The following is a 54,110-nucleotide window of genomic DNA, read 5'->3' as shown; positions in this document are numbered from 1 at the left end:
ATGTACCAGTCGGGCTGCGTACCCGCGGACACCGGGGAGGGGTCGTACGGTCCGTAGTTCCAGATCGGGTTGATCGTCACGAGGGCGGCGATCAGGACGATGACGCCGAACGTGATGAAGAAGAAGCCGCCCATCTTCGAGGCGTAGACCGGGAGCATCGGGTAGCCCACGACGTTGCTGTTCGTGCGGGCGGGGCCGGCGAACTGCGTGTGCTTGTTGATGATCATCAGCATGAGGTGCACGGCCAGCAGAGCGACGAGGATCGCCGGGAGCAGGAGGATGTGCAGCGTGTACAGGCGTCCGACGATCGCGGTACCGGGGAACTCTCCACCGAAGAGGAGGAACGAGGTCCAGGTTCCGATGATCGGCAGACCCTTGATCATGCCGTCGATGATGCGCAGACCGTTACCCGACAGCAGGTCGTCGGGGAGCGAGTAGCCGGTGAAGCCCTCGGCCATCGCGAGGATGAAGAGGATGAAGCCGACGACCCAGTTCAGCTCGCGGGGCTTGCGGAACGCACCGGTGAAGAACACGCGCAGCATGTGCACGCCGATACCGGCGACGAACACGAGAGCGGCCCAGTGGTGGATCTGACGGACGAGGAGACCGCCGCGCAGGTCGAACGAGATGTGCAGCGCGGACTCCATGGCCGCAGACATCGCGATGCCGCGCATGGGCTCGTAGGCGCCGTTGTAGTGCGTCTCGACCATCGAGGCCTGGAAGAAGAACGTCAGGAACGTGCCCGAGAGCAGGACGACGACGAAGCTCCACAGGGCGATCTCGCCGAGCATGAACGACCAGTGGTCGGGGAAGACCTTGCGGCCGAGCTCCTTGACGATGCCCGACATGCTCGTGCGCTCGTCGAGGTAGTTCGCGGCCGCACCGACGAACTTGCCGCCCAGCGGCTTGCCGTCGCGCCCGGCCGGAGCCTGAGGCGGACCCGAGTAGACGGCCGGCTCGGTCGTGACGTTCTCGGTGGGGTGTGTACCGATGCTCATGAGCGCTCCCAGAAGCTGGGGCCGACGGGCTCGTGGAAGTCACTCTGCGCGACGAGGTAACCCTCGGCGTCGACGGTGATGGGGAGCTGCGGCAGGGGACGGGCGGCCGGGCCGAAGATGACGGCCGCACCGTTGGCGACGTCGAACTGCGACTGGTGGCAGGGGCACAGGAGGTGGTGGGTCTGCTGCTCGTACAGCGCGACGGGGCAGCCGACGTGCGTGCAGACCTTCGAGTACGCGACGATGCCGTCGTACGACCAGTCCAGGTTGTTGGTCTCGGGGTTCAGCTGCTCCGGCTGCATGCGCATGAGCAGCACGATCGCCTTCGCCTTCTCTTCGAGGTAGCCCTCGTCGTGGCCGAGGCCGGCGAGCTCTTCGGGGATGACGTGGAAGGCCGAGCCCAGGGTGACGTCGGCGGCGCGGATCGGGCGACCGGACGGGTCGTGCGAGAGGCGCATACCCTCTTTCCACATGGTGTGGCTGAGGAGCTTGACCGGGTCCTGGTCCTGCGGAGCGAGACCGCGGAACAGCGTGATGCCGGGGATGACCGAGGCGATCACAGCGGCGAAGAGCGAGTTGCGGATGATCTCGCGGCGACCGAATCCGGAGTCCTTGTCGGCCTCGGCGAAGACGTTGACCGCCCCTTCGCGCACCTGGTCGCGACCACGCGTGGCGTGGCGGTCCTCGATGTACTCCTTGTCGGACATGACCGACTTGCCCCAGTGGATGGTGCCGATGCCGATCGCCAGCAGCGCGAACGCGATGCCGAGACCGATGAAGAGGTTGTTGTAGCGGATGTCGATCAGCGCGCCCGACTCGATCGGGAAGATCATGTAGGCGATGCTCGCCCAGATGCTCGCCGCGACCGAGATGTAGAAGAGCGTGTAGACCGTGCGGACCGCGCGCTTCATCGCCTCCGGGTCCTGGTCCGTCATGCGCTGACGGTGGCCGGGGAGGCCCGGGTTCTGTACGGCGTCGGGAACCGCGACGGCGAGCCCCGAGCCGGGCTTCCAGGAAGCCCTCTCGTGCTCGAGTGCGTCGTCCTCGTGTGCCATGGTGCTGTGCTCCTCGTGCTTTACGGAATGTCGAAGACGACGGTCAGTTGGACTTCGCCGTGATCCACACGGTCAGGGCGATGAGCGCCCCGATCCCGAAGATCCAGATGAAGAGACCCTCAGAGACCGGACCGAGCGAGCCGAGGGCGTAGCCACCGGGGGAGTCGTTCTTCTGGAGGTACATCAGGTAGGAGATGACGTCGCGCTTGTCTTCGGGGGTGAGGTTGAGGTCGTTGAAGACCGGCATGTTCTGCGGGCCCGTGACCATCGCGGCGTACATGTTGACCGGGGTGACGGTGTGCAGATCCGGTGCCCACTTGCCCTCGGTCAGCGCACCGCCGGCACCGGCCACGTTGTGGCACATGGCGCAGTTGATGCGGAAGAGCTCAGCGCCGTGCGACAGGTCGCCCTGTCCGTCGACGAGGTCGGCGGAGGGGTACTCGGGTCCGGGAGCGGCCGACTGCACGTAGGCGGCGATCGCGTTGATCTGCTCCTCCGTGAACTGCGGCGGCTTGACCGGCGCCTGGGGGCCCTGGGCCTGCAGCGGCATACGACCGGTCGAGACCTGGAAGTGGACCGACAGCTCGCCGACGCCGAACAGCGACGGGCCCTGCTGGCTGCCCTGCAGGTCGAGACCGTGGCAGGTCGCGCAGTTCGCCTGGAAGAGCTTCTGACCCTCTTCGACGGCGGTCGCGGAGTTCACCTCGCTCTCGGGGACGGTCGAGGTGGCGGCCATCGCGGCGGACGCACCGGCGTAGACGCCTCCGGTGAGGAGGAGTCCGATGCCGATGAGCGCGGCGGCGGCCAGGGGGCTCCGGCGCCCGGATGCCCGACGAGTCTTCTTCTCGCGTGCCATGTGGTGCAGCTCTCTTACTTGAGGAAGTAGATGACGAAGAACAGGGCGATCCAGACGACGTCGACGAAGTGCCAGTAGTAGGACACGACGATCGAGGTGGTCATCTCTTTCCGACCGAAGTTCTTCACGGCGTACGCGCGACCGATCACGAGAAGGAAGGCGATGAGGCCACCCGTCACGTGCAGGGCGTGGAAGCCGGTGGTGAGGTAGAAGGCCGAGGCGTAGGGGTTGGCACTGATGGGCATGCCCTCCGCCACCAGCGTCGCGTACTCCCACACCTGACCCGACACGAAGACCGCGCCGAGGATGAAGGTGAGGTAGAACCACTCCACCATTCCCCACTTGAGGAAGCCGGTGCGCTTGCCCGTGCGGTACGGCTGGTACCGCTCCGCGGCGAACACGCCCATCTGGCACGTGACCGAGGACAGCACGAGGATGATCGTGTTGACGGTCGCGAAGGGGACGTTGAGCAGCTGCGTCTCTTCGGCCCAGAGGGGCGCGGAGGTGCTGCGCAGGGTGAAGTAGATCGCGAACAGGCCGGCGAAGAACATGACCTCGCTGCCCAGCCACACGATGGTGCCCACGGCGACCGGGTCGGGTCGCTTCACGGCACGCACGGCCTGGGAATACGTCGCTGAGGTCGTCACCGTTCCATTATGCGCGATCCCAGGAGCTGATATTCCCATCCCGACCCTGCGATATTCCATCGTCGAGACTTAGGGAAGCCTCAGAATCCGCAAGGAATCCCCGGTACGGGAGCGGTTCCGCTCACGCGGCCCGTCGCGCGGGCGCGCGACACGCGTGTGAAAGGATCGTCCCATGGCGGAACGCTTCACCTGGCCCGATCTGCTCACCTCTCTGCTCGGGGGCGTCGACCTCAGCGTGTCGGAGTCGACGTGGGCCATGCGACAGGTGATGGCGGGCGAGGCGACGCCCTCTCAACTGGCGGGTTTCCTGATGGCCCTGCGAGCCAAGGGCGAGACCGTCGAAGAGATCGTCGGGTTCCGCGACGCCATCCTCGAGGCCGCCGTCCCGCTGCCCGTGCGCGCCGAGGTCCTCGACATCGTCGGCACCGGGGGCGACCGCTACGGCACGGTGAACGTGTCGACGATGGCGGCCGTCGTGGCGGCGGCATCCGGAGTCCCCGTCGTCAAGCACGGCAACCGCGCCGCCAGTTCGGCTTCGGGCTCGAGCGACGTCCTGTCGTCGCTGGGCATCGCCCTGACGCTGTCGCCCGAGAAGGTGGCCGAGACGCTCGATCGCACGGGCATCACCTTCGCGTTCGCGTCGGCCTTCCACCCCGGGTTCCGTCACGCGGCGGCGACGCGCTCGGAGCTCGGCGTCCCCACGGTCTTCAACTTCTTGGGGCCGCTCTGCAACCCCGCCCGGGCGGAGGCGAACGCGGTCGGCGTCGCCCACCTCGACCGCGTCCCCCTGATCACCGGGGTGTTCCGCACGCGCGGTGCGACGGCGCTGGTGTTCCGGGGCGACGACGGCCTCGACGAGCTCACCACCACCGGGCACAGCCGCGTGTGGGAGATCAGCCGCGGTGACGTGCACGAGCACGATCTCGATCCGCGGGATCTCGGCATCCCGCTCGCTGACATCGACGACCTGCTGGGCGGCTCTCCCGCTCACAATGCCGAGGTCGTGCGGCGCGTTCTCGGTGGGGAGACCGGACCCGTGCGCGACATCGTGCTGCTGAACGCGGCGGCGGGACTGGTCTCGTTCCGGCTCTTCCAGGATGCCGCTCAGGTGCAGCGCCCGATCCTGGAGCGTCTCGCGGAGGCGATGGCGGATGCCGCCGCGGCGATCGACGACGGACGAGCGTCGGCGAAGCTCGACGCGTGGGTGCAGACGTCGAAAGATCTGGCGGAGTAACGCATGGACCCGCTCGACGCGCTCACCGAGATCGCGTATCTGCTCGAGCGGGAGAGGTCGTCGCGCTACAAGTCGAAGGCGTTCCGCACGGCCGCCGCGGCGATCGAGGGACTGTCGGATGAGCAACTGCGCGATCCCGGTCTGCGTCGTCGGCCGGGTATCGGCGATTCGACCTTCGCGGTCATCCAGCAGGCGCTCGCGGGCGAGGTTCCGGAGCGGCTCGCCGCGCTGCGCGCAGAGAACGCCCCGGTGGGCGGCGGGGAGCTGCGGTCGCGGTTGCGCGGTGATCTGCACAGTCACAGCGACTGGTCGGACGGGACGACGCCGATCGATGCCATGGTGGACGCGGCCCGCCGCCTGGGTCACGAGTACCTCGCCCTCACCGACCACTCGCCGCGTCTGACGGTCGCGAACGGCCTGTCGCCCGAGCGGCTGCGGGCGCAGATGGAGGTCGTGCGCGGACACCGCGGCGAGGGGTTCACCCTGCTGACCGGGATCGAAGTCGATATCCTCGACGACGGCGACCTCGATCAGCAGGACGATCTGCTCCGCGCTCTCGACGTGGTCGTGGCATCCGCCCATTCAAAACTGCGCATGGAGCGTCGGGCGATGACGACGCGTCTCGTGGCGGCGGCGCGGGATCCGCGGGTCGACGTGCTGGGGCACGTGACCGGTCGGCTCGTCGAGGGGGCGCGGGGGACCCGCCCGCCGTCGGAGTTCGACGCGGAGGCGGTCTTCGCGGCCTGCGCGGCGTCGGGGGTCGCGGTCGAGATCAACTCCCGTCCGGAGCGCCAGGATCCTCCGGACGACCTCCTCGCTCAGGCCGTCGCGGCGGGGTGTCTATTCTCGATCGACTCCGACGCGCACGCTCCGGGTCAGCTGTCGCTGCTCGATCACGGCGCGGCGCGCGCCGAGGCCCTCGGGGTGCCGACCGAGCGCATCGTCACGACCTGGCCGCTGCCCCGCCTGCGGGAGTGGCTCGAACGCGAACGCTGAGTCCGCGGTCAGTGGGCCGAGGTCAGTGGGGGAGGGCGGCGAGGGCGCGGCTCATCGACGAGCCCAGGTTCCAGCGCTCGGCCAGGGCGGTCGCGGCGGCGTCGTCGACGGGGCCCAGCGCGTCGTCGAAGGGGGCGAGCGTCAGATCGCGCGCGACGCGCACGACGGTCGGGGCGACGTCGAGATAGGCGCCTGCGGCGGCGATCTTCGCGCGCTGCGCGGGGGTGCCCGCTGTTCCGTCGGCGACGGCGGCGCGGATGGCGTCGAGAGAGCCGTGCGCGGCCAGCAGTGACGCGGCGGACTTCTCGCCGATCCCCGCGACGCCGGGCAGACCGTCGGAGGGGTCGCCCCGCAGCACCGCGAAGTCGGCGTACTGCGCCGCGTGCACGCCGTACTTGCCCATCACCGTGGCGTCGTCGACGATCTCGAGGTTGCTCATGCCCCGTGCCGTGTAGATGATCCGGATGCCGCGGTCGTCGTCGACCAGCTGGAACAGGTCGCGGTCGCCGGTCACGATGTCGACCGGGGCGTCGGCCCGGGTGGCGAGGGTGCCGATGACGTCGTCGGCCTCGTGCGCGGCCGCGCCGACCACGGGGATGCCGAGGACCGCCAACGCCTCGCGGATGAGCGGGATCTGGGCCTCGAGGGGGTCGGGGACCTCTTCGACGTCGGGTCCCGCGGCGACCGCCTCGACCACGCGGTGCGCCTTGTAGCTCGGGAGCAGATCCACGCGCCAGGCGGGACGCCAGTCGTCGTCCCAGCAGGCGACGAGGCGCGTGGGGCCGTAGGTCGTCACGAGCTTCGCGATCATGTCGAGCAGACCCCGCACCGCGTTGACCGACGACCCGTCGGCCGCCTTGACCTTGTCGGGCACGCCGTAGAAGGCGCGGAAGTACAGCGACGCGGTGTCGAGGAGCATGATGCGGTCGGTCACGGTCTCGATCCTGGCACGGGACATTCGCCGGTGCGATCGGGGTCGCAGCGCACGCTCGCTCGGACGAGACGACGGGCGGCGCGACCTAGAGTGGCGGGATGTCTTTCGGGTCGGCATCCTCTCGTCCGTCGGTCTCCCGTCCGTCGGCGCACGCGGCGTGTCCGTGCGGGGGCGGGGTGTTCGGCGCCTGCTGCGCGCCGATCGTCGACGGTGCCCCCGCGCCGAGCGCGGAGCGGCTGATGCGCTCGCGCTACACCGCCTTCGCAGTGGGTGACGAGGCGCATCTCGTCCGGTCGTGGCATCCGCGGACCCGGCCCGAGCACATCGACGTCGACGACGGTACGGTGTGGACCGGTCTCGACATCGAGGAGGCCGTGGAGGACGGGGATGCCGCGGTGGTGGCGTTCCGCGCGCGCTGGCGGCAGGCCGGCCGGGACGGAGAGCTGGTCGAGCGGAGCCGCTTCGCGCGGCGCGGCGGGCGGTGGGTGTACGTCGACGGCGAGGTGACGTGAGCGTCACGGTCGGGTCGTCAACCCCGCGGGGGCGTGTCGGGGGTGCTGCGTAGGGTCGAGTGCGGATCCTCGGTGAAAGGACACGCATGATCCCCGACGCGCAACGCGACCTGCTCGAGAACCCGAACTACGGCAGTCTCGGCACCGTCCGTCCGGACGGAACCGTGCAGGTGAACCCGATGTGGTTCTCCTTCGACGGAGAGCATCTGCTGTTCACGCACACCGTGACGCGGCAGAAGTATCGCAACCTGCAGCGGAATCCGTCGATGAGCCTCATGGTCTTCGACCCGGAGCGCCCGTACCGGTACATCGAGGTGCGCGGTCGCCTCCTCGAGGCCGAACCCGATCCGGAGGGCGCGTTCTACGTCTTCCTCGGGAAGCGCTACGGCAACGCGCAGCAGGACGCGCCGGCCGATCGCGCCGACCGCGTGATCTTGAAGATGTCGATCGACAAAGTGGGAGGACAGTGACATGGAACGCATCGTGATCATCGGAGGACACGGGAAGGTGGCCCTGCACCTCGCGCGGCTGCTCGCCGATCGCGGCGACGAGGCGACCTCCGTCATCCGCAACCCCGATCAGGCCGGCGACATCGAGCAGGCGGGCGGGACGCCCCTTGTGCTCGACGTCGAGAACGCCGACACCGACGAGATGGCCGCGGCCTTCGAGGGGGCCGACGCGATCGTCTGGTCGGCGGGTGCCGGCGGCGGCAGCGCCGAGCGCACGTACGCCGTCGACCGCGACGCCGCTCAGCGGGCGATCGACGCCGCGGCCCAGGCCGGCGTGCGCCGGTTCGTGATGGTCTCGTGGATCGGATCGACGCCCGACCACGGCATCGACCCCGAGGACTCCTTCTACGCCTACGCCGACGCGAAGCTCGCGGCCGACGACCACCTGCGCGCGAGCGACCTGGACTGGACGATCCTCGGTCCCGGCACCCTCACGCTCGATCCGCCGTCGGGACGCATCACCACGGCCCCGCAGGGCAAGGGCGAGGTCTCGCGCGCCGACGTGGCCGCCGTCGCCGCGGCCGTGCTCGTGCAGCCCGCGACCATCGGACGCTTCATCCGCTTCGGCGCGGGCGACACGCTCATCGCCGAGGCGATCGTGGCCGACCACACCGCCGGGGGCGACGCGTGACCGCCGTCGCCGACCGCGCGCGGACCCTCGCCCGGCTGCACGCCGCCCCCGAGATCCTGCGTGTCGTGAACGTGTGGGACGTCGTGTCGGCACGGGCCGTCGCGGCTCTGCCCGAGACGACGGCGCTCGCGACCGCGGGCCACTCGATCGCGGCGACCTTCGGCTACGAGGACGGGGAGAACATCCCCGTGGAGCTCATGCTCGACATGGTCGGGCGCATCGTCGCCGCCGTCGACGTGCCGGTCAGCGCGGACCTCGACGCGGGGTTCGGCGACCCCGGCGAGACGACGCGTCGCGCCATCGGCGTCGGCGTGGTCGGTGCCAACGTCGAGGACCGGGTCAAGCCGCTCGCGGAGGCCGTGGCGGCCGTCGAAGCGGTGATCGCCGCCGGGGAGGCCGAGGGCGTGCCGTTCGTGCTGAACGCCCGGACGGACGTGTTCCTGAAGGGAGCCGACCGGCCCCTCGACGACAAGATCGCGGATGCCGTGGAGCGCGGCCGCGCCTTCCTCGCGGCGGGCGCCACCTCGGTGTTCGTGCCCGGCAAGCTCGACGCCGAGACCACCCGGCGCCTGGTCGAGGGGCTCGGGGAGCGCACGCTCAGCGTCATCGGCGTGCCGGGCAACCTCGCCGCGGCGGAGTACGAGTCGCTGGGCGTGGCGCGCATCTCGTATGGGCCGCAGACGCAGCGCGTCGCGCTGACGGCGCTGCAGGACCTCGCGATCGACCTGTACGGGACCGGGGTCATCCCCTCGTCGGTGCGCGAACTCAACTGACGGTGGGGCCGCGCCCGGAGGTCGTCGTCGGCGACCCTCCGGGCTCGGTCTCGTCAGTCCGCGTGCGGGGCCGCGGCGGCGGCCTGCGAGCAGGGTGTTCAGCCGGCCTCGCGTCAGCTGTCGTCGTCGTCCTCGTCGACGACGATCACGCCGTCGGGGACGGGATCGCCGAGCAGCGGCTCTGCCGCGAGCGTGAGGTCGATCGTCGCGCGCAGCAGCCCTCCGAGCGTCTCGGACCGCAGCAGCTCCATCTGATCCAGTTCTCCCAGCGGCGCGATCGCCGCGACCTGCCACGCCCGGGGCAGGGGCTCCTCCGACAGTTCGACCTCCGGGTCCCAGCGGGTCCCGCCGAACTGCGTGGCGCGGCCGAGGACGCGTCGCACGATGCGCTCGGCCTCCTCGAGCAGCGGGAGAAGAGCCTCGTTCCACTCCAGATCGGGCAGAGCGCGCACATCGGCGCGCGGGTAGGGGGAGTCGTCGAGCCACTCGACGATCTCGAAGCGCTCCGTGCCCTGCGCGACGATCTGCATCTGCCCCGCCTGGGGCACCACGTGGCTGAGCCGCGCCATCGTGCCGAGCGCGAAGCGTTGATCGCCTCCGCCGGTCTCGGAGCCGCGTTCGATCAACACCACCCCGAAGGCGGGGTCGGTCTCATCCAGCAGGCGGCCGAGCATCACGAGATAGCGCTCCTCGAAGATCCGCAGCGCGAGGGGCGTGTGCGGGAAGAGGACGGCTCCGAGGGGGAACATCGCGGTACCCATGGGCCCAGTCAACCAGCGCCGGATGCCGTCGGGGCCGAGCCGGCTCCGATACCCAGGGGGCTTGCGGATTGGGCGGGATTCCGTCCGGCGCAGCCGCGGCCGACGGTGCGCTGCTCAGTCGTCGGCCTCCCGCAGCGTCTCGTGCACGCGATGCAGGTCCATCAGCAACGATCCCACCAGGACCCAGTGCAGGGGAGAGGGCGTCTGGATCTGCAGCGGCCGGGTCAGCGCCGGCTCCTCGTCGACGGATTCCTCCGGTCCCGCATCGAGGGCGAAGGCGAGACGCACGTCGTGCGCGGCGCGGTGCAACTGCTCCGCGATGGCGCGCACGGCGGGTTCGTCGACGATCGAACTCTCGTAGCCGTCGTAGACCGCACGCGTCATACCCACCGTCTGCGTCACCACGGGCGTGAAGCGGTCGAGCAGGGCGCCCATCTGCGCGAGGTCGGCGCGGTGACGGTTGTTGCGCGGGTTCAGGGCCAGCGAGTCGGCGCCGTCGCGGAGGGCGTCGGCTGCGGCATCCCGCACCGGGCGGAGGAGTCGGGCCTCGAGGAGGAGTCCCTCGAGGGATGCCGCCGTCTGCGGCGTCTCGAGGGCGTCGGCGAGTCTCTCGAGCGCGGCCGCCAGCTCGCGCCCCAGCACGTCGACCTTCCCGCGAGCCGCGGGTACGAGCACGGGCGGGACGAGGGCGGCGTTGACGATGATGCCGATCGCCGCGCCGATCAGGGTCTCGAGCACGCGGTCGAGGGCGTAGTTGGGGGTGGCGGTCCCCAGGGCGAGCACGAGCAGAGCGCTGATGGCGATCTGGTTGGTCGCGCCGGCGGAGATGCGCGCGGCCCACGCGACCAGCAGCGCGACCCCGGCGGACAGGAGCGCGACCCACGGCTGCGATCCGAAGGCGAGCCCGAGCAGGGCGGCGATGACCACTCCGACGATGACGCCCACGCTGCGCTCGACGGCGCGGGTGAAGGACTGGTTGATGCTCGGCTGGACCACCAGCAGGGCCGCGATCGCGGCGAAGATCGGTGGCGGGCCCTGCACGAGCCATCCCGCCACGAGCCAGGCGGCCACGATCGCGATCGCGGATTTGCCCACCTGCAGCAGCGGCACGCGCCGCGGCGCGCGGACGGTCATGCTGTCTCTGACCGTGCGGAGGGCGGGGATGCGCACGATCACTCCGGGCGACCGACGATGTCGTCGGCGTTGTCGGCAACCCACTCCATGAGCGGGATCACGCGGGTCATGAGGTCGCGCCCGCGCGGAGTGAGGGCGTATTCGACGCGCGGCGGCACCTCGGGGTAGGCCGTGCGCTGCACGAGCCCGTCGCCCTCCAGCGTCTTGAGCGTGCTGGCCAGCATCTTCTCGCTGATGCCCGAGACGTTGCGGCGCAGGACGCCCCAGCGCTGCGTCCCGTCGGATAGGGCGAGGAGCACGAGGACGCCCCACTTGCCCATCACGTGGTCGAGCACGGTGCGCGTGGGGCACCCGTCGGTGAAGATCTCGGGATTGCGGCCGCGCAGATCGGCAAGACTGACGCTCATGTGAGTACCTAACCGGAAAGTGGGTACCTGCATTCCGGAATGCGAGGTCGTCGGGGCGGTTGCACCGGTCGTACCGATCGAAAGGACACCCCCATGACCCTCCTCGTCACCGCCGCCTCCGGTCACCTCGGCCGCCTCGTCGTCGACGCCCTCCTCGAGCGCGGCGTCGCGGCATCCGACATCGTCGCCGGCGTCCGGACCCCGTCGAAGGCGGCGGACCTCGCCGCCCGCGGCGTCGGCGTCGTCGAACTCGACTACTCCCGCCCCGACACGATCGCTCCCGCCTTCGCGGGAGTCGATCGCGTGCTGCTCATCTCGGGCACCGACGCCGACCGCGTGAGCGGGCACCGTAACGTCATCGACGCCGCCCGCGCGGCCGGGGTCGAGCGCCTCGTCTACACCAGCGCGCCGCGCGTCGACGAGATCGACTACGCGCTCGGGGCCGACCACAAGGCCACGGAGGAGGCCATCGCCGCCTCCGGCCTGTCGGCGACGGTGCTGCGCCACAACTGGTACACCGAGAACTACCTGGACGCCGTCGCCCGCGCCGCCCAGACCGGCGAGATCGTGGCCGCGGCGGGCGATGCCCGCGTCGCGAGCGCGAGCCGCCGCGACTACGCCGAGGCCGCTGCCCGGACGCTGACCACCGACGATCTCGCGGGGCGCACGCTCGAGGTCGGCGGAGACGTGGCGTGGACCTACGACGAGCTCGCCGCGGCCGCGACCGAGGTGCTCGGGCGTCCGGTCGCCTACGTCGCGGTGTCGACGGAGCAGCTCGAGGCCGGCCTTCGCGCGGCGGGCCTGGACGAGGGGACGGCCGCGTTCGTGGCCGGCATCGACGACGCGATCGCGCGCGGCGCGCTGTCGCAGACCGACGGCACGCTGTCGGCGCTGATCGGTCGTCCGACCACCCCGCTGGTCGAGGGTCTGCGCGAGGGTCTGTCCGCGCGCTGACCCCGCCCCTCCCGCGTGAGTCGCCGGAGATTGTCGCCTTCCCTCGGTCGGAGGCGACGAATCCCGGCGACTCACGCGCTCTTCGCGGAGGCGAGCGCGGTCAGGCGGCGCTGACGCATCGCCAGGAACAGCGGGAACGTGAAGGCGAACGCGGTCACGCCGGAGAGGACGATGTAGAGCCACGCGAAACGCATGCCCAGGCGGCGTCCCTCGACGAGGATGAAGACGCTGCCCGCGACCGCCACCACGAGCAAGTCGACGGTGATCGACGACACGGCGGGGCCGCTCGTGACGAGATCGCCCACGAAATCGCGCATCTGCACGATCGCGAACACGTTGAAGGTCCACGTGCCGACCAGCCCGGCGAGGGACAGCACGAGGTAGGCGATCGCGGTGGGGGTCCAGTGGCGTCGGAGGTCGCTCATGCCGCGATCCTGCCGCAGAGCCGGTGTCGGTGGAGGGGGCTAGCGTCGGAGGATGGATGCCGCAACCGCCCGTCGCATGCTCGAGGAGCGCGAGCGCGAGGTCGCCCACCGTCTCTCGCGCCTGCTCGACGACGAGCAGAGCCTGCGCCACGACCGGGCGGATGCCACCGCCGACGACGAGCACGACCCCGAGGGATCGACCCTGTCGGGGGAGTGGGCGCAGGTCGACGCCCTGCGGCGCGGGGCCGAGGCCGAGCGCGCCGAGATCCGCGCGGCGCGGGAGCGCGTGGCATCCGGGACCTTCGGCGTCTGCGAGCGCTGCGGACGCCCCATCGCCGATGCGCGGCTCGAAGCGCGGCCGTTCGCGCGGCTGTGCATCGACTGCGCGCGGTAGCCCGCCTGTCCGCGCTCGCGGAGGTCCCATCCCCCGCGGCGCGTAGGCTCGGAGCGTGGAGCCCCTGCTGATCGTCCTACTGTTCGCCAACGCCGTCTTCAACGCCGTCGTCTGGCCGCGCTTCTACCCCCGCATCGCCAAGGACCCCCGGGCCCGAGATGCCGCGGGCAAGCCGACGGCGTTCCTCATCGTCCACACCGTGCTCATCGCGATCGCCCTGGTGCTGGCTTTGGCGTCGGTGATCGCCGCGATCGCCGCGATCGTGGTCTGATCCCGGGGCGATTCCGACCTCGCGAGGCGCCTCGCGGTAGACTGGGCGCGCGGGTTCGCCCGCCGCACCTCGTGCATCTACCTACCGGACCGGCAAGGCGGCACCGCCCCACGCCCCGGAGATCCTCATGCACCGCCCCGCCCCCGCCGCCACCGCTCATCGCCCGCTGATCCACCACACGGGCCTGTGGTACTTCCCCGTCGCGTTCGTCGCCCGGCTCCCGTTCGCGATGATGACCGTCGGAGTGCTGGCCCTCGTCGTGGCGATGCGCGGCTCCGTCGCGCTGGGTGGTCTCACCTCGGCGGCCGTCGGACTCGGCGTGGTCGTCGCCGGTCCCGTGCTGGGCGACCTGGCCGACCGCTACGGTCAGCGGCGCGTGCTCATCCCGGTGGGGCTGGCCAACGGCATCCTTCTCGCGCTCTTCCCGCTCGTCGTCGCCGCGGCTCCGGGTGAGGTGCTGCTGCTCGTCGTGGCGACGGCCATCGGCCTCACCGGCCCGCAGACGGCCGCGATGTCGCGCAGCCGCGTGATGGCGCTCATCGGCGACCGGGTGCTCCCCGAGCGCCGGGAGCGGACGTTCTCGCGCGCAATGGCGTACGAGTCGGCCGCCGACGAGACGGCGTTCGTCATCGGTCCGTTCATCGTCGGCGTGCTCGCCGCCCTGGTCGCGCCCTGGGCGCCGATCGTGGGCGCGGCGGTGCTGAGCTTCGTCTTCGTCACGGCGTTCGCTCTGCACCCCACCGGTCGCGCGGTCCCCGAGCGCGCGGAGCGCGCCGAGATGGCGCCGTTCCGCGACGTGCTGCACCCGCGCATGCTCGTCCTGATCGCCGCGGTCTTCGGCGTGGGCCTCTTCTTCGGCTCGACGCTCACCTCGCTCACCGCGTTCATGGAGGCCCAGGGCGCGCCCGAGGCGGGGGCCCTGCTCTACGGCGTCATGGGCGTCGGGTCGGCCGTGCTCGCCCTCGCCGTGGCGGCCCTGCCGGAGCGCTTCGCGTTGCGCTGGCGTCTGGTGGTGTTCGCCTCGGTGCTCTTCGCCTCCGCGGGCGCGTACACGGTGGGCGGGTCGGTGCTGACGGTGACCGTCGTGCTGTGCCTCATGGGCATCGGCGTCGGGCCGTCGCTGGTGACGCTGTTCAGCCTCGCCGGTCATCGCGCGCCCCGCGGGCGCACCGCCTCGACGATGACCCTGCTCGCCTCGGCCCTGACCCTCGCCCAGGCGCTGTCGTCGGCGGTGACCGGGGCGATCGCCGAGAACGTCTCGGTGGCCACGGCGATGCTGCTGCCCGCCGCGGCGGCCCTGCTGGTGCTCGCCATGGCCGCCGTCAACGCCTCGTCGACCCCCCGGTGGGACGCCGCCCGCACCGCCTGAGTCCACCGCCTGAGTCCGCCGCCGTCTCACGCGGGGAGCGGGAATCGTCGCCGCAGGATCAGCCGCTGCGCGAGCGTCCACACGGTGGTCACGGCGAGGTACAGGCCCGCCGCCACGGGCACGAACAGCGCCACGGCGGCCGTCGTGAACGGCAGGACGCCGACCATCGTCCGCGTCCAGGCCGGCGCGGAAGGGTCGACGCTCGGCCGCAGCAGACGCCGGGTGAGCTCGGCCACCCCGGCGATCAGGGCGACGATCGCTCCGATGACGATCAGGGTCGCGGCATCCGTCGACCCCGTCGAGAGGGCGGAGGCCAGGCTCCGTCCGAGGGGGACGCCCCACAGGTCGTGCGCGAGCAGAGTGTTCGCGTGTCCGCCCACGGTGGGGTGCAGGAACACGGCGTAGAGCAGCCCCACCACGGGCGCCTGCGCGAGCAGGGGCAGGCACCCGCCGAAGGGCGAGACGCCCTCGTCACGGTACAGCTGCATCGTCTCGCGCTGCAGGCGTTCGGGCTGGGTGCGCCACCGCTCCTGCAGGGCCCGCAGCCGCGGGGCGAGGCGCGCGCGCGTCTGCTCGGCGCGCGCCTGCGACACCCCCACGGGGATGAGGAGCAGTCGCACCACGACGGTCACGACGACGACCGCGAGAGCGGCGGCCGCTCCCGGCGCGAGCGGGTCGAGGACAGCGGTGAGCGCGAGCAGCGCGCGGGTGGTCAGGTCGAGCAGGAGAGCGAGGGGAGGGAGGGAGAAGAGGTCCACGGGCGTCCAATCGGTGCGGCGATCACGGAGGGGATCGGTCGCGGGGCGCGGTCGACGGCGGAGCCGGACGGGCGCGGGCGACCGGCGTCGCCCGTCCGCGGAGAACGCCGGAGGAGGGATGCCGTGGGGTGCGGCGAGGCGTTCGGGTCAGGCGACGCGCACGGCGCCGCCCGGAGCACGCGGGCGCGGGTGTCCGTCGGCGTCGGGGTCGCTCTGGGCGCGGGGCGCCGAGGGATCGGCGGGCCGGGGATCCGGGGGAGCGACCGCCGCCAGGAGAGCGGGGAGCACGATCAGGACGATCGCGACCGTGACGACCACGGCGGCGGCCAGGACCACCGCGAGCAGCGGGGTGCCGGGACCGGGGGTCATCGCGAGCTCGGCCGCGGCGAGCACCAGGTTGAGCATGGCGATCATCGATGCGATCACGGCTCACCCCCCCCTGCTGACGGCTGTTCTCCCACGCTAGCAGGGGTGCCTCGCTACGCTGTCGCCATGACCACCCTCGTCCTCACCATCGTCGGAGACGACCGCGCGGGGCTCGTGTCCGCTGTCGCCGACATCGTCGACGCCCACGACGGAAACTGGGAGAACAGCGAGCTCGCCGAACTCGCCGGCGCGTTCGCGGGCATCGTCGAGGTCTCGATCTCGGCCGATCGCGCCGACGCCCTGCGCACAGCCCTCGAGGGACTCGCCGGAACGCTCGCCGTCACGGTGCACGCCGGGGGAGGCGCCGCCCCGGCGTCGGGGGCGCGCACCGTCACGTTCGACGTCGTCGGCAACGACCGCCCGGGCATCGTCCGCGAGCTGTCGTCGGCTCTCGGCGCCCGTGGCGCGAGCATCGAGCGGATGTCGACCCAGACGACGGATGCCGCGATGGCCGGCGGTCGCCTCTTCGAGGCGTCGATCACGGCGTCGCTGACGGCCGACGTCGCCGTCGACGATCTCGTCGCCGAGCTCGAGCGGCTCGCGGCGGAGATCCAGGTCGACGTCACCCTCGCCGACGACGCCTGACACGCATCCCCGCGGGACGGCGGGCGTCCGGGGCCGCGGACGACGACGGGGTCAGCGAGCGCGCGCCCGGCGTACGCGCGCGACCAGCGTCGCGACGCCCCTCCACCCGAGCAGGAACAGGGCGAGGGTGATCGCGGCCACGATGACGAAGGCGACCGCGACGCCCTGACCGCTCACCGCGCGCAGGGCCATGCCGAGGATCACCGTGACGGCCCACACCGGCAGGGCCGTGCGCACGATCGCGAGCGGAGCGCGCCAGGCGCGGGTGACGAGCCAGCCGACGAGCAGCGCTGCCACGAACGGCCACGCCGTCGTCGCGAGACCCGAGCCGAACGGTCCGAGAACGTCGCCGTCGTGGGTCGCTCGCCCGATGGCGGCGAAGACGATGACGAGCACGACGTCGACGACGAGCGCGAGGGCAGGGGAGCGGGGCGGGGTCACCCGTCCATTCTCGCGCGGGCGGGAGGATCGAGACGCACGGGCCCGGGTGGGGGCGGGGCGGATAGCGTGGAGCGCATGCCCACGCGCCTTCTCCTCCTGGCCGACACGCACGTGCCGAAGAGGGCCCGGACCCTGCCCGCGGCGGTGCGGCGAGCGGCATCCGCCGTCGATCTCATCGTGCATGCGGGGGACTGGGTCGAGGAACAGGTGCTCGACGATCTGCTCGCGCTCGGACCGGTACTGGGCGTGTGGGGCAACAACGACGGGGCCGACCTGCGCGCGCGTCTCCCCGAGGTCGCACGGGCCGAGATCGACGGAGTACGTCTCGCGGTCGTGCACGAGACCGGCGCCGCGGCGGGGCGGGAGAAGCGGATGGATGCCGCCTTCCCCGACACGGACCTGCTCGTGTTCGGCCACAGCCACATCCCCTGGGACACGGTGACGCCGGCCGGGCTGCGTCTGCTCAACCCCGGTTCGCCGACCGACCGGCGACGGCAGCCGGCGTGCACGCTGATGACGGCGACCCTCTCGGGCGGCGCGGTGCGCGACGTCGAGCGGCACGACGTGTCGCGCGACTGAGGGCGACGGGACCGCCGGGTCCGACGACGACGGCGCCGCACCCCGGAGGGCGCGGCGCCGTCGTTCGCGTCAGGTCACTCCGCGTTCAGGTGGCGGGCGGCCGACGTCATCGGGCACTCGAACGGGTCGCGAGCGGCGAGACCGACGCGGTTGAGGTACTGGATCACGATGCCGTACGACTGGAACAGCGTGGTCTCGACGTAGGGCACGCCCAGCGTCGCGCAGTGCTCGCGCACGATGACGCGGGCACGGCTGAGGTGCGGGCGCGGCATGTTCGGGAACAGGTGGTGCTCGATCTGGTAGTTCAGCCCGCCCATGAGCCACGTGGCCCACCAGCCGCCCGAGACGTTGCGCGAGGTGCGCACCTGCTTGCTGAAGAAGTCGAGCTTCGCGCCCGGCTCGATGACCGGCATCCCCTTGTGGTTGGGGGCGAAGGACGCGCCCATGTAGATGCCGAACACGGCGACCGAGACGCCGAAGAACGCGAAGGCGAGACCCACGGGCAGGAACACGAAGATCGGGGCGATGAAGAGGGTGTGGCGCACGGCGAGGAGGCCGAGCTCTTTCCAGCGGTCCTTGTTCTCGCCGCGCGAGAGCAGGTGACGAAGGGCCAGGACATAGAGGTTGATGCCCTCGAAGGCCAGGAGGGGGAAGAAGAGGTAGCCCTGTCGCTGGGTGATCCAGCGCTGCACCCCGCGGGCCTTGGCGGCGTCGACGTCGAGGAACGAGATCGTGTCGATCTCGATGTCGGGGTCTTTGCCGACGCGATTGGGGTTGGCGTGGTGACGGGTGTGCTTGGACGCCCACCACGAGCGGCTCATGCCGACGATGCCGTTGCCGATGAACAGGCCCAGACGGTCGTTGGCGGGGCCCGACGCGAAGATCTGACGGTGGGCCGCCTCGTGCGCGAGGAACGCGACCTGGGTGAACAGGATGCCGAGGACCGCGGCGACGATCAGCTGGAACCAGCTGTCGCCCAGCAGGATGAAGGCCGTGATGCACCCGGCGAAGCCGAGGACGATGGCGCTCGCCACGCCGGCGTAGAACAGCGGGGTGCGGACGAGGAGTCCGCTCTCGCGGACGACCTGCGACAACTCTGTGTAGGCCTTGGCGATCGGGGGGAATTCCTTGGTACCGGAGTAGGTCTGACGTACGGGGCCGAGTCGGGATTCGGCGACGGGGGTAGCGATCTGCTGCTCCTCGGGTGTGCGTGCTGCGGGGTAGCGGGGAGAGAACCGGGGCGGCACCCGGTTCGTGGATCACACTACGGGTCGCCGTATGGAGGGCCCGGAATACATCCACATGTGCAGGAGCCTCACGGGAAACGGAAACATCCGCGGCGCGTCGCGACCATCGCCTCGCCTCCGCGTCTCGCGGTGCGCCGGGCGGGAAAGGCGAAAGCCGGGGCGCCGCAATGCGGCACCCCGGCTTTCGCGCAGGAGCGGAGCTCAGAGGGGGCGGATGTTCGCCGCCTGCATGCCCTTGGGGCCCTGCTCGGCGTCGAATTCGACCTTCTGAGCCTCGGTGAGCTCCTTGAAGCCGTTGCCCTGGATCGCGCTGAAGTGCGCGAACAGGTCGGCCGAGCCGTCATCGGGAGCGATGAAGCCGTAGCCCTTTTCGGAGTTGAACCATTTCACGGTGCCAGTGGCCATCGTGTTCTTCCTTTATTCATGTTGGGCCGCAGATGCGACCGTTGGTGCCGCCCCGACGCACGCGGAGCGGACGGGGACGCCGCGGCACCGAGTCGGTGACGCGGACGCGGTGCCCGTCGACGGCGGCCTGAGCCGTCTCGACGGACGCGTGGACGCCGAGGTTCTCGCCGCGCGGACCCTGGGCTTCGTAGCCCGAGGTCGCCGCGCCGACGAAACCGGCGTAGTCGGATCCGGCCGTCGCGACGAAGACGTCGAGATCGGCCTGACGCCACGACAGTGGCGAGGGGTGAAGCAAAGACACGAGAACTTTCCGCGAGTGCGACGCGAGGACCGAAGCCGTCGAGCGAGGCACGCGATGATTGAGGGAGGGACTGCTGTCGGAAACGGCTCGGCGCCGTGCGCCCGGCATCTCAGCGATGAGGCGGGCGTCGATGAAGCAGGTCCCAGAACGAATAGCCTCACGGTAGCACGGATGCCCGATCATCGCCCGGGAACTTTCCCGGGCCCTCGCGATGCGCTGCAGTGGGCCCATGGCATCCGCTCATCCCGCCTCCGACGACGAGAGGTGGCTCGTCGTCGACGGGCGCCGCTGGCGGCGCACCGACCCGGCCCTCGGCGAGGAGACGGCGGCGCGCTTGCGCTCTCATCTCGGCCGGGCCCGCGCCGCCGTGCGCATCGCGAGACGCGACGGCGACGAGGCGGCGACGTCCGACGCCCGGCACCGGGTGGGACTCGCCAAGGCCGGGCTCGGCGAACGGGGCCCGAAGTGGTGGGACGACGAGGTGGCCGCGCGGCGGGCGCGCGCGGACGAGGCGCTTCGCGAACTGGACCGCATCGCCCCACCGAGAGCAGACGACGGCCGGGACGTCAACGCGTAGCGCGCTGAGCGGGGAGGCGCTGGGCTGGGATCTCCGACGGAAAAGGGAGTCCCATGTCATCCACCGCCACCGAGCTCGAAACGCTGAACGAGCTGCTGAAGAAGTTCCGCTTCGCGATGGTCACCACCCGCGCCGAGGACGGAGCGCTGCACGCGCACCCGCTGACCGTGCAGGAGACCGAATCCGACGGCGACCTCTGGTTCATCGTGGGAACGCACGCCTCCGCCGTCGAGCACGTGCGGCGAGACCCCCAGGTGGGGCTGTCGTTCAGCACCGACGGCACCTGGCTCTCGCTCGCCGGTGAGGCCGAGGTGGTCGACGACCTCGCGAAGCTCAAGGAGCTGTGGTCGACGAGCGTCGAAGCGTGGTTCCCCGACGGGCCCGAGGCGCCGGGCGTCACGCTGCTGAAGGTGTCGGCGCTGACCGGCGAGTACTGGGGCAGCGCCGGTGGACGCCTCGCCACCGCGATCGCCCTGGTCACCTCGAAGGTCACCGGCGATCGCCCGCACGGCGGCGAGAAGAAGACCTTCGACCTCACCGACTGAGGATCCGCGACAGCTCGCGGCATCCGGGGGCCTGTGCGACACCGGCGCAAGCCCCCGGGCGCCCGACGTCGCTTTTGCGACGATGACGGCATGTCACGACCCGAGGTGCGTTCCAAGCCCTGCGCGTATTGCGGCCGCCCGTTCACCGACCGCAAGCGCTGGAGCGGACGCGACCAGTGGGATCAGGTGCTGTACTGCTCGCGCGGGTGCCGGTCGAAGGCTGCGGCGCAGCGCCGGAGCGCGTCGTGACGCGCCGAGCGGGCGTCCACCCCGGGGAGCCGGCATGAAGGCCGCGCTGATCCTCGCGACCCAGCAGTTCGCGGAGCACCCGTCGTACGCCGACGACGACGTCGAGGAGTTCTTCTTCATCGAGTCGGCGCCCCGCTTCGCGAAGCTGCCCTACCACCGGCACAAGATCGTGCTGCTCGTGTCGGCGATGCGCCACACCGCAGCGCGGCTCGAGGCCGAGGGCAGGGTCGTGCGGCGCATCACCCTCGACGACGACCTCACGTTCAAAGCGGGCCTCGAGCGCCTGCTGGCGGCGCATCACGTGACCGAGCTCACCTGGATGAGCGACCCGAACCGTCCCGTCGACGAGCGGATCGCGCGGATCTGCGCCGCTCACGACGTCGACACCGACGTGCTCCCGGACGGCCTGTTCCTCACCCCCGAGGAGGAGGTGAACGGCTGGTTCGCGGAGCATCCGACGCCGCTCATGGAGGACTTCTACCACTGGCAGCGCCGGCGCACCGGCATCCTGATGGACGGGGGGAAGCCCGCGGGGCGGCGCTGGAACTTCGACGCCGACAACCGCAAACCGCTGCCGAAGAAAGGCGTGGACATCCCGGCGCTGCCGCAGCCGGAGCACGACGACATCACGCGCGCCGTGATCGCCGAGGTCGACGAGCGCTTCCCCGAGCACCCCGGTACGGCGACGGACTTCTGGCTGCCGGTGACCCCGGAGGACTCCCGCGACTGGCTGGAGGTGTTCGTCGCCGAGCGCCTGCACGACTTCGGTCGCTACGAGGACGCGATGAAGGCCGATGAGCCGTTCCTCTTCCACGCGATCATCTCGCCGATGCTGAACATCGGGCTGCTCACCGTCGAGGAGGTGGTCGCCGCCGCCACGCGGACCGAGGCGCCCCTGGCATCCGTCGAGGGGTTCATCCGGCAGGTGATCGGCTGGCGCGAGTACATGCGCGGCATGTACCGCGCGCACCCGAAGCTCGAGCACGTCAACGCGCTGCACCTCGAGAAGCGGATCCAGAAGTACTGGTACTCGGGCGAGCGGATGCCGAAGGACCTGCCGATCCCGGTGCGCACGGTGCTCGAGAGGGTGCACCGGTGGGGGTACGCCCACCACATCGAGCGGTTGATGGTGCTGGGCAACTGGTTCCTGCTGCAGGGGTACGCACCGCGGCAGGTGAACGACTGGTTCCTCGCGCTGTTCGTCGACGCGTACGACTGGGTCATGGTGCCCAACGTCATGGGGATGAGCCAGTTCGCCGACGGCGGGTTCGTCGCCACCAAGCCCTACGTGTCGGGCGGGGCGTACCTGCAGAAGATGGGGTCGTGGTGGTCGTCGGCGCAAGAGGCCAAGGACTCGGTCTTCACCGACGCGTACTGGGAGTTCCTCGAGCGCCACGAGGACGTGCTGGCCGGCAACCACCGGTTGGGGCTGGCGCTCGCGCAGATGCGCAAGCGGCGCGACGCGCGCGGGTAGCAGCCGGTGCCCGCCGCGCCGCGGGCGAAACTCCTGAAAAAGCCCCTCCCTCGCGGCGGTGCGCCCAGCTGAGAGCGCGCCGTCGCACGGAAGTCAGGAGTTTCGCCCGCGCCCGCGGACTCAGCTCTTCAGCTTGTTCAGCGACGATCCCTTGTGCGCGGCGGTCGAGCCCGATTTCTCGGACTTCACGATGTAGGCGGGGTCGTCGTCGGAGGCCGTGAACTTCTGGCCGTCGTGCTGGAAGTCCTTCGTCTTCTTCTCCACGACCTCGCCCTGGGTCTTGCCCTGCGGGGTGTCCCAGCTGACGCGGTCGCCCTTCGACAGATCCTTCGACATGTACTCGTTCCTCTCGTCGGTCCCGCCATGCTGTCGAGGCGACGGGGGGACGGGCGGGGGATTGACAGGCCCCGGCGGTCCGTCGTGCGAGCGGGAGCCGGGCGATCCGTGCCCGCCGCCGGCTAGAGCGCGGCGCGATCCGCGCGCGTCAGACGGAACCGGGATGCCACGATGCCGATCGCCAGCGCGCCCGCGCCACCCGCGATCATGTCGCCGATCGTGTCGTCGTAGGTCACGAAGATCGCGTCGGTGATGAAGCGATAGCCGAACCACTCGACCATCTCCCACACGGCGCTGAGGGCGAGCCCCGCCATCGTCGCGACCACGACGGACGTGCGGCGCCGACCGCTCGGCGCGACGACCCGCGCGTCGTCGAGGAGGACGAGGGCGATCGCCGCGAGCACGCCGGTGCACACGGCGTGCACGACGAGGTCCCACCCGGTCCAGGCGCGGTACAGGTCGATGACGTTACTCCCGGCCGCCACGAACACGGTCACGCACGTCACGAGATCGAGCCCCGACCGCAGCCCGATCATGCGCGAGAGCATCACCGCCGGAAGCGACATCGACAGCACGGCGAAGTCCGTGAACGGAAGGGTGAACAGCGACACGATCACGATCACGATCGCCGCGGCCCGCACCGCGTCGGCGAGCCACTCCACCACCGTGCGCGGCGGCCGCTTGAGGTTGGCGTACAGGGCGGGGATCATCGGCATCCGTCCCTCAAGACGACGTCGCGCCGGGGATGCGCACGACCGCCTGCACCGGCAGGTGATCGCTCGGCCACTGCGTGCCGGTCGGACGGGGGTCGATGCCCACCGCGCGCACGCCCACGTCGGGGGTCGCGAGCAGGGCGTCGATGCGCCGCGCGCCGACGCGCGGGGCCGCGTAGTTGTTGAACGTGCCCCACTCGGCCGTGCGTCGCACGGGGGCGTACGACCAGGTGTCCACGAGCAGGCCGCCGGCGAACATCGCGGCGAGCTCGCTCGAACGCACGTGCGCGTTGACGTCGGCGGTGAACAGCAGCGGTCCGTCCTGCGCGGCGACGAGATCGTGCAGCCACGTCGCCGACCGGCGCCGCGCGCGCCGCGAGAAGGCGTCGAAGTGCGTGTTCACGAACGTGAAGCGCGCCCCGGTGGCGCGGTCGCGCAGGTGGGCGATCACCGCGATGCGGGGGATCGCGTTGCCCCACCCCGTCGACCCCGGCACGTCGGGGGTGTCGGAGAGGGCGACCTGCCGCCAGTCGTCGACGGCGATCCGGTCGCGGTCGTAGAACAGGGGCGTCCCCTCGCCCCCGCGGTCCTTCCCACGACCCGCGCCGAGGTAACCGTACGAGGAGCCCAGCGAGTCCCGCACCCAGCGCGCCTGGTCGGGCATGGCCTCCTGAGAGCCGAGCAGGTGCGGGCGCGTGGCGCTCAGGAACGTACGCAGCCGCTGCTTGCGGGTCGGCCACCGGTCGGCGGGAGGCCAGGTCACGCGATCGAAGCGCCGACGGATGTTGAAGCTCATCACGTGCAGGTCGGGCGCCTCGACATCGGGGAACAGGATGCCGCTCACGAGCGCCCCCGCAGCCCGCGACGCACCCAGCGGGCCGGGGGGATGTCGCCGGGCCAGTGCGCGAACACCGTTCCCGCTCCCCGGCGGAAGCAGCGCGCGAAGCGGCGCGGTTCGACCGTGCGGGACGACACGCGCATGTGCGCCTCCGCGACGCGCGCGATGCGGTGGCGACGACCGAGGTGGTAGGCGAGGTCGAGATCGTCGTGCAGCTCGGGGTCGAGGTGCACCTCGCCGCGCACGTCCTCCCACGCGCGGCGGCGGAACGCCATGTTCGACCCCCACAGCGGAGTGTGCCCGAGGGCCGGGGTCGCGAAGACGGCGTAGGTGCCCAGGAACAACCGCGCCATGGCCACGCGCCGCCGTGCCGGGCCGTCGTGGAACACGGCGCCGCCGGTCACGGCATCTACCGCCGGATCCGCGAGAGCGGCCACCATGCTCTCGACCCACCCGGGGGCGGGGATGCTGTCGGCGTCGAGGCGCAGGATCAGCTCCCCGGTCGCGGCGTCGTAGCCCGTCGCGGCCGCCGCGGGGATCCCGCGCTCGCCGCAGAACACCACGCGCGCTCCCGCCGCCCGCGCGATCTCGGCGCTGTCGTCGGTCGAGGCGTTGTCGACGACGACGATCTCGGTGGGCGCGAGGGTCTGTGCGGCGAGCGCCCGCAAACAGCGCCGCAGGTGGGCGCCGTCGTCGCGGCAGGGGATGACGACGGAGACGGTGACGGCCGACGACGCGGGGCCTTGGGGCACGCTTCCTCCCGGGGACGAGTGCTTCCACGCTAGGCGATGCGGGTGGCGCGTTTCCCGGCTTGACGCCTGCGTCGTCGGCCGGACCCGTCGACCTTTCGTATCGTGGATGCCATGTCGACTGCGCCCGCGCCCGTTCCTGCCGCCGTGCTCAACGTCGCGGCGTACCTGTTCACGCGCATCGACGACCCCGCGGGTCTGCGCGACGTGCTCCGCGCCCGGGCGGGCGAGGCGGGGCTGAAGGGGACCATCCTCCTCGCCGAGGAGGGCGTGAACCTCTTCCTCGCCGGACCCGCCGGCGCCGTGCGCGGATTCGTCGACGCCCTGCGCGCCGACGCGCGCTTCGCCGCGCTGCAGACCAAGGAAAGCTGGTCGGACACCGTGCCGTTCGGCAAGCTCCTCGTGAAGGTGAAGAGCGAGATCATCCGCATGGATCGTCCCGAGGTGCGCCCCCAGGACGGTCGCGCCCCCGCCGTCACGCCGGCGACGCTGCGCCGCTGGCTCGACCGGGGGACCGACGACGAGGGGCGCGAGGTCGTGCTCGTCGACACGCGCAACGCCTTCGAGGTCGACTACGGCACCTTCGCCGGGGCGCGGGACTGGCGCATCGAGCGCTTCACCCAGTTCCCGGATGCCGCGGACTCCCACCGCGACGAGCTCGAGGGCAAGACCGTGGTGAGCTTCTGCACCGGCGGCATCCGCTGCGAGAAGGCCGCGCTGCACCTGCGCGCCGAGGGTCTCGACGCCTACCAGCTCGAGGGCGGGATCCTCGGGTGGTTCGCGGAGCAGGGGGCGGCGCACTGGGACGGCGACTGCTTCGTGTTCGACGAGCGCGAAGCGCTCGACCCCGCTCTCGCGGCGCGGGCCGGGTCCTGACGTGCTCTGGGATCAGCACGCCTGCGTCGAGCTCGTCGACACCGCCGACCTCCGCGATCTGCGGCGCTACCGCGGCGCCGGGGGCGGTTACGTCTCGCTCAACGTCGGCTACGCGCCTCACGCGCCCGCTCTCACGGCATCCCTCCTGCGCTCCTTCCGCGCGCAGGTCGAGGCGATCGACGGCGTCGAGCTGGCCGCGACGGTGGCCGACATCGACCGGATCGCGGCCCGGGGTGACACGGCCGTCGCGTTCGACCTCGAGGACTGCGGCCCCCTCGGCGGCGACCTCGACGCCGTCGGCACCCTCGTCGCGCAGGGGGTGCGCACGCTCGGCCCGACCTACAACCACGCCAACCGCGCCGGCGGCGGCTGCCTCGACGCCCGCGACGACGGCCTCACGCCGTGGGGCCGCGACCTCGTCGCCGAGATGAACGCCCGCGGCATGGTGCCCGACGGCTCGCACGTCGGCGCGCGCACGACCCTCGACATGTGCGCGGCCTCGACCCGGCCGGTGGTCTTCAGCCACTCGAACATGCGCGCCGTGTGGGAGCACCCCCGCAACATCACCGACGAGCAGGCGCGCGCGGCGGCGTCCACCGGGGGAGTCGTGGGGATCACCGGCGTCGGCATCTTTCTGGGGCCCAACACCCCCACCCTCGAGGCGATGATCCGCCACCTCGAGTACGCGGTCGAGCTGCTCGGCATCGACTACGTCGGCGTGAGCACCGACTTCTCGTTCGACTGGGAGACCTTCCGCGACGAGATCGTGCGGATGCCGGAGCTCTACGACGCCAGCTACACCCGGTGGGGTCCGATGGAGTGGATGCCGCCCGAGACGTTCGTGGGACTCGGCGCCGCGCTCGCCGCGCGAGGATGGACCGACGTCGACATCGCCGCGGTGCTCGGCGGGAACTTCCGCCGCGTCGCCCTCGAGAGCTGGGAGCCCCTGCCATGACCGAACTCACCGACGGCGCCGTGCTGCGCCGGGCCCGTCCCGGCGACGAGGCCGGCATCCTCGCATGCATCCAGGCGCTCGCCGACTACGAGAAGGAGCCGGATGCCGTCGACAACACCGTCGACATGCTCACGGCCACGCTCTTCGGCGAGGACCCCCGCGCGTTCGCGTTCGTCGTCGACGGGGGAGACGGCGAGATCCGCGCGATCGCGATCTGGTTCCTCACCTACTCGACGTGGACCGGTCGTCACGGGATCTGGCTCGAAGACCTGTACGTGCACGAGCAGTACCGCTCCCGCGGCTACGGCGTGGCGCTGCTGGCCGCGCTCGCCGCGGAGTGCGTCGAGAAGGGCTATTCGCGGCTGGAGTGGACGGTGCTCGACTGGAACGAGCCCGCGATCGGCTTCTACCGCGCCCTCGGCGCCGAGGCGATGGAGGAGTGGACGACGCGGCGCGTGACGGGCGAGGCGCTGACGGCCCTCGCCGCGCGGGCGTAGCGGGGGTTCGGCGGGGTCCGTCGGGTTGGGGGCGCGTTCCGCCGAACGGGGCGGGAAAACCACGCCCCGAACGCCGGGATCCGCCCCGAGGCCGGGCCCGGGTCAGCGCGCGAGGTCGGACAGCACCGCCTCGGCGGCGCGCTGCCCCGACACCAGTGCGCCCTGGATCGACGCGGTGTCGCGGTGGTCTCCCGCGAGGTAGCGGCCGTCGTCGAGGCGCACGGGGCGGCGCAGCCGCAGGGGCGGGTCCTGGGCGGGCAGAGCGTGGGCGATGTCATCGCGCCGGAGCAGGCGCCACGGCCGGGTATCGGCCTGCCACACCTCGCCGAGCTGGCGCCGCACCTCGTCCTCCGTGGCGGCGGTGGGCATGACGCACGTGGCCTGGATGAGGTGGTGCCCGCGCGGAGCGTACGTGGGGGCGGTATTGGTCATGACCGCGGTGTTCACGATCGGTCCGCGACGACGCCCGTCCACGCGCAGTGCGGCATCGCCCGAGGGGGCTTCTTCGGCGGCGAACCACCACGTCTGAAGGCCGCGCGGGCGGGGGAGCGGAACGCCGAGAGCGGGGTCGAGGCCCGTCGCCACGATGACCGAGCGTGCGGTCACGGCATCCTGCCCGTCGATCCCGACGTGCCAGCCGTGCGCGCGCCGACGGGTCGACACGACGCGATGACCGAGACGGATGCCGACACCCGCGCGCCGCGCGGTGTCGGCGAGCTGCGCGGGCAGGGCGCCGATCCCCGCGGCGGGGACGCCCGGACGCCCGAGCGCGAAGCTGCGGACGAGCAGGCGCACGAAGGCGTCGGAGGTCGCCTGCCGGTCGTCGGCGAGCACCCCGGCGAGGAAGGGCTCGAGCACCGCCTCGCGGAGGGGTCCGCGCAGGCCGGCGCGGTCCCAGCCCTCGTCGAGCGGGAGATCGCGGCCTCGCGTGGCCGCTCGGGCGCTGAGCACCGTCGGCGCGGCCCATCGGATCAACGCGGCGAGATCGGCGGGACGCACGAGTCCGCTCGTCAGCGTCGCGGGGATCGATCCCGGATGCCGCAGCGGATGCGCCAGTCGCGCGAGGCGATCGTCGAGTCGCACCCCGACCGCGACGGGGAAGCACCGCAGGGCGAGGGCGTCGACGTCGACCCAGCGCCGGACGGCCGGGTACGCCGGGTTGAGCACGTGGAAGCCGAGGTCGAGCCGGAATCCGTCGACGACGTCGGTGCGCTCGCGGCCGCCGACGGCGTCGTTCGCCTCGACCACCACGACATCGCGTCCGGCTTCGGCCAGGCGGGTCGCGGCGCGGAGTCCCGCGAGCCCCGCTCCCACCACGACGACGTCGTACTCGCTCATACCCGCGAGCCTAGGCAGGACGACGCCTCGGACCGCCGGGGTTGCGGGGGCGGGGCTCCTGCCCCGTGAGCGCGCGACGGGCTCGGTCGCTCCCGCGCGGGGCGGCGTTCGGAGCGCGGACGCCGACAGACGAAGGGCCCGGATGCCGTGGCATCCGGACCCTCCCCTCGCTTACGCGGAGGCTTCCTCGCGCTTGGGCAGCACCCAGCCGGGACGCACGAAGTGGCACGTGTACCCGTTGGGGATGCGGATCAGGTAATCCTGGTGCTCGGGCTCGGCCTCCCAGAAGGGAGCCTCGGGCTCGATCGAGGTGACGACCTTCGCGGGCCAGATGCCCGAGGCGTCGACGTCGGCGATCGTGTCGCGCGCGACCTTCTCCTGCTCGGGCGAGAGCGGGAAGATCGCCGAGCGGTAGCTCGTGCCGATGTCGTTGCCCTGACGGTTCAGCGTCGACGGGTCGTGGATCTGGAAGAAGAACGCCAGAATGTCGCGGTACGACGTCTTCGTGGGATCGAAGACGATCTCCACGGCCTCGGCGTGGCCGGGGTGGTTGCGGTACGTCGCGTGGTCGTTCTGCCCGCCGGTGTAGCCGACGCGCGTGTCGAGCACGCCGGGCTGGCGGCGGATGAGGTCTTCGACGCCCCAGAAGCAGCCGCCCGCGAGGACGGCGGTCTCGGTGCCGGGGCGACGGGTGATCTCGCCGGTGTCGGAAGGTCCGCTGGTCATGCTGGTGCTCCTTTTGCGGTTGCGGAAGGGGAAGAGGTTCATGAGGCCCTGCTCTCACGGAACAGGGCGAGGAACGCGCCGTAGCCCTGTTTCTCGAGCTCGGCGACGGGCACGAAGCGCAGCGCAGCCGAGTTCATGCAGTATCGCAGGCCCCCGGCCTGGCGCGGGCCGTCGTCGAAGACGTGACCGAGGTGGCTGTCGGCGCCCGACGAGCGCACCTCGGTGCGCGTCATCCACAGGGTCCGGTCCTTCTTCTCGACGACGGCGGCGTCGTCGATCGGCCGGGTGAAGCTCGGCCATCCCGAGCCGCTCTCGAATTTGTCGGTCGAGCTGAACAGGGGCTGCCCCGACACGACGTCGACGTAGATGCCGTCCTCGTGGTTGTCCCAGTACTCGTTGCGGAACGGCGGCTCGGTGGCGTCGTCCTGCGTGACGGCGAACTGGCGGTCGGTGAGGCGGCTCAGCGCCTCCGACGTCTTCCGGTACTCCGTGCTCACGGTTCGTGTCCTCTCGTCATGACGACCTGTGGCGGCCGTCATGGAGAGAGAACGTCGAGCGCGTCGGATTTGGTCCCGCGGGGCTGGGAGCGACCTGTGAGTTGCGTGGGGGGTCCGGATGCCGCAGGCAAGCCCCGCCGGGAGGTCGGAGGGGGCCGTTAGCGTGGCTTCACCACCACGACCCCGGAGGTTCCCATGACCCGCACCATCGTCATCACCGGCGCCAGCGACGGCATCGGCGCCGCCTCGGCGAAGCAGCTCGCGCAGCTCGGCGAGGAGGTCGTGGTGGTGGGGCGCAACCCGGAGAAGACCGCGCGCGTCGCCCGCTCGCTCGGGGCGGACTCGTTCGTCGCCGACTTCAGCGATCTGGCGCAGGTGCGCGAGCTCGCGGCATCCCTCCTCGAGAAGTACCCGCGCATCGACGTGCTCGCCAACAACGCCGGCGGCGTGTTCGGCGAGCGCACGCTGACCACGGACGGCTACGAGACGACCTTCCAGGTCAACCACCTCGCGCCGTTCCTGCTGACGAACCTGCTGCTCGAGCGCCTCCTGCAGTCGCAGGCGTCGGTGATCCAGACCTCGAGCGCCGCGGCCAAGCTCTTCCCCCGCTTCGACATCGACGACCTGCAGGGGGCTCGGCGCTACTCGTCGACCGCCGCGTACGGCAACGCGAAGCTCGCGAACGTGCTCTTCACGAAAGAGCTGCATCGCCGGTTCGGTGAGTTCGGACTGTCGGCCGTCGCGTTCCACCCCGGCGTGATCGCCTCGAATTTCGGAGCGTCGAGCGACGGCCCGTGGAAGTTCCTCTACGGCGGCCCTCTTGCGAAGAACCTGATGACCTCGACGTCGGTGGGCGGCGCGCGACTGACCTGGCTCGCCCTGGGCAAGCCGGGGATCGACTGGGAGCCGGGCGGCTTTTACGCAAACAACAAGCCCGCGAAGACGAACCGCCTCGCCGACGATCCCGTCGTGGCCACCCAGCTGTGGGAGCGCAGCGCGCTGCTCGTCGGCCTCGACGACTGATCAGCGGTTCCGGCTCCGTCCTCGACGGGCTAGCGCACGCCTCCCTCGAGGAGCAAGCGGCCGCCGCGCGGAGCCGGTTTCGGCCACGATGGTGTTCTACGCACGGAGAGTGGGACAGGGGCGAGAACATCGTGGACACGGAACGGACGACCGCCCCTCGGCTCAGTCGGGACGCGATCCTCGATGAGGCCCTGTCGTTGATCGACGAGCGGGGTCTCAACGAGCTGTCGATGCGCCATCTCGGAAAAGCGCTCGGGGTCGAGGCCATGTCGCTCTACCGGTACGTGAACGGCCGGGAGGATCTTCTCGAAGGAGTCGTCGATCGGCTCATGCGGGGTCTCACCGATGCACTGCTCGTGGCGGAAGACAACGGGTGGCAGCGGTATCTCCAGGTCGTCGCCCACGAAGTCCGTCGCGTCGCGATCGAGCATCCGAAGGCGTTCCCCCTCGTCGCCACTCGCCACCCGGCGGCGCCCTGGCTGCGCCCGCCGTTGCGGAGCGTGGAGGTGGTGGAGCATTTCCTCACGGCGATGATCGGTTTCGGCTTCAGTGATGAGCAGGCGGTGAGGACCTACCGTTCGTTCAGCAGCTTCCTCCTCGGGAATCTGCTCCTCGAAGCAGCCGTGCGCGGTGCCGAGACCGCGCCGGTCGAGGAACCCCTCGACGAGGGCGGAGCCGCGATCGGGCAGGGGGATGCGGGAGAGGAGCTCTCGGACGCGCCTCACGTGCGGCGTCTGCGCGGTCTCCTCAGCAGGGACCGCTCCGAGGACGAGTTCGAGGAGTCGCTCGAGGCGCTGCTGGACCGACTGGACCGTCAGCTGTCCCAGTAGCGGCGGGTCCGCCCTCATCCGCGGTGCGGATCAGGTGCGTCTTCCGAGCGGGCGGCGGACCCGAGGAGAGCGCTCAGGCGTGCGCGGATGACGGACACGGCCTCCGTCCGGCTGCGGCCCGGATGCGCGTGCTCCGCGAGCTCGATCGCGATCTCGGTCAACAGCGCCGTTCCCAGGAAGAGATCGGCCCCGCCGGCGATGCGCAGATCTTCGTCGGATGCGTGTCCGACTCGCATCATCACCTCGGGAGGTCCGAAGTGACGCGCCACCTCGGCTCTCTTCTCGGCACTGACCATCCAGAACGGGCGGTCCATCGCGGCGCAGCGGTCGAGGATGTTCGACAAGAGTTCGTGCGCGTCATGCTGAGGCATCCGTCGTCCTTCCCCTCGACGAGTTCGGCGAAGCGGGCTCTTCAGGAGTGTGGCGCCCGCTTGCTCGGTCCCCCTCCCGTGACTTCCCCGGCGGGAAAGGGCAGAGGATCTCGTGTTCCACGGGATTAGCTTACGCTGTAAGTCGACCCGGTCGGGGCGATGTGCGGCCCGCTCGTGCCCGCCGACACGGACGGGCACCCGCATCCCTCCGCATCGTCACCGATCACACCGATGCCCTCGTCCTCCGGCCTACAGAGCCGCGATCTACGCGTTTCCTATGCATCACCCGCGAACCCCGCATTCTTGGAGCCGTCTGGGGAGCGCTCGGGGACGCTGAGCGCATGACCGCAGCACCCGCTCTCGCCGCCCCGCCCGCCGCCTCCGTGCGCCGCGCTCACGACGTCGCGCGAACACGGCCGAACACCCGCTCGCCGTGGAACCTCGCCGCGATCGTCGTCATCTGGGCGACGAGCCTCGTCGTGGTGGCCGTGTGGGTCGCCGGCGGAGAGGTGCAGGCGCTCTTCGCGGGAGGCGGCGACACGCTCAACGCCCTCGGTCGCGCCGCGGGCCTGGCATCCGCGAACCTGCTCTTCTACCAGGTGCTGCTGATGGCGCGGGTGCCGCTGTTCGAGCGCGGATTCGGGCGCGACGGCATCACCCGCATGCACCGCATCGTCGGGTTCTGGTCGTTCGCGCTGTTCACCGCGCACATCGGCCTGCAGATCCTCGGATACGCGGTCTCGGCGGGGATCAACCCGCTCGAGCAGGCGTGGCAGTTCGTGTGGGACTACCCGGGCATGCTGCTGGCGACGGCGGGCACGGGCCTGCTGCTGCTGGTCGTGGTCACCTCGGTGCGCACGGCCCGCAGGCGTCTGCGGTACGAGTCGTGGCACCTGCTGCACCTGTACGGCTACCTCGGCGTCGGTCTCGCGATCCCGCACATGCTGTGGACCGGCGCCGACTTCACCGCCGCGCCGGCCGCCACCGTCTACTGGTGGACGATGTGGGCGGTGACCGCGGCCGCCGTGGTCGTCTTCCGGCTCGGGATGCCGCTGACCCGGTCGCTGCGCCACGGCATCCGGGTGAGCGCGGTCGAGCGCGACGGCGACCGCGGGGTGGCCGTGCGCATGACGGGCCGCCGCCTGTCGGCCCTCAACGCCCGCGGCGGGCAGTTCTTCGTGTGGCGCTTCCTCGACGGATCGGGGTGGACCCGCGGGCACCCCTTCTCTCTCGCCGCGGCGCCCGACGGTCGCGAGCTCGTGATCTCCGCCCGTTTCGTCGGTGACGGCACGCACCGGCTGGCGGCGATGCGTCCCGGCACGCGCGTGCTGATCGAGGGGCCCTACGGCACCCTCACCGCCGACGAGCGGCGCGGGCGCGAGCTGCTGATGATCGGCGCGGGCGCGGGGGTCGCGCCGCTGATCGCGCTCCTCGAGGAGGCGCGCTGGGCCCCCGGTGAGGCGACGCTGCTCGTGCGCGACCACACGGCCGGCGACGCGCTGCGCGTCGACGCGATCCGTCGTCTCGAGCGCGAGCGGGGCCTGCGTCACGCGGCCCTGCCCGGCCCCCGCGCGGCGACCGCGTCGCCGTGGCTGCCGCAGTCGCACGCCGCGTGGGCGGGACCGGATCTCGTGCGATACGTCGCACCGCGCCCCGACGACACCGACGTGTTCCTGTGCGGGCCCCGCCCCTGGATGGACGCGGTGCGCGCCGACCTCCGCCGGGCCGGGATCTCGTCCGACCGCATCCATCTCGAAGCCTTCACCGTCTGAGGAGGACCCGATGAAGAGAATCGTCTACGCCCTCATGGCCACCGTCACCGGCCTGGTCCTGCTGTTCAGCTACCGCACCTCGGTCGCGCCCGAGGCGGCGAGCGCCCTGTCGGACGTCGCGCCCGTCTCGTCGGGGACGACGGCGGCGGCGCCCGCCCCGGCCCCCTCGTCGACCGCGACGGCGTCGCCGTCCGCATCGGCCTCGTCGGGCTCGTCGGGCGCGGCGGCATCCGGGTCGTCGTCCGGGTCGACCTCCTCCGGCTCGACGGGGCAGACCCCCTCGAGCGGTTTGCGCGACGGGACCTACACCGGCGCGGCCGCGAACACCCGGTACGGACCCGTCCAGGTGCAGATCACCGTGTCGGGCGGATCGATCACCGACGTGCAGGTCCCCGAGTACCCCTCGTCGAACGGCCGCGACCAGCAGATCAACTCCCGCGCCCTCCCGACACTGATGGACGAGACCATCCAGGCGCAGAGCGCCCAGGTCGACATGGTCTCGGGTGCCACCTACACCAGCACCGGGTACCGCACCTCGCTGCAGTCCGCCCTCGACCAGGCCCGCTCGTGAGCGCGCCCGCGTTCACGGTGGCGGAGCCCGTGATGGGCACGGTCGCCTCGCTCACCGTCAAGGGCTCGCGCACCTCCGCGGTCGACGACGCGATCGCCTCGGCCTTCGCGCGACTGCGCGACGACGAGCGGGTGTTCTCCACGTACCGCGCCGACTCCGACGTCTCGCGGCTGCGCAACGAGGGTCTCGAACTCGGCGAGGTCGACCCGCGGGTCGCCGAGGTGGCGGCGCGCTGCCGCGACCTGCGCCTGGCCTCGGCGGGCCGCTTCGACGCCCACTGGCAGGGATGGTTCGACCCCACCGGGTACGTCAAGGGATGGTCGACGGATGCCGCGACCGCGGCGTTCGACGCCCTGCTCGCGGCCGGAATGATCGAGGCCGTCGGCCTGAACGTCGGCGGGGACATGCGCCTGCGCACGGCGCCCGGCAGCGACCACTCGTGGCGGGTCGGCATCGCCCACCCGGAGCGGACGGGCGCCCTGCTCGCGACCGTCGAGATCGCCGAGGGGGCCGTCGCCACCTCCGGGACGGCCGAGCGCGGCGCGCACCTCGTGGATCCGCGCACCGGCGAGCGCCGGGCCGGTCCGGTCAGCGCGACCGTGATCGCGGACGACCTCGCGACGGCCGACGCGTGGGCCACCGTCGCGGCGGTCGCGGGGGTCGACAACCTCGAGTGGATGACGGGGGTGCCGGTGGCATCCGGGATCGTGTGGGAGCACGGACGCGTCCGGCGCTTCGGCGGCGGTGTCGAGCTGACGCCGTTCCGCGCGGCCCTCGCCGGCTGACGGTCGAGCCCTCTCAGCGCGCGAGCGGCAGGTGCAGGGCGAACACCGTGCCGGCGGGGGAGGTGCGCTCCACCTCGATCCGACCGCCGACGCGGACGGCGGCCTCGCGCACGAGCGCGAGTCCGAGCCCGAAGCCGCGGCGCCGCCCCGACTCGGCGCCGCGCGCGAAGCGTTCGAAGATGCGGGGGAGGTCGGCATCCGCGATCCCGCGTCCTTCGTCGCTCACGCGGAGGACGACCGCGTCCTCGCTCCGGCGGGCCGTGACGACGACCTCCGCGCCGGCGGGCGTGTGCCCGATGGCGTTGTCGAGCAGCGCCGTGCACATGCGCACCACGGTGACCGGGGGGACGGCGACGACGGCGTCGTCCAGGTCTCCGACGCGCAGCCGCACCCCGGCCTCGTCCGCGAGGGCGTCGAGCCCCGCGACGGCCGCGCGCGCGCTCTCCGCGATCGAGGCGGTTCCGGTCTGGGCCGCGCCTTCGGCGGTGAGGAGCATGTCGGTGAGCACGTCGTCGAGCACCTGGGCGTCGCGCCGCAGCTGAGCGACGGGTTCGTCGGCTCCCTCGCCGCGCTGCAGGCGCCGCTGAACGATCTGGATGCGACTGGTCAGGGCCGTCAGCGGGGTGCGCAGCTCGTGGCTGGCGTCCGAGACGAAGGTGCGCTGCCGCCGGAGGGCGTCGTCGAGGGGCGCGACCGACCAGCGAGCCGCGGCCCACGCCACGACGCCGAGCACGATCACGCCCGCGAGCCCCAGGCCGAGGACCCACGGCAGCACGTCGTCGAGGTCGACGACGAAGCGATCGCCCCCGGGGACGCCCGGGCCGCCCTGGTGACCGCCGCCCTCCTGGCGCGCGCCCGAGACGAGGACGGCGACCAGGATGCCGACACCCCCCGCGATCGCCACCGCGGAGGCCCCCGCCACCAGCGCCCCCACCCGCACCGCCGCGCGACGGACGATGCGGCGGTCGTGCTGCGCGGTGCTCATCGGGCCGCCCCCGCGCGGTAGCCGCGGCCGCGCACGGTCTCGATGACCTCGGTCGCCGTCTTGCGGCGCACGTAGTGCACGTAGGTGTCGACCGTGGTCACGGCCTCGGGGGAGGAGAACACCGCTCCGGCGATCTCCTCGCGCGAGAACACGTGGTCGGGGCTGCGGCTGAGCAGGTCGAGCACCGCGTTCTCGGTCGCCGTGAGCGACACCCGGGAGCCGCTCGGGCCGTAGACCACCGCGGTGTCGGGCAGGTAGGTCCAGTCGGCGACCTCGCGCCGGCGTCCCTCGGCGCGGAAGGCCCGCACCAGCGCGCGAAGGCGCGCGAGCAGTTCGTCGAAGTCGAAGGGCTTGAGCAGGTAGTCGTTCGCCCCGGCGTCCAGACCGTCCACCCGGTCGGCCACAGCGCCGAGGGCGGTCAGCATCAGCACGGGGGTCGTGATGTGCGCGGCCCGCAGGGAGCGGACGATCTCCGCTCCGTCGCAGCCGGGGAGACGCCGGTCGAGCACCACGACGTCGAAGCGCTCGCGCAGCGCGCGTTCGCGCCCGGCGGGACCCTCGGTCTCGTGCGTGACGTCGTAGACCTCGCGGAGCACCTCGAGGGTCATCTCGGCGATCTCGGCGTCGTCCTCGACGTAGAGCAGCCGCGCGCGCGGAGCGGGCGTCGCCGAGGTCACCGCGCGCCGGCCACGGGCGGGTGCACGGTCCACCCGAATCGCTCGAGGGCGGCGTGCAGGCGCCGCGCCTGCGCCCAGGCGACCGCTCCTGAGGCGTCGGAATAGACGTCGATCGCGAAGGGCGGCGGATCGGCGAACTTGGGGATCTCGACCTCGGCCCAGGCGTGCGGGGCGAGCCACACGCGGGGGCGCGCGGTCCCGGCATCCTCCACGTTCCCGTCCGCCGCGAAGGCGATGGCGTCGAGGGCGTCGATCTTCGTGATCGGCCTGTTCACGACGAGCGTCACGGCGTGCAGCTGCTGCGTCATCACGGTCCTCCCGGCCTTCATCCTGACACGCCTCCGCGGGGCCGGGGCCCGGGGCCGCCGGAGCGGCCGTCGACGCGAAGCGCGTTCATAGGAACGGTCAGGGGCGGTGCAGGGTCGCCCCGACATCCTGGCCCGACGACATACCCACCGAGAGCCGGGAGGCGACCGTGAGCAGGATCCCCGACACCCAGATGACCCCCGACGGCCCCGCGTACGAGGGGAGACTGCTCGACCGGGCCGACGAGCCCGTCGTCGACCAGGGCGCCCCGTTCGACATCCGCACGCTCGTCTCGCGCCGCGGCATCCTGGGTCTCGTCGTGCTGGGCGCGGGAGCGGCCACCCTCGCCGCGTGCACCCCCGCGGCGACCGGCGCGACCGCGACGGCCACGCCCGCGGCGACCCCGACGGCGACGCCCACCGCGACCGCGATGCCGACGGCGACGGCGACCGTGACCACCTCCGCAGCGGCTCTGCCCGCCGGCGAGATCCCCGACGAGACCGCGGGGCCCTACCCCGGCGACGGGTCGAACGGCGTCGACATCCTCGAACAGTCGGGCATCGTGCGCAGCGACCTGCGTTCGAGCCTCGACGGCGGAGCGACGGCGGCGGGAACGCCGATGACGTTGAACCTGACGATCTTCGACGCCGCCAACGGCGACGTGCCGTTCACGGGGGCCGCGGTCTACGTCTGGCACTGTGACACCGAGGGCAACTACTCGATGTATTCCTCCAACATCGAGAACGAGACGTACCTGCGCGGAGTGCAGGTCGTCGGCGACGACGGCGTCGTGTCCTTCACCTCGATCTTCCCCGGCTGCTACGACGGTCGCTGGCCCCACATCCACTTCGAGGTCTACCCGAGCGTGGATGCCATCACCGATGCGTCCAACGCCATCGCCACCTCGCAGGTCGCCCTGCCGAAGGACACCTGCGAGACCGTCTACGGCGATACGAGCCTGTACCCGTCTTCGGCATCGAATCTCTCCCGGGTCTCGCTCGACAGCGACAACGTCTTCGGTGACGACGGGGGAGTGCTCGAGCTCGCCGCCACCTCGGGCGACAACGCGAACGGCTGGACCGTCTCGCTCGGCGTCCGCGTCGACACCACCACCATCCCGACCGCGGGCGCCATGCCCGGCGGTCGCTGATCCGGAAGGACCCCGTCCATGCTGCAGAACCTCACCGGCTGGCACGCCCTCATCGTGCTCGCCGTCATCGTCCTCATCTTCGGTGCCGCGAAGCTGCCCGCGCTCGCCCGCAGCCTCGGCCAGTCGGTGCGCATCCTGAAGACCGAGGTGAGCGATTCCCGCGCCGACGCCCCCGCCGCTCCGACCGATCGGTCCGACGAGCGCGCTCCGCTGACGACGGCGGTGCCCGTCTCCTCCCCGCCGAGCACGACATGACCACCGCCACCGTGCTCGCCCCCGCGCCCGCGCCCGTCCCGACCGAGGCCCCGCGGTCGGCCCCCATGCCCGTCGCGGCGCACCTCGACGAGGCGACGCGGCGCGCGGTCCGGGCGGCGGTGGCCGTGGCGGTCTGCGCCGTCATCGGCTGGTTCCTGTACGAACCGGTGATGGACCTGGTCCGGGCCCCGATCGCGCAGATCGCGGCCGACCGGCAGGCGAGCCTCAACTTCGACAGCGTCACCGGAGCCTTCGACCTGCACCTGCGGGTCGCCCTGGTGGCGGGGTTCGTGCTGTCGAGCCCCGTCTGGCTCCACCAGCTCTTCGCCTTCGTGCTGCCCGGTCTCACGCGGCGCGAGCGCCGGTACGTCCTCGGCTCGGTGGGGGCGGCGACTCCGCTGTTCGCCGCGGGATGTGCGACCGGGTTCCTCCTCTTCCCCCACATGGTGTCGGTGCTCGCGGGGTTCGCCGCGAGCGAGGACTCCACGATCCTCGACGCCGGGGCGTACATCGACTTCATCCTGAAGGTCGTGGTGGCGACGGGCGTCGCCTTCGTCCTGCCCGTCGTCCTCGTCGTGCTCAACCTCGCCGGTCTGCTCTCCGCCCGGAGCCTCGCCCGCAGCTGGCGGTACGCGGTCGTCGCCATCGTGCTCTTCAGCGCACTGGCGACCCCCTCGGCCGACGTGATGTCGATGTTCGTGGTGGCGGTGCCCATGGCCGCCCTCTTCGCCGCGGCTCTCGCGATAGCGGTCCTGCACGATCGCGCCCACGCCCGGGCCGCGACGCGGTCGACCCCCGAGGAGGCATCGTGTTCGGTCTGAGTCTCGAGAAGCTTCTGCTGGTCGGGTTGATCGCCGCCGTCATCATCGGTCCGCACCGGCTCCCCGGGGTGGTCGAACGCCTCGCGACGGTGCTGCGACAGCTTCGCCGCGCGGTGGACTCCAGCCGCGAGCGTGCCGCGATCGAGCTCGGCGTGCCCGTCGATGCGAGCGAATGGCGAGCGCTCGACCCCCGGCGATACGACCCGCGCCGCATCATCGCCGAGGCCCTCGCGGCACCGGCCGTCGCGGCATCCGCCCCGCACGGCGTCCCCGAGGTCGAGACCGACCCGATCGCACCGACGGCACCGGATGCCGTGGACCCCCTCTCTGAGGCGACGGACGCGACCCTGCGCCGCATCCGGGTCGGGACCTCGGCGCACCCGCGGTGGATCGAGGTCCCCGTCGACGCCGCCTCCGAGGATCCCGCGGGCGCGGACGCCCCCGCCCCGGACGCCCTCGCGCCCGACGAGAGCGCACGGATCCCCCTCGCGACGTAGCCTCGAGACATGCCCTCGCCCCGCGCCCAGCTCGACCTCCTGCTCGCGCGGGGCGCCGGAGACATCTCCCCGGCCCTGCGGGCGCTGCCCGTCGACGGCGACGCCCGCGCGGCTGCGGTCCTCATCCTGTTCGGCGTGCTCGACGGCATCCCGAGCACGCGACGCGCGACCCACGTGCCGAGCGACCTCGACGTGCTGCTGCTCGCGCGCGCGAGCACCCTGCGCGCCCACCCGGGGCAGGTCGCCTTCCCCGGTGGTCGCGTCGATCCCGGCGACGACGACGCCGTCGCCGCGGCGCTGCGCGAAGCGCGCGAGGAGACCGGACTCGACCCCGACGGCGTCGACGTCCTGGGGACGCTGCCACCGGTTCCGCTAGCCTTCTCGCGTCACGAGGTGACCCCCGTGCTCGGCTGGTGGGCGCGTCCGACGCCCGTGCGGGCGGTGGATCGCGCCGAGTCCGCCGCGGTGTTCCGCGCCCCCGTCGCCGACCTGCTCGATCCCGCTCGGCGCGGGTCGACGGTGGTGCGCCGCGAGGGGCGAGAGTGGCGCGGACCGGCCTTCCTGCTCGAGACCGCCGGCGGGCCGCAGACCGTCTGGGGCTTCACGGCGATGCTGCTCGACGGTCTGTTCGACCGTCTCGGGTGGACCGAGCCCTGGGACCGCGCGTGCGAGATCCCCCTCCCGGTCCCGCCGTCGACCGACCGCGTCTAGGACGTGTTGCCGGACGCCTTCGGACACCTCCTGAGGGAGTTTGAACGCCGGGCCCGTGGTGTGATCTCCCACGACGCGCCGGCCGTGATCGGCCTGCTGGTCCCGTCCGCGACGTCGGCGGGTCGGCGCCCGTGGATCGCCGCGACAACCCTCGAACGTGATGAGCTGATCGCGCACCGACGGATGCGGTGCGGCAGGCCGATCAACGGCGGTCAGGTGCAGCGGATCCCTACCGCGCGCGCCGAGTCGTCGAGCGATGCGCCGACGGGCTCCGGTGATGGCGCGGGATCGCGATGCGCTCGGAGAAGACCGTGCAAAGCTCTCCCTCCGAGCTCTCCCTCGCCGCGACCCGTCACGGGTTCGGCTCGCGTGCGATCATTTCTCATGCCGTCCTCCCCGGGGAACCTCCCCGCAGCGCCCAGTCGTGAACCCGACATCGATGACGACTTCAGCACCGGGCTGGACGTGAAGCGATGGGTCGCGAGCTACCTGCCGCACTGGACCACCCCCGAGCGGGCGCGCGCGCACTACGAGATAGTCACTGCCGGGATCGAACTGCGGATCGACTCCGACCAGCCAGATTGGCGCCTCGAGGACGCACCTCTCCGGGTCTCCAATCTGCAGACAGGTGTGTACTCCGGGCCGGTCGGCTCACCGCTCGGAACACATCGTCACCGAGCCGGTCTCGACGTCCGCACCGAGACACCACGAAGTCTCCTGTTCGCGCCGTCACGCGGGCGGGTGGAGATCACCGTCTCCGCGAGCCGCGCAACCGATTGCATGCTCGCGGCATGGCTCGTCGGAACGGAACACCGATCCCCGACGGAGTCCGGTGAGATCTGCATCTTCGAGATCGACGCCGACGCCATCGGTGAAACCACCGTGGCCCGCACCGGCGTCAAAGCGCACCACGATCCGGGACTGACCACCGACATGGGCGAGGTGGTCCTCCCCTTCGACGCATCCTCTCCCCACACCTGGACGGTGATCTGGGGTCAGGGAGAGACGGTGATCGGATGCGAAGGCCGCGTCCTCCGACGGATCGAACAGGCTCCCGACTATCCGCTCTTCCTCATGATCGACCTGTTCGAGATCGGACCCCGCTCCGGTAGCTACCCCAAGTCCGCCACTATTCACCACGTCCGCGCCTGGCGATGACAGGGGAAGCGAATCCGTTCAGCGACACGTCCTAGCGCGCCGGGCGGTCTTCGTCATCCGCCCCGCGGACGGGCCCGATGCTCGCTACCGTGGGTTCCGTGACTGCGCCTATCGACCCCACCTCCACCGCCGCCTGGTCCCGTCTGAGCGCTCTGCGCGACGGATTCCAGCCCGATCTGCGCGGCTGGTTCGCCGCCGACGACGACCGCGCCCGCACCCTGTCGCGCGAGATGGGCGACCTGCACGTCGACCTGTCGAAGAACCTCGTCACCCCCGAGGTGCTCGACGCCCTCCTCGCGCTGGCCGACGAGACCGGGGTGCAGAAGCGCTTCGCCGACATGCTGCGCGGTGCCCACCTGAACACCAGCGAGGACCGTGCGGTCCTGCACACGGCCCTTCGTCGCCCGGCCGGGGCCGAGCCCGCCCTCGTCGTCGACGGACAGCAGGTCGACCACGACGTGCACGAGGTTCTCGACCGCCTCAGCGCCTTCGCCGACCGCGTCCGCGCGGGCGAGTGGCGCGGCGTGACGGGCAAGAAGGTCACGCACGTGGTGAACATCGGCATCGGCGGCAGCGACCTCGGTCCCGTCATGATCTACGAGGCGCTGCTGCCGTACGCCGACGCGGGCATCCACGCGCGCTTCGTCTCGAACATCGATCCGACCGACATCGCCCAGAAGACCGCCGACCTCGACCCCGAGACGACGCTGTTCATCGTGGCCTCGAAGACGTTCACGACGCTCGAGACCCTCACCAACGCGCGCCTCGCGCGCGACTGGCTGTGGGAGAAGCTCGGCGCCGCCGGCGTGCTCGACGACTCCGACGACGCCCGCACCGAGGCCGTGGCCCATCACTTCGTCGCGGTGTCCACGGCCCTCGACAAGGTTGCGGCCTTCGGCATCGACCCCGCGAACGCCTTCGGCTTCTGGGACTGGGTGGGCGGGCGGTACTCCGTCGACTCCGCGATCGGCCTCTCGCTCGCGATCGCGCTCGGTCCCGACACGTTCCGCGAGCTCCTCGCGGGCTTCCACCTCGTCGACGAGCACGTCGCGAACACGCCCCTCGCCGAGAACGTGCCCGTCCTCATGGGCCTGCTCAACGTCTGGTACACGAACTTCCTCGGCGCGCAGTCGCACGCCGTGCTGCCGTACGCGCAGCAGCTGCACCGCTTCGCGGCGTACCTCCAGCAGCTCACCATGGAGTCCAACGGCAAGTCGGTGCGCTGGGACGGCTCGCCGGTCACCACCGACACGGGCGAGGTGTTCTGGGGCGAGCCGGGCACCAACGGCCAGCACGCCTTCTACCAGCTCATCCACCAGGGCACCCGCCTCATCCCCGCCGACTTCATCGCCTTCGTCAACCCGGCGTACCCCCTCGCCGACGACGGACGCGACGTGCACGGGCTGTTCCTGGCGAACTTCCTCGCGCAGACGAAGGCGTTGGCTTTCGGCAAGACGGCGGAGGAGGTCGAGGCCGAGGGAACCACGGGCGCGCTCGTCGCGGCGCGCACCTTCCCGGGCAACCGTCCCACGACGTCGATCTTCGCGCCCGCGTTGACGCCCTCGGTGCTCGGGCAGCTGATCGCGCTGTACGAGCACATCGTGTTCACGCAAGGCACGATCTGGGGCATCAACTCCTTCGACCAGTGGGGCGTCGAGCTCGGCAAGCAGCTCGCCCTGCAGATCGCGCCGGCGCTCGAGGGCGACGACGAGGCGCTCGCCGCGCAGGACGCGTCGACGCGCTCGCTGCTCGATTTCTACCGCGCTCACCGCAGCTGACGCCGGGCGCACACGGTCGGAGCGGGTCGTTCCGGAAGGTTTTCTCATGACTTTCCGGGGCGACCCGCTCGGCGTCTCACGGGCGTCCGCGCCCCGCGTCGCGCGACCGGGGTGGAGGTGATTCGCGGATGCCGGGAGAACCCCCGGTCAGAGGCATTAAATGCTTCGCCTACGTGTGCCCTCCCCGTGTCCCGCCGCCACCCCCGATCGAACGACGCCTCGAACGGCCGAGAAAAGCCGCGCTCCCACGAAGCATCCAGGTAACGAAGAGATAACGCTCAGAACCGGCCCCCACACTCGGGGACTTGTGTCGACCCGACGGCACGAGACCGCGCTCGATCCCGACGAGCGCGCCCCCGACGAAAGTTCTCTCCTTGCTGCGTTCCGATCTCAAACTCGTCCACGTCAACCGCGCCCGCCGCACCCTCGTCACCGCCGCCACCTGCGCGGGTCTGGCGCTGGGTCTGGTGGCGACCACGGGGCTGGCGATCGCCGCCCCGGTGTCGTTGCCCGACGCCTCGGCCGCGTCGTTCGCGGCCCCCGGCACCGCGCTGCCGGTCTCGTCCGCGCCGACCCTCGACGCCGTGACCACGGGAGCCGACGACGCGCTCGGTGAGGCGCAGTCCGCCCTCTCGAGCGCCGACGCGGTCCAGGCCGACGTCGCCACCACGGGCCTGCCGCTGTCGATCGGCGACGCCTCGATCGACACGTCCGCGCTGACCGACGCCGTCGACCGCCTCGACTCCCGCGACCTCCTGCCCGTCCTCCTCGTCCCCGCGCTGAGTCAGAACGCGAAGACCGAGGCCGACCGCGTGAGTGCGCGCGTGGCCGAGGTGCGCTCGAGCCTCGATCAGGCCAAGGCCGAGAAGGCCGCCGCCGACGCGGCCGCCGAGGCGCAGCGCCAGGCCGAGGCCGCCGCCGCCGCCGAGGCGCAGCGCCAGAAGGAGGCCGCCGAGGCCCTCGCCCGCGTGAACACCCCGGACGGCGCGAAGGCCTACGCCGCGCAGCTGGCCGCGGAGAAGTACGGGTGGGGGAGCGACCAGTTCTCGTGCCTGTCGTCGCTGTGGACCAAGGAGTCGGGCTGGAACTACCAGGCGTACAACTCCAGTGGCGCCACCGGCATCCCCCAGTCGCTCCCTGGCAGCAAGATGGCGAGCTTCGGCGACGACTGGGCGACGAACGCCGCCACGCAGATCGCCTGGGGACTGGATTACATCTCCCGCGGGTACGGCACGCCGTGCAGCGCCTGGGGTCACTCGCAGGCCACCAACTGGTACTGAGAATTCCCTCGACGACCGCCCCGCGGCATCCTCAGCGATATATCGTTATGTATCGCTGACTCAGATCGGGTTCGCGCGAAGGAGGTCGTCATGAGTGGTTCATTCCTGGGAGACGCGTTCGGCGGACGCGGCGGCAACAACACCCCCGGCTGGCCGATGTCCAACATCCTCGAGGGGCTGGAGCAGCTGCGCACGCAGTTCGAGCAGAAGGCGGGCTCGTCGCCGCGCATGAACAAGGGCGACGTGCGTTCCGCCGTGCTGTCGCTGCTGCTCGAGCAGCCGATGCACGGCTACCAGATCATCCGCGAGATCGAGGACCGCAGCGGCGGATCGTGGAAGCCGAGCCCCGGTTCGGTCTACCCGACCCTGCAGCTGCTCACCGACGAGGGTCTCGTGCAGTCCGAGGAGTCGAACGGCCGCAAGACCTACTCGCTCACCCCCGAGGGCCGTGCGGCCGCGGGAGACGAGACCACCGAGCGCACCGCGCCCTGGGAGTCCGCCACCTCGCGCGACAGCGGCCGCATGACGGCCCTGCCGAAGGCGGGTGTCGAGCTCGCCCAGGCCGCGGCCCAGGTCGCGCGCACGGGCGACAAGGAGCAGGTCGCGCAAGCGGTCGAGATCCTCGACGAGGCGCGCCGTAAGCTCTACTCCATCCTCGCCCAGGGCTGAGGTTTGCCAGAGCTCGACGCGTGCGGGGCGCACGTCGGCATCCAGGAGGATCGATGACCGACGACGCCCTCATGAAGGCGCGCTATCGCCGCATCACGCGCTTCGCGGCGCGCTATCTCGTGCAGGCGTGGTGGTACGAGCTGTTCCTGCCGCGGTTCGGCCTCGGGTGGATCTCCGCCCGGGGCCGCACTCGCCGGTTGCAGCGCATCGCGCAGCGCTTCCACGTGCTCGCGGTCGATCTCGGCGGCCTGATGATCAAGGTCGGGCAGTTCATGTCGTCGCGACTCGACGTCCTTCCCCCCGAGATCACGAAGGAGCTCGAGGGCCTGCAGGACGAGGTGCCCGCGGTCCCTTTCGCGCAGATGCGCGCCCGCGCCGAGGCGGAACTCGGGATGCCGCTGGAGCGGGCCTTCGCCTCCGTCGACGAGCGCCCGCTCGCGGCCGCCTCGCTGGGGCAGGCCCACCGGGCCGTCCTGTCCGACGCGCTCGCGGACGAGACCGGCATGCGCGCCGTGGTGCTGAAGATCCAGCGCCCCGGCATCGACCGCATCGTCGACGTCGACCTCCGCGCACTGCGCAAGGTCGGCGTGTGGCTGAGCAAGGTCGCCCTCGTGCGCGACCGCGTCGACATGCCCTCGCTCGTCGAGGAGTTCGCCGTGACGAGCCTCGAAGAGATCGACTACCTGCACGAGGCCGCGAACTCCGAGCGGTTCGCCGCCGACTTCGGCGGTGAAGACGGCGTCGCCGTCCCCGAGGTGGTGTGGGAGCGCACGACGCGCCGCGTGCTCACCCTGCAGGACGTCACCGCCATCAAGATCAACGACGTCGACGCCCTGCGCGCCGCGGGCATCGATCCCGCCGAGGTCGCCGCCCGCTTCGCCGCGGTCATGTTCGACCAGCTCTTCGACGACGGCTTCTTCCACGCCGACCCGCACCCCGGCAACGTCTTCGTCACCCCGACCGGGGGTACGACCGCGGCCGGCACCCCGGCCTGGCGGTTCACCTTCATCGACTTCGGCATGATGGGCGAGGTCCCGCCCGGGCTCCGCCGCGGTCTGCGCCGTGTGCTGATCGCCGCCGCGTCGCGCGACGGCAAGGGCCTGGTCGACGGCATCCGCGACGTCGGCGTGCTGTTGCCCTCCGCCGACACCGTGCAGCTGGAGCGGGCGATGACGCAGCTCTTCTCGCGCTTCGGCGGCATGGGCTTCGCCGAGCTGCAGGAGGTCGATCCTCGGGAGTTCCGCGCCTTCGCGATCGAGTTCGGCGACGTCGTGCGCGCGCTGCCGTTCCAGCTTCCCGAGAACTTCCTGCTCATCGTGCGCGCGATGTCGTTGACCAGCGGAATGTGCAGCGCCCTCGATCCGGCCTTCAACATCTGGGATGCCGTCGAGCCCTACGCCCAGCGACTCATCCGCGAAGAGAGCGGTAACACCGCGCAGGCCTTCGTGCGCGAGGTGGGTGCGGTCGCGGGGGTCACGGCGCGCCTGCCCCGCCGCATCGACAATCTCATCAAGCGGTTCGAAGACGGCTCCGTGACGGTGCAGACGCCGCGCATCGAGCGTCGCATGCGCGATCTCGAACGGATGGTGCGACGGGTGGTCTCGGCGGTGCTGTTCACGGGACTCCTCATCGGCGGCATCCTGCTGCAGGTCGAGCAGGCGGTGTTCGGCACGCTGCTGATGATCGCCTCGATCGCCCCGCTCTCGCACGCCGTGCTGGCGGGATTCGTCGCGCGGCGCAACGGCCTGTGATCCCGGCCGCTACCGACCGTCGACGATCGACGTGAAGCCGGCGAAGGCGAAGACCAGAGGCACGAGGGAGAGTCCGCCGCGGAAGACGGACCACGCGAGCCTTCCCACGACGGGTCAGATCCCGGTCTGAGGGGTCCGGGCCGCGGGCGCGTCGAGCCAGCGAAGATCCACGCGTCGTCCTTCCGGGGGTGTCGGTCCGCCGGCCGGCGGCGGGCACCTCCCTAGACTGGCGCGGTGTCGTCCGAACCGCGCCGTCCTCTGTCGGCGTGGCGCTTCGACGGGACGCTGCGCGCCTATCAGGCCGACGCGCTCGATCGCGTCGATGTCGATGTCGATGCCGGTGGTCCGGTGCATCTGGTGGCCCCGCCGGGGGCGGGCAAGACCCTGCTCGGCCTGCTCCTCGCCGTCCGTCGCGGTCGCCGCACCGTGGTGTTCGCCCCCACGACGGCCATCCGCGCGCAGTGGGTCGCCGCAGCGCGCGGGCTGGCGCACGACGACGCGGCGGTGTCGGACGACCCGTCCCACCCGGCCGATCTCACCGCCCTGACCTACCAGGCGGTGAGCGTCCTTGACGCGGCCGAGCCGTTCGCGGCGCTCGCGCGCTCCCGCTGGATCGACGAGCTCGTGGGCGATGACCGCCCGCTCGAGGCGGCGACGGCGTGGCTCGACGCGCTGGACAAGACCAACCCCGCGGCCTATCGGCGTGGCATCCGCTCTCGATCGAGGTCGGTGCGGCGCACTCTCGCCCGTCAGGATGCCGCAGCCCTGACCGCGGCGCTGCACCCGCGCGCCCGCGAGCTCATGGACCGCCTGGTCGAGGCGGGTGTCGAGACGATCGTGCTCGACGAGTGCCACCACCTCCTCGACCACTGGGCCCTCGTCGTGGCGGCCCTCGTCGCGCGCCTCCGCGCGGAAGGCCGCGAGCCGCTCGTGGTGGGTCTCACCGCGACGCTGCCGTCCCCCGATGACGCGAACGAGTACGACAACTACGTCTCGCTGCTGGGCGAGGTCGATCTGGAGGTGCCCGTCCCCGCGGTGGTGCGCGAGGGCGATCTCGCGCCGTACCGGGAGCTCGTCCACGCCGTCGAGCCGACCGAGGAGGAGCGAGCGTTCCTCTCCGCGCACGCGGCGGCCCTCGACGAGGCGCTGCGCACGACCTTCGCGGTCGGCGCCGGGCGCGCGTACCTGCGCGACGCCCTGCAGCCGCCGGCGACGGTCCCGGCCCCGGCTCGGGTCGACCCGCTCGCTCCACCGCCCCCGGATCGCGAGATCCGCTCCGCCGAGCCCGACGCCGCCGCGATCGACCGGGGTCTGGCCGAGGCGTTCTCGGCGGACTTCGCGGGGGCCGAGGCCGCCGCGGCCATGTTCTCGCAGGTCGCCCCCGACGACCCTCTCGTCGAGAGGCTGCCCGCGGTGGCGCGCCGCGCGCCGACCGCCGACGAGACGATCCGCCTGCTCGGCCGCTACGCCCTCGAGCGGATCCTGCCCGATCCCGATCGCGAGGCCGACTGGAAGCGCCTGCGCCGCCTCCTCGGCGACTTCGGGTACGCCCTCACCGATCGCGGTGTCCGGCGCACGCGCGACCCCGTCGACACCGTGCTCGCGTCGTCGCTGGCGAAGGACCGGGGAGCGTGCGACATCCTCGCCGTCGAGCGCGCGCAGCTGGGCGACCGTCTGCGCGCCCTCGTCGTGACCGATCACGTCACGCACGGGAACGTGCACGGCGGTCTGCTCGGCTCCGCCGGTGCGGTGCGCACCTTCGCCGTGGTGTCGACGGATGCCGCCACCGCGGCGCTGCGGGCGATCCTCGTCACCTCGTCGACGGTGCGCCTGTCGGTCCGCCACGCCGACGCCGTCCTCCCCGCCCTCGCCCGCGAGCTCGGTGCGGCCCTCGACACCGCCCCCTGCGCCGACGATCCCGCCGTGCTCGAGGTGCGCGGCGCGACCGGCGGGGGCGTCGTCGGCGCCGTGTCGCGTCTTCTGACGTCGGGCGAGATCGAGGTCGTCGTGGGCACCCGTGGGCTGTTCGGCGAGGGGTGGGACTGTCCCGCGGTCAACACCCTCGTCGATCTCACCGCGGTGGCGACGCCGGCGGCCACGCAGCAGCTGCGCGGCCGCAGCCTGAGGCTCGACCCGCGGTGGCCCGAGAAGGTCGCGCACAACTGGACGGTGACGGCGATCCTGCCGCCGACGTCGTCCCTTTCCGCGCAACCGGATGCCGCCCGCCTGCGTCGCAAGCACGCCCGGCTGTGGGGACTCGACGCCGACCGGCCCGGCGAGATCGTGCGCGGTCTCGACGCCGCCCTCGACCGCGACCGGCGGGCGGCCCTCGACGCCGTCCTGGCGGGGGATCCCGCCGCGTCCGTCGCCGCGGTCGACGCTCTCGGGGCCGTCTCCGCGCGCGCCGACACGCGCGCCGCGTGGCGCATCGGGACGCCGTACGTCGACCGCGAGGAGGCGTCGGTGCGCGTGGAGCAGCGCTCGCGGCGCGCGCCCGTGTTCTCGACCTCGGTCGTCGCCGCACGCGCCCTGGGGCGCGGCCTCGGCGGTTCGGTCGCGATCGCCGGCGCGGCGGTGGTGCTGGCGTTCTTCCTGCCGGCGGCGGGGGGAGTGCCGCTGGCGGCGGTCGCCGCCGTCACCGGCACCGTCCTGTCGGTGTCGTTCGCCGCGGCGTGGCGGCGCACGCGGCGACAGAGCCGCGACGCCCCCGCCACGATGGAGCGCATCGCGCGCGTGGTCTGGACCGCGCTGTCCGAGAGCGGCAGGGTCGCCGCGCTGCCGGCGGCGCCGACCGTGGAGGTCGCGGGCGTCGACGACAGCGGCATCCGCGTCGACATCCGGATGCCGCGGGCCGATGTCCGCGACCAGCGCGTCTTCGCGGAGGCGGTCGAGCAGCTGTGCGGTCCGATCCGGTCGCCGCGTTTCGTGCTCGAGGTGAACCGCGGGGGAGGGTCCTGGTGGGTGCGCCGCGTGCTGGAGCGGGCCGGCCGCGGCCGATCGCGTCAGTTCCTCGCCGTCCCCGAGGGGATCGGCCGTCGGCGCGACGACGCCGTGCGCTTCCACGGCGCGTGGCAGGTGCACGTCGGACCCGCCGTCCTGCACGAGGTGTCCGGCCCGCAGAACCTCGCCCTCATCAGCGAAGCGCGCCGCTCCGGAGCATTCTCCGGAGCGACGCGCTCGATGGTGCGCTGGCGCTGAGCGACTCTCAGCCGCTCGTCGCGGGGGTCAGTACCAGCCGACCGACTGCGAGTGGCCCCACGCGTCGCAGGGCGTGCCGTAGCGGCCCGAGATGTAACCGAGGCCCCAGGCGACCTGCGTCGCGGCGTTGGTCTCCCAGTCGGCGCCGGCCGACGACATCTTGCTGCCGGGGAGAGCCTGGGGGATGCCGTAGGCGCCGCTCCCGGAGTTGTAGGCGCGGTAGTTCCAGCCGGACTCCTTGTTCCACAGCGACACGAGGCACGACATCTGGTCGTCGCCCCAGCCGCGGCTGGCGAGCATGTCGCGCGCGGCGGCCTGGGCCGCGGCGGGGCTGTTGTCGCCCGAGCCGCCTCCGCCCGAGGGCGTCCACGATCCGCCGCCACCCCCACTGCTGCCGCTTCCGCTGCTGCCGCTTCCAGAGGACGCTGCCTCCTCGGCCGCCGCCTTCTCGGCCGCGGCCTGGGCGGCGGCTGCCGCCTCGGCTTCCTGGCGCGCCTTCTCGGCGGCCTCTTCCTCGGCTTTCTTCGCCACGGCGGCGTCCAGGCCGCCGCGCAGCTCGGCGACGCGCTGGTCGACGGCGGTGGTCGCCGCGGTGACGTCGTCGGCGAGGCCGGGAAGGAAGGTGGCCGGGAGCACGGATGCCGCCTCGAGACGCTCGGTGGCCTTCTCGAGCGGGGCGGTGTCGACGGTGGCGGGCTGGCCGATGTCCAGGCCCGACGCGGCGATGTCGTTCTGGACCGTCGTGACGGCCTGCATCGAGGCGGTGGCGGCCGTGGTGGCGGCGCGGGCTTCGTCGACCTCGGGGCCGCGGGCGGCCGCGAGGGCGGTGGGGGTGGTCGCCGACGCGAGCGAGAACGTCGCGGTCGACAGGTCGGCCGGAGAGGCCGTGGCGGCGGGCACCGTGCCGGTGAGAGCCGCTGCCGCGACGACGCCGAGCACCAGGGCGCTCGCGGTCGTCACGGGGCGACGACGGGAGCGGCGGGCGGCTTGGCGACGGGAGCGACGGTTGGTGAGGGACGTCGAATCAGAGCGCATAGAACCGGTTTCACGTGAGGGAGGGCGGTGCGGGTGTCACCGTCCGACCCGCGTTCGGCGGGCACGAAACCGGGAGCCTGGCATGCCAGTCTGGATGCCACCTGGGCGGAGCGGTCGAGAAGGCGCCGCAGAAAGCGCCGATCCGGGGCGAATCCCTCGGCGGTCCGAGGGGTGCTGCCCGGCTCACGTGTCCGCTTGTGACGTCGGGTGCCGGCGACCGTCCCCCGGCGGTGGAGCGCGTGCGTTAGACTGGGGTGTCACTCGTGGGGCTCTGCCCGTTCTCCGGGTCGCCCCGTGACATCGCACGAACAAATCCGCTTCGCTTCGACTCGTGGCATGCGTTCGCCCTCGGGCGTGCGGATGCCGACGGCCCCGGTCCGCCGGACCGACGGGCGCAGGAGTCGGAGCCCGACACCCACCCAACTAGGACAACCCACTACATGACTACCGCAACGACCGCTCCCGCTACCAAGCAGGTCGCGATCAACGACATCGGCTCGGCCGAAGACTTCCTGGCCGCTGTCGAGAAGACGCTCAAGTTCTTCAACGACGGCGACCTCATCGAGGGCACCGTGGTCAAGATCGACCGCGACGAGGTCCTCCTCGACGTCGGTTACAAGACCGAGGGCGTCATCCCCTCCCGCGAGCTCTCGATCAAGCACGACGTCGACCCCAACGAGGTCGTCAACGTCGGCGACCACGTCGAGGCCCTCGTTCTCCAGAAGGAGGACAAGGAAGGCCGCCTCATCCTGTCCAAGAAGCGCGCGCAGTACGAGCGTGCGTGGGGCGACGTCGAGAAGATCAAGGAGAACGACGGTGTCGTCACCGGTTCCGTGATCGAGGTCGTCAAGGGTGGCCTCATCGTCGACATCGGCCTCCGCGGCTTCCTGCCGGCCTCGCTCATCGAGCTGCGCCGCGTCCGCGACCTCACGCCGTACCTCGGCCAGGAGATCGAGGCCAAGATCCTCGAGCTCGACAAGAACCGCAACAACGTCGTGCTCTCGCGCCGCGCCCTGCTCGAGCAGACGCAGTCCGAGTCGCGCACCACGTTCCTCAACAACCTCCACAAGGGTCAGGTCCGCAAGGGCACGGTCTCGTCGATCGTCAACTTCGGTGCGTTCGTCGACCTGGGTGGCGTCGACGGTCTCGTCCACGTCTCCGAGCTCTCGTGGAAGCACATCGAGCACGCTTCCGAGGTCGTCGAGGTGGGCCAGGAGGTCACCGTCGAGATCCTCGAGGTCGACCTCGACCGTGAGCGCGTCTCCCTCTCGCTCAAGGCGACGCAGGAAGACCCGTGGCAGGTGTTCGCCCGTACCCACGCGATCGGTCAGATCGCTCCGGGCAAGGTCACCAAGCTCGTTCCCTTCGGTGCGTTCGTCCGCGTCGCCGACGGCATCGAGGGCCTCGTGCACATCTCCGAGCTGTCGGGCAAGCACGTCGAGCTCGCCGAGCAGGTCGTGTCGGTCGGCGAAGAGGTCTTCGTCAAGATCATCGACATCGACCTCGAGCGTCGTCGCATCTCGCTGTCGCTCAAGCAGGCCAACGAGTCGGTCGACCCCAACGGGACCGAGTTCGACCCGGCTCTGTACGGCATGGCCACCGAGTACGACGAGCGTGGCGAGTACAAGTACCCCGAGGGCTTCGACCCCGAGTCGGGTGCCTGGCTCGAGGGCTTCGACGCTCAGCGCGAGCAGTGGGAGCAGGAGTACGCCGCCGCCCAGGGTCGCTGGGAGGCTCACAAGGCCGCTGTCGCCAAGGCCCTCGAGGCCGAGGCGGCCAACCCGACGGACTCCGGTTCGTTCGGGGGGTCCTTCTCGTCCGAGTCGCCCGCCCAGGGCACCCTCGCCGACGACGAATCGCTGGCTGCGCTTCGCGAGAAGCTCTCCGGTCGCTGATCCGTCCCGCATCGAAGGCCGGTACCCCTCGGGGTGCCGGCCTTCGGTCGTTCTCGGGCGCAAGCCCTGGCTTCCCGACGCCACCGGAGGGCAGGATGAGTGCCATGGCATCTCGACTTCCCCTTCTCATCACCATCGCCGGCGTCGCGGTTCTCTTCCTGGCGATCGCGTTCGTCTTCGTCTTGGTCATCGGGGCGATGTTCTTCGGCGGCATCGAGTTCACCGGTGGACACTCGGATGCCGCCGCCCTCGCCGGCGCGCTCCGGCTGGTCGCCTGAGACCGTCGCTCTCCCTCGCCCCCGCGCCGTCCGGCGCGGGGGCGAGGTTTTTCCTGGTCATCGGCGCGAATCGGGGGAGCGACACGCCCGGGCGCCACCCCCGATTCGACGGGTGGTCGGATCCCGCGTAAGTTATTACTTGTTCGCCCCACAGGGGAGAGCGGAGCGGCCGGAAGGCCCCGCGTCCTCTCAAGCGGAGAACATCCCAAAACCTGCACCGGATGGTGTACAGTTTTGGTTCTGGTCTTCGACCGGTTCTTGCGACGTCGATCTCTTCGATAGGTCCCACTGCGAGAGCCATCAGGTTCGGATGATCGAATATAGAAGTGAACTGCCTCACGG

The 54,110-nt window shown here is 71.6% G+C and carries 64 protein-coding genes (1 of these 64 running past the window's edge); 37 read left to right on the top strand and 27 right to left on the bottom strand.

All coding sequences use genetic code 11. The features are described 5' to 3' along the window. The 4 genes in view from qcrB to ctaE are tightly spaced (at most 43 nt apart) and all read right to left on the bottom strand, a layout consistent with a single transcriptional unit that may run on beyond the window. Positions 1–998, bottom strand: the 5' portion of a protein-coding gene (gene qcrB / locus FB047_RS13430) for a cytochrome bc1 complex cytochrome b subunit (RefSeq protein WP_136587718.1). It extends 847 nt beyond the left edge of the window; 998 of the gene's 1,845 nt are visible here — the first part of the coding sequence; it begins with the start codon at positions 996–998; its stop codon lies beyond the left edge, outside the window. Continuing rightward, positions 995–2,053: a cytochrome bc1 complex Rieske iron-sulfur subunit gene (gene qcrA, locus FB047_RS13425; protein WP_136587717.1), complete on the bottom strand. Its 1,059-nt coding sequence runs from the start codon at positions 2,051–2,053 to the stop codon at positions 995–997. Before qcrA ends, qcrB begins: the two co-directional genes overlap by 4 nt. 43 nt (positions 2,054–2,096) lie before the next feature. Beyond that, positions 2,097–2,909, bottom strand: coding sequence for a cytochrome bc1 complex diheme cytochrome c subunit (qcrC, locus tag FB047_RS13420; protein ID WP_136587716.1), 813 nt, complete (start codon positions 2,907–2,909; stop codon positions 2,097–2,099). Positions 2,910–2,923: 14 nt separating this feature from the next. Beyond that, on the bottom strand, positions 2,924–3,595 hold the full coding sequence (gene ctaE, locus FB047_RS13415) for an aa3-type cytochrome oxidase subunit III (RefSeq protein ID WP_136587715.1): 672 nt from the start codon (positions 3,593–3,595) through the stop codon (positions 2,924–2,926). 133 nt (positions 3,596–3,728) lie between these two features. Between ctaE and trpD the strand changes: the two genes are divergently transcribed. Together trpD and FB047_RS13405 are read left to right on the top strand one after the other, a co-directional pair. Further along, on the top strand, positions 3,729–4,790 hold the full coding sequence (gene trpD / locus FB047_RS13410; RefSeq protein WP_136587714.1) for an anthranilate phosphoribosyltransferase: 1,062 nt from the start codon (positions 3,729–3,731) through the stop codon (positions 4,788–4,790). 3 nt (positions 4,791–4,793) lie between these two features. Continuing rightward, positions 4,794–5,786 (top strand): PHP domain-containing protein, encoded by a 993-nt coding sequence (locus FB047_RS13405; protein ID WP_136587713.1) that lies wholly within the window; start codon positions 4,794–4,796, stop codon positions 5,784–5,786. A gap of 22 nt (positions 5,787–5,808) precedes the next feature. On the opposite strand, the gene FB047_RS13400 is transcribed toward FB047_RS13405, so the two are convergent. Then, a complete protein-coding gene (locus tag FB047_RS13400; RefSeq protein ID WP_136587712.1) occupies positions 5,809–6,720 on the bottom strand; it encodes a 5'-3' exonuclease in 912 nt (303 codons plus the stop codon). A 98-nt stretch (positions 6,721–6,818) separates the two neighbouring features. Between FB047_RS13400 and FB047_RS13395 the strand changes: the two genes are divergently transcribed. The 4 genes from FB047_RS13395 to FB047_RS13380 all read left to right on the top strand — a co-directional run bounded on the left by FB047_RS13395 (position 6,819) and on the right by FB047_RS13380 (position 9,145). Continuing rightward, a complete protein-coding gene (locus tag FB047_RS13395; RefSeq protein ID WP_136587711.1) occupies positions 6,819–7,232 on the top strand; it encodes a YchJ family protein in 414 nt (137 codons plus the stop codon). Between the two features lie 86 nt (positions 7,233–7,318). Continuing rightward, complete coding sequence (locus FB047_RS13390) at positions 7,319–7,702, top strand: PPOX class F420-dependent oxidoreductase (RefSeq protein WP_136587710.1); 384 nt, start codon at positions 7,319–7,321, stop codon at positions 7,700–7,702. Position 7,703: 1 nt separating this feature from the next. Beyond that, on the top strand, positions 7,704–8,372 hold the full coding sequence (locus tag FB047_RS13385) for an SDR family oxidoreductase (RefSeq protein ID WP_136587709.1): 669 nt from the start codon (positions 7,704–7,706) through the stop codon (positions 8,370–8,372). Next, on the top strand, positions 8,369–9,145 hold the full coding sequence (locus tag FB047_RS13380) for an isocitrate lyase/PEP mutase family protein (protein WP_136587708.1): 777 nt from the start codon (positions 8,369–8,371) through the stop codon (positions 9,143–9,145). Before FB047_RS13385 ends, FB047_RS13380 begins: the two co-directional genes overlap by 4 nt. A 113-nt stretch (positions 9,146–9,258) precedes the next feature. Here FB047_RS13380 and FB047_RS13375 read toward each other — a convergent pair whose 3' ends face one another. The 3 genes from FB047_RS13375 to FB047_RS13365 all read right to left on the bottom strand — a co-directional run bounded on the left by FB047_RS13375 (position 9,259) and on the right by FB047_RS13365 (position 11,447). Beyond that, on the bottom strand, positions 9,259–9,906 hold the full coding sequence (locus FB047_RS13375; protein ID WP_136587707.1) for an LON peptidase substrate-binding domain-containing protein: 648 nt from the start codon (positions 9,904–9,906) through the stop codon (positions 9,259–9,261). A 114-nt stretch (positions 9,907–10,020) separates the two neighbouring features. Then, complete coding sequence (locus FB047_RS13370; RefSeq protein WP_136587706.1) at positions 10,021–11,040, bottom strand: FUSC family protein; 1,020 nt, start codon at positions 11,038–11,040, stop codon at positions 10,021–10,023. A 38-nt stretch (positions 11,041–11,078) separates the two neighbouring features. Continuing rightward, positions 11,079–11,447: a winged helix-turn-helix transcriptional regulator gene (locus FB047_RS13365; RefSeq protein WP_136587705.1), complete on the bottom strand. Its 369-nt coding sequence runs from the start codon at positions 11,445–11,447 to the stop codon at positions 11,079–11,081. A gap of 93 nt (positions 11,448–11,540) precedes the next feature. On the opposite strand from FB047_RS13365, the gene FB047_RS13360 reads away from it, so the two are divergent. Beyond that, a complete protein-coding gene (locus FB047_RS13360; protein WP_136587704.1) occupies positions 11,541–12,401 on the top strand; it encodes an SDR family oxidoreductase in 861 nt (286 codons plus the stop codon). A 71-nt stretch (positions 12,402–12,472) separates the two neighbouring features. On the opposite strand, the gene FB047_RS13355 is transcribed toward FB047_RS13360, so the two are convergent. Then, on the bottom strand, positions 12,473–12,826 hold the full coding sequence (locus tag FB047_RS13355) for a DUF2834 domain-containing protein (protein WP_136587703.1): 354 nt from the start codon (positions 12,824–12,826) through the stop codon (positions 12,473–12,475). Between the two features lie 52 nt (positions 12,827–12,878). Between FB047_RS13355 and FB047_RS13350 the strand changes: the two genes are divergently transcribed. The 3 genes from FB047_RS13350 (at position 12,879) to FB047_RS13340 (ending at position 14,860) form a co-directional block, all read left to right on the top strand. Continuing rightward, on the top strand, positions 12,879–13,220 hold the full coding sequence (locus FB047_RS13350; RefSeq protein ID WP_136587702.1) for a TraR/DksA family transcriptional regulator: 342 nt from the start codon (positions 12,879–12,881) through the stop codon (positions 13,218–13,220). 55 nt (positions 13,221–13,275) lie between these two features. Beyond that, the gene (locus FB047_RS13345) at positions 13,276–13,491 is read left to right on the top strand and encodes an SCO4848 family membrane protein (protein WP_136587701.1); all 216 of its coding nucleotides are present in this window, start codon (positions 13,276–13,278) and stop codon (positions 13,489–13,491) included. Between the two features lie 127 nt (positions 13,492–13,618). Continuing rightward, the gene (locus FB047_RS13340; RefSeq protein ID WP_136587700.1) at positions 13,619–14,860 is read left to right on the top strand and encodes an MFS transporter; all 1,242 of its coding nucleotides are present in this window, start codon (positions 13,619–13,621) and stop codon (positions 14,858–14,860) included. Positions 14,861–14,886: 26 nt separating this feature from the next. On the opposite strand, the gene FB047_RS13335 is transcribed toward FB047_RS13340, so the two are convergent. After that, positions 14,887–15,618, bottom strand: a complete 732-nt coding sequence (locus FB047_RS13335; RefSeq protein WP_136587699.1) for a YidC/Oxa1 family membrane protein insertase — start codon at positions 15,616–15,618, stop codon at positions 14,887–14,889. 147 nt (positions 15,619–15,765) lie between these two features. Beyond that, positions 15,766–16,044, bottom strand: a complete 279-nt coding sequence (locus FB047_RS13330) for a DUF6412 domain-containing protein (RefSeq protein WP_136587698.1) — start codon at positions 16,042–16,044, stop codon at positions 15,766–15,768. Positions 16,045–16,110: 66 nt separating this feature from the next. Here FB047_RS13330 and FB047_RS13325 point away from each other — a divergent pair, with 66 nt between their 5' ends. Then, on the top strand, positions 16,111–16,629 hold the full coding sequence (locus FB047_RS13325) for a glycine cleavage system transcriptional repressor (RefSeq protein WP_136587697.1): 519 nt from the start codon (positions 16,111–16,113) through the stop codon (positions 16,627–16,629). Between the two features lie 51 nt (positions 16,630–16,680). On the opposite strand, the gene FB047_RS13320 is transcribed toward FB047_RS13325, so the two are convergent. Continuing rightward, a complete protein-coding gene (locus FB047_RS13320; RefSeq protein WP_136587696.1) occupies positions 16,681–17,070 on the bottom strand; it encodes a DUF3054 domain-containing protein in 390 nt (129 codons plus the stop codon). 75 nt (positions 17,071–17,145) lie between these two features. Between FB047_RS13320 and FB047_RS13315 the strand changes: the two genes are divergently transcribed. Next, positions 17,146–17,649 (top strand): metallophosphoesterase family protein, encoded by a 504-nt coding sequence (locus FB047_RS13315; RefSeq protein WP_136587695.1) that lies wholly within the window; start codon positions 17,146–17,148, stop codon positions 17,647–17,649. A 74-nt stretch (positions 17,650–17,723) separates the two neighbouring features. Here the strand turns inward: FB047_RS13315 and FB047_RS13310 are convergent, their stop codons facing one another. From FB047_RS13310 to FB047_RS13300, 3 genes are all read right to left on the bottom strand, one after another. Beyond that, positions 17,724–18,896: a fatty acid desaturase family protein gene (locus FB047_RS13310; RefSeq protein WP_136587694.1), complete on the bottom strand. Its 1,173-nt coding sequence runs from the start codon at positions 18,894–18,896 to the stop codon at positions 17,724–17,726. 201 nt (positions 18,897–19,097) lie between these two features. Continuing rightward, positions 19,098–19,301: a cold-shock protein gene (locus FB047_RS13305; protein ID WP_013583139.1), complete on the bottom strand. Its 204-nt coding sequence runs from the start codon at positions 19,299–19,301 to the stop codon at positions 19,098–19,100. Between the two features lie 16 nt (positions 19,302–19,317). Beyond that, positions 19,318–19,602, bottom strand: a complete 285-nt coding sequence (locus FB047_RS13300; RefSeq protein ID WP_136587693.1) for a hypothetical protein — start codon at positions 19,600–19,602, stop codon at positions 19,318–19,320. A gap of 229 nt (positions 19,603–19,831) precedes the next feature. Here FB047_RS13300 and FB047_RS13295 point away from each other — a divergent pair, with 229 nt between their 5' ends. The 4 genes from FB047_RS13295 (at position 19,832) to FB047_RS13280 (ending at position 22,447) form a co-directional block, all read left to right on the top strand. After that, complete coding sequence (locus FB047_RS13295) at positions 19,832–20,179, top strand: biopolymer transporter Tol (RefSeq protein ID WP_136587692.1); 348 nt, start codon at positions 19,832–19,834, stop codon at positions 20,177–20,179. A gap of 53 nt (positions 20,180–20,232) precedes the next feature. Beyond that, a complete protein-coding gene (locus tag FB047_RS13290) occupies positions 20,233–20,724 on the top strand; it encodes a pyridoxamine 5'-phosphate oxidase family protein (RefSeq protein WP_136587691.1) in 492 nt (163 codons plus the stop codon). 90 nt (positions 20,725–20,814) lie between these two features. After that, on the top strand, positions 20,815–20,973 hold the full coding sequence (locus tag FB047_RS13285; RefSeq protein ID WP_136587690.1) for a DUF2256 domain-containing protein: 159 nt from the start codon (positions 20,815–20,817) through the stop codon (positions 20,971–20,973). Between the two features lie 34 nt (positions 20,974–21,007). Continuing rightward, positions 21,008–22,447, top strand: coding sequence for a cryptochrome/photolyase family protein (locus FB047_RS13280; RefSeq protein WP_136587689.1), 1,440 nt, complete (start codon positions 21,008–21,010; stop codon positions 22,445–22,447). 120 nt (positions 22,448–22,567) lie between these two features. On the opposite strand, the gene FB047_RS13275 is transcribed toward FB047_RS13280, so the two are convergent. The 4 genes from FB047_RS13275 to FB047_RS13260 form a co-directional block, all read right to left on the bottom strand. Next, positions 22,568–22,783: a hypervirulence associated TUDOR domain-containing protein gene (locus FB047_RS13275; RefSeq protein WP_136587688.1), complete on the bottom strand. Its 216-nt coding sequence runs from the start codon at positions 22,781–22,783 to the stop codon at positions 22,568–22,570. 122 nt (positions 22,784–22,905) lie between these two features. Continuing rightward, entirely contained in the window at positions 22,906–23,493 is a 588-nt protein-coding gene (locus tag FB047_RS13270) for a DUF2238 domain-containing protein (RefSeq protein WP_136587687.1), read from the bottom strand. Between the two features lie 13 nt (positions 23,494–23,506). Then, a complete protein-coding gene (locus FB047_RS13265; RefSeq protein ID WP_136587686.1) occupies positions 23,507–24,340 on the bottom strand; it encodes an endonuclease/exonuclease/phosphatase family protein in 834 nt (277 codons plus the stop codon). Next, positions 24,337–25,086, bottom strand: coding sequence for a glycosyltransferase family 2 protein (locus FB047_RS13260; protein WP_136587685.1), 750 nt, complete (start codon positions 25,084–25,086; stop codon positions 24,337–24,339). Before FB047_RS13260 ends, FB047_RS13265 begins: the two co-directional genes overlap by 4 nt. Positions 25,087–25,197: 111 nt before the next feature. Between FB047_RS13260 and FB047_RS13255 the strand changes: the two genes are divergently transcribed. Genes FB047_RS13255 through FB047_RS13245 form a run of 3 tightly spaced genes read left to right on the top strand, consistent with a single transcriptional unit; the run spans position 25,198 to position 27,411 of the window. After that, positions 25,198–25,959 (top strand): sulfurtransferase, encoded by a 762-nt coding sequence (locus tag FB047_RS13255; RefSeq protein ID WP_136587684.1) that lies wholly within the window; start codon positions 25,198–25,200, stop codon positions 25,957–25,959. 1 nt (position 25,960) lies between these two features. Then, positions 25,961–26,914 carry a dipeptidase gene (locus FB047_RS13250; RefSeq protein ID WP_136587683.1) on the top strand — a complete coding sequence of 318 codons (954 nt, stop codon included), beginning with the start codon at positions 25,961–25,963 and terminating at the stop codon, positions 26,912–26,914. After that, on the top strand, positions 26,911–27,411 hold the full coding sequence (locus FB047_RS13245; protein WP_205823002.1) for a GNAT family N-acetyltransferase: 501 nt from the start codon (positions 26,911–26,913) through the stop codon (positions 27,409–27,411). The genes FB047_RS13250 and FB047_RS13245 overlap by 4 nt, the downstream gene beginning before the upstream one ends. A gap of 102 nt (positions 27,412–27,513) precedes the next feature. Here the strand turns inward: FB047_RS13245 and FB047_RS13240 are convergent, their stop codons facing one another. The 3 genes from FB047_RS13240 to msrB form a co-directional block, all read right to left on the bottom strand. After that, the gene (locus FB047_RS13240; RefSeq protein ID WP_136587682.1) at positions 27,514–28,749 is read right to left on the bottom strand and encodes an NAD(P)/FAD-dependent oxidoreductase; all 1,236 of its coding nucleotides are present in this window, start codon (positions 28,747–28,749) and stop codon (positions 27,514–27,516) included. 171 nt (positions 28,750–28,920) lie between these two features. Next, on the bottom strand, positions 28,921–29,475 hold the full coding sequence (msrA, locus tag FB047_RS13235) for a peptide-methionine (S)-S-oxide reductase MsrA (protein WP_136587681.1): 555 nt from the start codon (positions 29,473–29,475) through the stop codon (positions 28,921–28,923). 38 nt (positions 29,476–29,513) lie between these two features. Next, a complete protein-coding gene (gene msrB / locus FB047_RS13230; protein ID WP_136587680.1) occupies positions 29,514–29,972 on the bottom strand; it encodes a peptide-methionine (R)-S-oxide reductase MsrB in 459 nt (152 codons plus the stop codon). Positions 29,973–30,167: 195 nt separating this feature from the next. Between msrB and FB047_RS13225 the strand changes: the two genes are divergently transcribed. Both FB047_RS13225 and FB047_RS13220 read left to right on the top strand, forming a co-directional pair. Further along, entirely contained in the window at positions 30,168–30,995 is an 828-nt protein-coding gene (locus FB047_RS13225) for an SDR family NAD(P)-dependent oxidoreductase (protein ID WP_136587679.1), read from the top strand. 131 nt (positions 30,996–31,126) lie between these two features. Continuing rightward, positions 31,127–31,825, top strand: a complete 699-nt coding sequence (locus FB047_RS13220) for a TetR/AcrR family transcriptional regulator C-terminal domain-containing protein (protein WP_240752810.1) — start codon at positions 31,127–31,129, stop codon at positions 31,823–31,825. 14 nt (positions 31,826–31,839) lie between these two features. Here FB047_RS13220 and FB047_RS13215 read toward each other — a convergent pair whose 3' ends face one another. Beyond that, positions 31,840–32,196, bottom strand: coding sequence for a hypothetical protein (locus FB047_RS13215; RefSeq protein WP_136587678.1), 357 nt, complete (start codon positions 32,194–32,196; stop codon positions 31,840–31,842). Positions 32,197–32,537: 341 nt separating this feature from the next. On the opposite strand from FB047_RS13215, the gene FB047_RS13210 reads away from it, so the two are divergent. The 3 genes from FB047_RS13210 to FB047_RS13200 are packed head-to-tail and all read left to right on the top strand — an operon-like array spanning position 32,538 to position 35,324. Next, entirely contained in the window at positions 32,538–33,968 is a 1,431-nt protein-coding gene (locus FB047_RS13210) for a ferredoxin reductase family protein (protein ID WP_136587677.1), read from the top strand. 10 nt (positions 33,969–33,978) lie between these two features. Further along, positions 33,979–34,539, top strand: coding sequence for an FMN-binding protein (locus FB047_RS13205; RefSeq protein ID WP_136587676.1), 561 nt, complete (start codon positions 33,979–33,981; stop codon positions 34,537–34,539). Continuing rightward, positions 34,536–35,324: an FAD:protein FMN transferase gene (locus tag FB047_RS13200; protein ID WP_240752809.1), complete on the top strand. Its 789-nt coding sequence runs from the start codon at positions 34,536–34,538 to the stop codon at positions 35,322–35,324. The genes FB047_RS13205 and FB047_RS13200 overlap by 4 nt, the downstream gene beginning before the upstream one ends. Before the next feature lie 13 nt (positions 35,325–35,337). Here FB047_RS13200 and FB047_RS13195 read toward each other — a convergent pair whose 3' ends face one another. The 3 genes from FB047_RS13195 to FB047_RS13185 are packed head-to-tail and all read right to left on the bottom strand — an operon-like array spanning position 35,338 to position 37,294. Then, positions 35,338–36,309: a sensor histidine kinase gene (locus FB047_RS13195; protein WP_136587675.1), complete on the bottom strand. Its 972-nt coding sequence runs from the start codon at positions 36,307–36,309 to the stop codon at positions 35,338–35,340. Continuing rightward, positions 36,306–37,019: a response regulator transcription factor gene (locus FB047_RS13190; RefSeq protein ID WP_240752807.1), complete on the bottom strand. Its 714-nt coding sequence runs from the start codon at positions 37,017–37,019 to the stop codon at positions 36,306–36,308. Before FB047_RS13190 ends, FB047_RS13195 begins: the two co-directional genes overlap by 4 nt. Next, on the bottom strand, positions 36,983–37,294 hold the full coding sequence (locus FB047_RS13185; RefSeq protein ID WP_136587674.1) for a hypothetical protein: 312 nt from the start codon (positions 37,292–37,294) through the stop codon (positions 36,983–36,985). Before FB047_RS13185 ends, FB047_RS13190 begins: the two co-directional genes overlap by 37 nt. Before the next feature lie 167 nt (positions 37,295–37,461). Between FB047_RS13185 and FB047_RS13180 the strand changes: the two genes are divergently transcribed. The 11 genes from FB047_RS13180 to FB047_RS13130 all read left to right on the top strand — a co-directional run bounded on the left by FB047_RS13180 (position 37,462) and on the right by FB047_RS13130 (position 50,560). Then, complete coding sequence (locus FB047_RS13180; protein WP_136587673.1) at positions 37,462–38,442, top strand: dioxygenase family protein; 981 nt, start codon at positions 37,462–37,464, stop codon at positions 38,440–38,442. A gap of 18 nt (positions 38,443–38,460) precedes the next feature. After that, positions 38,461–38,697, top strand: a complete 237-nt coding sequence (tatA, locus tag FB047_RS13175; protein WP_136587672.1) for a twin-arginine translocase TatA/TatE family subunit — start codon at positions 38,461–38,463, stop codon at positions 38,695–38,697. Next, positions 38,694–39,518: a twin-arginine translocase subunit TatC gene (gene tatC / locus FB047_RS13170; RefSeq protein ID WP_205823000.1), complete on the top strand. Its 825-nt coding sequence runs from the start codon at positions 38,694–38,696 to the stop codon at positions 39,516–39,518. Before tatA ends, tatC begins: the two co-directional genes overlap by 4 nt. Further along, the gene (locus FB047_RS13165; protein ID WP_205822988.1) at positions 39,506–40,015 is read left to right on the top strand and encodes a Sec-independent protein translocase subunit TatA/TatB; all 510 of its coding nucleotides are present in this window, start codon (positions 39,506–39,508) and stop codon (positions 40,013–40,015) included. Before tatC ends, FB047_RS13165 begins: the two co-directional genes overlap by 13 nt. 9 nt (positions 40,016–40,024) lie before the next feature. Next, positions 40,025–40,726, top strand: coding sequence for an NUDIX hydrolase (locus tag FB047_RS13160; protein WP_136587671.1), 702 nt, complete (start codon positions 40,025–40,027; stop codon positions 40,724–40,726). A 384-nt stretch (positions 40,727–41,110) separates the two neighbouring features. Next, positions 41,111–41,884, top strand: a complete 774-nt coding sequence (locus FB047_RS13155; RefSeq protein WP_136587670.1) for a hypothetical protein — start codon at positions 41,111–41,113, stop codon at positions 41,882–41,884. Between the two features lie 77 nt (positions 41,885–41,961). After that, the gene (gene pgi, locus FB047_RS13150) at positions 41,962–43,662 is read left to right on the top strand and encodes a glucose-6-phosphate isomerase (protein WP_136587669.1); all 1,701 of its coding nucleotides are present in this window, start codon (positions 41,962–41,964) and stop codon (positions 43,660–43,662) included. Between the two features lie 374 nt (positions 43,663–44,036). After that, positions 44,037–44,942 carry an aggregation-promoting factor C-terminal-like domain-containing protein gene (locus tag FB047_RS13145; RefSeq protein WP_136587668.1) on the top strand — a complete coding sequence of 302 codons (906 nt, stop codon included), beginning with the start codon at positions 44,037–44,039 and terminating at the stop codon, positions 44,940–44,942. A 90-nt stretch (positions 44,943–45,032) separates the two neighbouring features. After that, positions 45,033–45,611 (top strand): PadR family transcriptional regulator, encoded by a 579-nt coding sequence (locus tag FB047_RS13140; RefSeq protein WP_136587667.1) that lies wholly within the window; start codon positions 45,033–45,035, stop codon positions 45,609–45,611. Between the two features lie 53 nt (positions 45,612–45,664). Then, a complete protein-coding gene (locus tag FB047_RS13135; protein ID WP_136587666.1) occupies positions 45,665–47,362 on the top strand; it encodes an ABC1 kinase family protein in 1,698 nt (565 codons plus the stop codon). A 234-nt stretch (positions 47,363–47,596) separates the two neighbouring features. Next, positions 47,597–50,560 carry a DEAD/DEAH box helicase family protein gene (locus tag FB047_RS13130; protein ID WP_136587665.1) on the top strand — a complete coding sequence of 988 codons (2,964 nt, stop codon included), beginning with the start codon at positions 47,597–47,599 and terminating at the stop codon, positions 50,558–50,560. Between the two features lie 27 nt (positions 50,561–50,587). Here FB047_RS13130 and FB047_RS13125 read toward each other — a convergent pair whose 3' ends face one another. Further along, positions 50,588–51,520, bottom strand: coding sequence for an aggregation-promoting factor C-terminal-like domain-containing protein (locus FB047_RS13125; RefSeq protein WP_136587664.1), 933 nt, complete (start codon positions 51,518–51,520; stop codon positions 50,588–50,590). A 515-nt stretch (positions 51,521–52,035) separates the two neighbouring features. On the opposite strand from FB047_RS13125, the gene rpsA reads away from it, so the two are divergent. Continuing rightward, positions 52,036–53,490: a 30S ribosomal protein S1 gene (gene rpsA, locus FB047_RS13120; RefSeq protein ID WP_076675012.1), complete on the top strand. Its 1,455-nt coding sequence runs from the start codon at positions 52,036–52,038 to the stop codon at positions 53,488–53,490. Positions 53,491–53,594: 104 nt separating this feature from the next. After that, positions 53,595–53,768 carry a hypothetical protein gene (locus tag FB047_RS16980; RefSeq protein WP_167494244.1) on the top strand — a complete coding sequence of 58 codons (174 nt, stop codon included), beginning with the start codon at positions 53,595–53,597 and terminating at the stop codon, positions 53,766–53,768. Positions 53,769–54,110: the final 342 nt, after the last annotated feature.

It is taken from the genome of Microbacterium hydrothermale (assembly GCF_004854025.1).
Taxonomy (GTDB): domain Bacteria; phylum Actinomycetota; class Actinomycetes; order Actinomycetales; family Microbacteriaceae; genus Microbacterium; species Microbacterium hydrothermale.
This window is presented reverse-complemented; position numbering and strand designations above follow the sequence as displayed.

Coding starts and splice junctions, on each gene's coding strand:
- qcrA (WP_136587717.1), bottom strand. CDS start 2,053: ATGGCACACGAGGACGACGCACTCGAGCACGAGAGGGCTTCCTGGAAG.
- qcrC (WP_136587716.1), bottom strand. CDS start 2,909: ATGGCACGCGAGAAGAAGACTCGTCGGGCATCCGGGCGCCGGAGCCCC.
- ctaE (WP_136587715.1), bottom strand. CDS start 3,595: ATGGGAATATCAGCTCCTGGGATCGCGCATAATGGAACGGTGACGACC.
- trpD (WP_136587714.1), top strand. CDS start 3,729: ATGGCGGAACGCTTCACCTGGCCCGATCTGCTCACCTCTCTGCTCGGG.
- FB047_RS13405 (WP_136587713.1), top strand. CDS start 4,794: ATGGACCCGCTCGACGCGCTCACCGAGATCGCGTATCTGCTCGAGCGG.
- FB047_RS13395 (WP_136587711.1), top strand. CDS start 6,819: ATGTCTTTCGGGTCGGCATCCTCTCGTCCGTCGGTCTCCCGTCCGTCG.
- FB047_RS13390 (WP_136587710.1), top strand. CDS start 7,319: ATGATCCCCGACGCGCAACGCGACCTGCTCGAGAACCCGAACTACGGC.
- FB047_RS13385 (WP_136587709.1), top strand. CDS start 7,704: ATGGAACGCATCGTGATCATCGGAGGACACGGGAAGGTGGCCCTGCAC.
- FB047_RS13375 (WP_136587707.1), bottom strand. CDS start 9,906: ATGGGTACCGCGATGTTCCCCCTCGGAGCCGTCCTCTTCCCGCACACG.
- FB047_RS13370 (WP_136587706.1), bottom strand. CDS start 11,040: ATGACCGTCCGCGCGCCGCGGCGCGTGCCGCTGCTGCAGGTGGGCAAA.
- FB047_RS13365 (WP_136587705.1), bottom strand. CDS start 11,447: ATGAGCGTCAGTCTTGCCGATCTGCGCGGCCGCAATCCCGAGATCTTC.
- FB047_RS13360 (WP_136587704.1), top strand. CDS start 11,541: ATGACCCTCCTCGTCACCGCCGCCTCCGGTCACCTCGGCCGCCTCGTC.
- FB047_RS13355 (WP_136587703.1), bottom strand. CDS start 12,826: ATGAGCGACCTCCGACGCCACTGGACCCCCACCGCGATCGCCTACCTC.
- FB047_RS13350 (WP_136587702.1), top strand. CDS start 12,879: ATGGATGCCGCAACCGCCCGTCGCATGCTCGAGGAGCGCGAGCGCGAG.
- FB047_RS13340 (WP_136587700.1), top strand. CDS start 13,619: ATGCACCGCCCCGCCCCCGCCGCCACCGCTCATCGCCCGCTGATCCAC.
- FB047_RS13325 (WP_136587697.1), top strand. CDS start 16,111: ATGACCACCCTCGTCCTCACCATCGTCGGAGACGACCGCGCGGGGCTC.
- FB047_RS13315 (WP_136587695.1), top strand. CDS start 17,146: ATGCCCACGCGCCTTCTCCTCCTGGCCGACACGCACGTGCCGAAGAGG.
- FB047_RS13305 (WP_013583139.1), bottom strand. CDS start 19,301: ATGGCCACTGGCACCGTGAAATGGTTCAACTCCGAAAAGGGCTACGGC.
- FB047_RS13295 (WP_136587692.1), top strand. CDS start 19,832: ATGGCATCCGCTCATCCCGCCTCCGACGACGAGAGGTGGCTCGTCGTC.
- FB047_RS13290 (WP_136587691.1), top strand. CDS start 20,233: ATGTCATCCACCGCCACCGAGCTCGAAACGCTGAACGAGCTGCTGAAG.
- FB047_RS13285 (WP_136587690.1), top strand. CDS start 20,815: ATGTCACGACCCGAGGTGCGTTCCAAGCCCTGCGCGTATTGCGGCCGC.
- FB047_RS13280 (WP_136587689.1), top strand. CDS start 21,008: ATGAAGGCCGCGCTGATCCTCGCGACCCAGCAGTTCGCGGAGCACCCG.
- FB047_RS13275 (WP_136587688.1), bottom strand. CDS start 22,783: ATGTCGAAGGATCTGTCGAAGGGCGACCGCGTCAGCTGGGACACCCCG.
- FB047_RS13270 (WP_136587687.1), bottom strand. CDS start 23,493: ATGATCCCCGCCCTGTACGCCAACCTCAAGCGGCCGCCGCGCACGGTG.
- FB047_RS13255 (WP_136587684.1), top strand. CDS start 25,198: ATGTCGACTGCGCCCGCGCCCGTTCCTGCCGCCGTGCTCAACGTCGCG.
- FB047_RS13245 (WP_205823002.1), top strand. CDS start 26,911: ATGACCGAACTCACCGACGGCGCCGTGCTGCGCCGGGCCCGTCCCGGC.
- FB047_RS13240 (WP_136587682.1), bottom strand. CDS start 28,749: ATGAGCGAGTACGACGTCGTCGTGGTGGGAGCGGGGCTCGCGGGACTC.
- msrA (WP_136587681.1), bottom strand. CDS start 29,475: ATGACCAGCGGACCTTCCGACACCGGCGAGATCACCCGTCGCCCCGGC.
- FB047_RS13225 (WP_136587679.1), top strand. CDS start 30,168: ATGACCCGCACCATCGTCATCACCGGCGCCAGCGACGGCATCGGCGCC.
- FB047_RS13215 (WP_136587678.1), bottom strand. CDS start 32,196: ATGCCTCAGCATGACGCGCACGAACTCTTGTCGAACATCCTCGACCGC.
- FB047_RS13210 (WP_136587677.1), top strand. CDS start 32,538: ATGACCGCAGCACCCGCTCTCGCCGCCCCGCCCGCCGCCTCCGTGCGC.
- FB047_RS13205 (WP_136587676.1), top strand. CDS start 33,979: ATGAAGAGAATCGTCTACGCCCTCATGGCCACCGTCACCGGCCTGGTC.
- FB047_RS13195 (WP_136587675.1), bottom strand. CDS start 36,309: ATGAGCACCGCGCAGCACGACCGCCGCATCGTCCGTCGCGCGGCGGTG.
- FB047_RS13185 (WP_136587674.1), bottom strand. CDS start 37,294: ATGACGCAGCAGCTGCACGCCGTGACGCTCGTCGTGAACAGGCCGATC.
- tatA (WP_136587672.1), top strand. CDS start 38,461: ATGCTGCAGAACCTCACCGGCTGGCACGCCCTCATCGTGCTCGCCGTC.
- tatC (WP_205823000.1), top strand. CDS start 38,694: ATGACCACCGCCACCGTGCTCGCCCCCGCGCCCGCGCCCGTCCCGACC.
- FB047_RS13160 (WP_136587671.1), top strand. CDS start 40,025: ATGCCCTCGCCCCGCGCCCAGCTCGACCTCCTGCTCGCGCGGGGCGCC.
- FB047_RS13155 (WP_136587670.1), top strand. CDS start 41,111: ATGCCGTCCTCCCCGGGGAACCTCCCCGCAGCGCCCAGTCGTGAACCC.
- pgi (WP_136587669.1), top strand. CDS start 41,962: ATGCTCGCTACCGTGGGTTCCGTGACTGCGCCTATCGACCCCACCTCC.
- FB047_RS13140 (WP_136587667.1), top strand. CDS start 45,033: ATGAGTGGTTCATTCCTGGGAGACGCGTTCGGCGGACGCGGCGGCAAC.
- FB047_RS13135 (WP_136587666.1), top strand. CDS start 45,665: ATGACCGACGACGCCCTCATGAAGGCGCGCTATCGCCGCATCACGCGC.
- rpsA (WP_076675012.1), top strand. CDS start 52,036: ATGACTACCGCAACGACCGCTCCCGCTACCAAGCAGGTCGCGATCAAC.
- FB047_RS16980 (WP_167494244.1), top strand. CDS start 53,595: ATGGCATCTCGACTTCCCCTTCTCATCACCATCGCCGGCGTCGCGGTT.